General features: G+C 68.9%; 51 protein-coding genes (1 of these 51 running past the window's edge). 25 read left to right on the forward strand and 26 right to left on the reverse strand.

The genetic code is table 11. The features are described from left to right. Positions 1-115 precede the first annotated feature (115 nt). Positions 116-1,093 (reverse strand): Bug family tripartite tricarboxylate transporter substrate binding protein, encoded by a 978-nt coding sequence (locus tag AC1RAD_RS13130; RefSeq protein ID WP_492735250.1) that lies wholly within the window; start codon positions 1,091-1,093, stop codon positions 116-118. A gap of 130 nt (positions 1,094-1,223) precedes the next feature. Further along, positions 1,224-2,468: a pyridoxal-phosphate-dependent aminotransferase family protein gene (locus AC1RAD_RS13135; RefSeq protein WP_354346872.1), complete on the reverse strand. Its 1,245-nt coding sequence runs from the start codon at positions 2,466-2,468 to the stop codon at positions 1,224-1,226. Positions 2,469-2,589: 121 nt separating this feature from the next. On the opposite strand from AC1RAD_RS13135, the gene AC1RAD_RS13140 reads away from it, so the two are divergent. Together AC1RAD_RS13140 and AC1RAD_RS13145 are read left to right on the forward strand one after the other, a co-directional pair. Beyond that, on the forward strand, positions 2,590-3,303 hold the full coding sequence (locus AC1RAD_RS13140) for a GntR family transcriptional regulator (RefSeq protein WP_307638171.1): 714 nt from the start codon (positions 2,590-2,592) through the stop codon (positions 3,301-3,303). Positions 3,304-3,312: 9 nt separating this feature from the next. Continuing rightward, positions 3,313-6,369, forward strand: coding sequence for an FAD-binding and (Fe-S)-binding domain-containing protein (locus AC1RAD_RS13145; protein WP_492735253.1), 3,057 nt, complete (start codon positions 3,313-3,315; stop codon positions 6,367-6,369). 27 nt (positions 6,370-6,396) lie between these two features. Here AC1RAD_RS13145 and AC1RAD_RS13150 read toward each other — a convergent pair whose 3' ends face one another. The 7 genes from AC1RAD_RS13150 to AC1RAD_RS13180 are packed head-to-tail and all read right to left on the reverse strand — an operon-like array spanning position 6,397 to position 13,765. Further along, entirely contained in the window at positions 6,397-10,191 is a 3,795-nt protein-coding gene (locus tag AC1RAD_RS13150) for a pilus assembly protein (RefSeq protein WP_492735255.1), read from the reverse strand. Between the two features lie 49 nt (positions 10,192-10,240). Continuing rightward, positions 10,241-10,744 carry a type IV pilin protein gene (locus AC1RAD_RS13155; RefSeq protein ID WP_492735257.1) on the reverse strand — a complete coding sequence of 168 codons (504 nt, stop codon included), beginning with the start codon at positions 10,742-10,744 and terminating at the stop codon, positions 10,241-10,243. Positions 10,745-10,748: 4 nt separating this feature from the next. Then, positions 10,749-11,357 (reverse strand): pilus assembly PilX family protein, encoded by a 609-nt coding sequence (locus AC1RAD_RS13160; protein WP_492735258.1) that lies wholly within the window; start codon positions 11,355-11,357, stop codon positions 10,749-10,751. After that, a complete protein-coding gene (locus AC1RAD_RS13165; RefSeq protein WP_492735260.1) occupies positions 11,354-12,358 on the reverse strand; it encodes a PilW family protein in 1,005 nt (334 codons plus the stop codon). Before AC1RAD_RS13165 ends, AC1RAD_RS13160 begins: the two co-directional genes overlap by 4 nt. After that, complete coding sequence (gene pilV, locus AC1RAD_RS13170; protein ID WP_492735262.1) at positions 12,355-12,954, reverse strand: type IV pilus modification protein PilV; 600 nt, start codon at positions 12,952-12,954, stop codon at positions 12,355-12,357. Before pilV ends, AC1RAD_RS13165 begins: the two co-directional genes overlap by 4 nt. Then, positions 12,951-13,553 (reverse strand): GspH/FimT family pseudopilin, encoded by a 603-nt coding sequence (locus AC1RAD_RS13175; protein ID WP_492735264.1) that lies wholly within the window; start codon positions 13,551-13,553, stop codon positions 12,951-12,953. Before AC1RAD_RS13175 ends, pilV begins: the two co-directional genes overlap by 4 nt. A gap of 56 nt (positions 13,554-13,609) precedes the next feature. Then, positions 13,610-13,765, reverse strand: coding sequence for a hypothetical protein (locus AC1RAD_RS13180; RefSeq protein ID WP_492735266.1), 156 nt, complete (start codon positions 13,763-13,765; stop codon positions 13,610-13,612). A 40-nt stretch (positions 13,766-13,805) separates the two neighbouring features. Between AC1RAD_RS13180 and AC1RAD_RS13185 the strand changes: the two genes are divergently transcribed. Then, the gene (locus AC1RAD_RS13185) at positions 13,806-14,363 is read left to right on the forward strand and encodes a methylated-DNA--[protein]-cysteine S-methyltransferase (RefSeq protein ID WP_492735268.1); all 558 of its coding nucleotides are present in this window, start codon (positions 13,806-13,808) and stop codon (positions 14,361-14,363) included. A gap of 10 nt (positions 14,364-14,373) precedes the next feature. On the opposite strand, the gene AC1RAD_RS13190 is transcribed toward AC1RAD_RS13185, so the two are convergent. Both AC1RAD_RS13190 and AC1RAD_RS13195 read right to left on the reverse strand, forming a co-directional pair. Then, positions 14,374-15,594 (reverse strand): MFS transporter, encoded by a 1,221-nt coding sequence (locus AC1RAD_RS13190; RefSeq protein ID WP_492735270.1) that lies wholly within the window; start codon positions 15,592-15,594, stop codon positions 14,374-14,376. Positions 15,595-15,672: 78 nt separating this feature from the next. Then, positions 15,673-16,554, reverse strand: a complete 882-nt coding sequence (locus AC1RAD_RS13195) for a LysR substrate-binding domain-containing protein (protein ID WP_095947606.1) — start codon at positions 16,552-16,554, stop codon at positions 15,673-15,675. Positions 16,555-16,632: 78 nt separating this feature from the next. On the opposite strand from AC1RAD_RS13195, the gene AC1RAD_RS13200 reads away from it, so the two are divergent. The 14 genes from AC1RAD_RS13200 (at position 16,633) to AC1RAD_RS13265 (ending at position 33,998) form a co-directional block, all read left to right on the forward strand. Then, a complete protein-coding gene (locus tag AC1RAD_RS13200; protein WP_492735271.1) occupies positions 16,633-17,817 on the forward strand; it encodes an MFS transporter in 1,185 nt (394 codons plus the stop codon). Further along, a complete protein-coding gene (locus tag AC1RAD_RS13205) occupies positions 17,814-18,425 on the forward strand; it encodes a pyridoxamine 5'-phosphate oxidase family protein (protein ID WP_492735273.1) in 612 nt (203 codons plus the stop codon). The genes AC1RAD_RS13200 and AC1RAD_RS13205 overlap by 4 nt, the downstream gene beginning before the upstream one ends. Before the next feature lie 99 nt (positions 18,426-18,524). Then, entirely contained in the window at positions 18,525-19,742 is a 1,218-nt protein-coding gene (locus tag AC1RAD_RS13210) for a multidrug effflux MFS transporter (protein WP_167395025.1), read from the forward strand. A 1-nt stretch (position 19,743) separates the two neighbouring features. Next, positions 19,744-21,174 (forward strand): MFS transporter, encoded by a 1,431-nt coding sequence (locus AC1RAD_RS13215; RefSeq protein WP_492735275.1) that lies wholly within the window; start codon positions 19,744-19,746, stop codon positions 21,172-21,174. Positions 21,175-21,194: 20 nt separating this feature from the next. Next, entirely contained in the window at positions 21,195-21,851 is a 657-nt protein-coding gene (locus AC1RAD_RS13220; RefSeq protein ID WP_487846962.1) for a paraquat-inducible protein A, read from the forward strand. Between the two features lie 2 nt (positions 21,852-21,853). Beyond that, a complete protein-coding gene (locus AC1RAD_RS13225; protein ID WP_492736192.1) occupies positions 21,854-22,591 on the forward strand; it encodes a paraquat-inducible protein A in 738 nt (245 codons plus the stop codon). Beyond that, entirely contained in the window at positions 22,588-24,249 is a 1,662-nt protein-coding gene (locus tag AC1RAD_RS13230; RefSeq protein ID WP_492735277.1) for a PqiB family protein, read from the forward strand. The genes AC1RAD_RS13225 and AC1RAD_RS13230 overlap by 4 nt, the downstream gene beginning before the upstream one ends. After that, entirely contained in the window at positions 24,246-24,875 is a 630-nt protein-coding gene (locus AC1RAD_RS13235; protein ID WP_492735279.1) for a PqiC family protein, read from the forward strand. The genes AC1RAD_RS13230 and AC1RAD_RS13235 overlap by 4 nt, the downstream gene beginning before the upstream one ends. 62 nt (positions 24,876-24,937) lie before the next feature. Then, positions 24,938-26,548 (forward strand): MFS transporter, encoded by a 1,611-nt coding sequence (locus AC1RAD_RS13240; RefSeq protein WP_492735281.1) that lies wholly within the window; start codon positions 24,938-24,940, stop codon positions 26,546-26,548. Positions 26,549-26,567: 19 nt separating this feature from the next. Next, entirely contained in the window at positions 26,568-28,052 is a 1,485-nt protein-coding gene (locus AC1RAD_RS13245; protein ID WP_492735283.1) for a flavin-containing monooxygenase, read from the forward strand. 184 nt (positions 28,053-28,236) lie between these two features. Beyond that, positions 28,237-29,673 carry a PAN domain-containing protein gene (locus AC1RAD_RS13250; protein WP_492735285.1) on the forward strand — a complete coding sequence of 479 codons (1,437 nt, stop codon included), beginning with the start codon at positions 28,237-28,239 and terminating at the stop codon, positions 29,671-29,673. A 211-nt stretch (positions 29,674-29,884) separates the two neighbouring features. Further along, the gene (locus AC1RAD_RS13255; RefSeq protein WP_062480225.1) at positions 29,885-30,394 is read left to right on the forward strand and encodes an RNA polymerase sigma factor; all 510 of its coding nucleotides are present in this window, start codon (positions 29,885-29,887) and stop codon (positions 30,392-30,394) included. A 69-nt stretch (positions 30,395-30,463) separates the two neighbouring features. Beyond that, positions 30,464-31,480 carry a FecR family protein gene (locus AC1RAD_RS13260; RefSeq protein ID WP_492735287.1) on the forward strand — a complete coding sequence of 339 codons (1,017 nt, stop codon included), beginning with the start codon at positions 30,464-30,466 and terminating at the stop codon, positions 31,478-31,480. A 103-nt stretch (positions 31,481-31,583) separates the two neighbouring features. Then, complete coding sequence (locus AC1RAD_RS13265; RefSeq protein WP_492735289.1) at positions 31,584-33,998, forward strand: TonB-dependent siderophore receptor; 2,415 nt, start codon at positions 31,584-31,586, stop codon at positions 33,996-33,998. Between the two features lie 6 nt (positions 33,999-34,004). Here the strand turns inward: AC1RAD_RS13265 and AC1RAD_RS13270 are convergent, their stop codons facing one another. Further along, positions 34,005-35,201 (reverse strand): serine hydrolase domain-containing protein, encoded by a 1,197-nt coding sequence (locus tag AC1RAD_RS13270; RefSeq protein ID WP_492736194.1) that lies wholly within the window; start codon positions 35,199-35,201, stop codon positions 34,005-34,007. 285 nt (positions 35,202-35,486) lie between these two features. On the opposite strand from AC1RAD_RS13270, the gene AC1RAD_RS13275 reads away from it, so the two are divergent. Continuing rightward, on the forward strand, positions 35,487-35,963 hold the full coding sequence (locus AC1RAD_RS13275; RefSeq protein WP_095947618.1) for a VOC family protein: 477 nt from the start codon (positions 35,487-35,489) through the stop codon (positions 35,961-35,963). Between the two features lie 18 nt (positions 35,964-35,981). Here AC1RAD_RS13275 and AC1RAD_RS13280 read toward each other — a convergent pair whose 3' ends face one another. The 8 genes from AC1RAD_RS13280 to AC1RAD_RS13315 all read right to left on the reverse strand — a co-directional run bounded on the left by AC1RAD_RS13280 (position 35,982) and on the right by AC1RAD_RS13315 (position 41,692). Next, entirely contained in the window at positions 35,982-37,418 is a 1,437-nt protein-coding gene (locus tag AC1RAD_RS13280; RefSeq protein ID WP_492735291.1) for an MATE family efflux transporter, read from the reverse strand. After that, complete coding sequence (locus tag AC1RAD_RS13285; RefSeq protein ID WP_070060635.1) at positions 37,415-37,987, reverse strand: DUF2239 family protein; 573 nt, start codon at positions 37,985-37,987, stop codon at positions 37,415-37,417. Before AC1RAD_RS13285 ends, AC1RAD_RS13280 begins: the two co-directional genes overlap by 4 nt. 68 nt (positions 37,988-38,055) lie before the next feature. Further along, on the reverse strand, positions 38,056-38,496 hold the full coding sequence (locus AC1RAD_RS13290) for a MarR family winged helix-turn-helix transcriptional regulator (RefSeq protein WP_139705843.1): 441 nt from the start codon (positions 38,494-38,496) through the stop codon (positions 38,056-38,058). Further along, on the reverse strand, positions 38,493-38,855 hold the full coding sequence (locus AC1RAD_RS13295; protein WP_492735293.1) for a GIY-YIG nuclease family protein: 363 nt from the start codon (positions 38,853-38,855) through the stop codon (positions 38,493-38,495). The genes AC1RAD_RS13290 and AC1RAD_RS13295 overlap by 4 nt, the downstream gene beginning before the upstream one ends. Before the next feature lie 56 nt (positions 38,856-38,911). Further along, positions 38,912-39,421: a hypothetical protein gene (locus AC1RAD_RS13300; protein ID WP_070060632.1), complete on the reverse strand. Its 510-nt coding sequence runs from the start codon at positions 39,419-39,421 to the stop codon at positions 38,912-38,914. Positions 39,422-39,512: 91 nt separating this feature from the next. Continuing rightward, the gene (locus AC1RAD_RS13305) at positions 39,513-39,851 is read right to left on the reverse strand and encodes a hypothetical protein (RefSeq protein ID WP_062480212.1); all 339 of its coding nucleotides are present in this window, start codon (positions 39,849-39,851) and stop codon (positions 39,513-39,515) included. Between the two features lie 23 nt (positions 39,852-39,874). Continuing rightward, the gene (locus AC1RAD_RS13310; protein ID WP_492735295.1) at positions 39,875-40,921 is read right to left on the reverse strand and encodes a hypothetical protein; all 1,047 of its coding nucleotides are present in this window, start codon (positions 40,919-40,921) and stop codon (positions 39,875-39,877) included. 78 nt (positions 40,922-40,999) lie between these two features. Further along, positions 41,000-41,692, reverse strand: coding sequence for a hypothetical protein (locus AC1RAD_RS13315; RefSeq protein WP_062472930.1), 693 nt, complete (start codon positions 41,690-41,692; stop codon positions 41,000-41,002). 379 nt (positions 41,693-42,071) lie between these two features. Here AC1RAD_RS13315 and AC1RAD_RS13320 point away from each other — a divergent pair, with 379 nt between their 5' ends. The 7 genes from AC1RAD_RS13320 to AC1RAD_RS13350 all read left to right on the forward strand — a co-directional run bounded on the left by AC1RAD_RS13320 (position 42,072) and on the right by AC1RAD_RS13350 (position 49,232). Further along, the gene (locus AC1RAD_RS13320; RefSeq protein WP_062472928.1) at positions 42,072-42,866 is read left to right on the forward strand and encodes a LuxR C-terminal-related transcriptional regulator; all 795 of its coding nucleotides are present in this window, start codon (positions 42,072-42,074) and stop codon (positions 42,864-42,866) included. Positions 42,867-42,957: 91 nt separating this feature from the next. Continuing rightward, on the forward strand, positions 42,958-43,872 hold the full coding sequence (locus tag AC1RAD_RS13325) for a sensor histidine kinase (RefSeq protein ID WP_253252388.1): 915 nt from the start codon (positions 42,958-42,960) through the stop codon (positions 43,870-43,872). Between the two features lie 79 nt (positions 43,873-43,951). Further along, positions 43,952-46,327, forward strand: a complete 2,376-nt coding sequence (locus AC1RAD_RS13330; protein ID WP_070060629.1) for a Tex family protein — start codon at positions 43,952-43,954, stop codon at positions 46,325-46,327. A gap of 65 nt (positions 46,328-46,392) precedes the next feature. Then, positions 46,393-46,650 (forward strand): type II toxin-antitoxin system Phd/YefM family antitoxin, encoded by a 258-nt coding sequence (locus tag AC1RAD_RS13335; protein WP_056580961.1) that lies wholly within the window; start codon positions 46,393-46,395, stop codon positions 46,648-46,650. 13 nt (positions 46,651-46,663) lie between these two features. Then, the gene (locus AC1RAD_RS13340) at positions 46,664-47,077 is read left to right on the forward strand and encodes a type II toxin-antitoxin system VapC family toxin (RefSeq protein WP_492735298.1); all 414 of its coding nucleotides are present in this window, start codon (positions 46,664-46,666) and stop codon (positions 47,075-47,077) included. Then, positions 47,074-48,150 (forward strand): patatin-like phospholipase domain-containing protein, encoded by a 1,077-nt coding sequence (locus tag AC1RAD_RS13345; protein ID WP_159271828.1) that lies wholly within the window; start codon positions 47,074-47,076, stop codon positions 48,148-48,150. Before AC1RAD_RS13340 ends, AC1RAD_RS13345 begins: the two co-directional genes overlap by 4 nt. Before the next feature lie 95 nt (positions 48,151-48,245). Next, entirely contained in the window at positions 48,246-49,232 is a 987-nt protein-coding gene (locus AC1RAD_RS13350) for a tripartite tricarboxylate transporter substrate binding protein (RefSeq protein WP_492736196.1), read from the forward strand. Positions 49,233-49,247: 15 nt separating this feature from the next. Here AC1RAD_RS13350 and AC1RAD_RS13355 read toward each other — a convergent pair whose 3' ends face one another. The 6 genes in view from AC1RAD_RS13355 to AC1RAD_RS13380 are tightly spaced (at most 21 nt apart) and all read right to left on the reverse strand, a layout consistent with a single transcriptional unit that may run on beyond the window. Continuing rightward, on the reverse strand, positions 49,248-49,634 hold the full coding sequence (locus AC1RAD_RS13355) for a DUF4150 domain-containing protein (RefSeq protein ID WP_056580973.1): 387 nt from the start codon (positions 49,632-49,634) through the stop codon (positions 49,248-49,250). Positions 49,635-49,655: 21 nt separating this feature from the next. Next, a complete protein-coding gene (locus tag AC1RAD_RS13360; RefSeq protein ID WP_492735300.1) occupies positions 49,656-50,342 on the reverse strand; it encodes a DUF3540 domain-containing protein in 687 nt (228 codons plus the stop codon). Continuing rightward, positions 50,339-51,463 carry a pentapeptide repeat-containing protein gene (locus tag AC1RAD_RS13365; RefSeq protein WP_492735302.1) on the reverse strand — a complete coding sequence of 375 codons (1,125 nt, stop codon included), beginning with the start codon at positions 51,461-51,463 and terminating at the stop codon, positions 50,339-50,341. The genes AC1RAD_RS13360 and AC1RAD_RS13365 overlap by 4 nt, the downstream gene beginning before the upstream one ends. Then, on the reverse strand, positions 51,460-54,117 hold the full coding sequence (locus AC1RAD_RS13370) for a DUF2169 family type VI secretion system accessory protein (protein WP_492735304.1): 2,658 nt from the start codon (positions 54,115-54,117) through the stop codon (positions 51,460-51,462). The genes AC1RAD_RS13365 and AC1RAD_RS13370 overlap by 4 nt, the downstream gene beginning before the upstream one ends. A 6-nt stretch (positions 54,118-54,123) precedes the next feature. After that, positions 54,124-54,561 carry a hypothetical protein gene (locus tag AC1RAD_RS13375; RefSeq protein WP_307693638.1) on the reverse strand — a complete coding sequence of 146 codons (438 nt, stop codon included), beginning with the start codon at positions 54,559-54,561 and terminating at the stop codon, positions 54,124-54,126. Positions 54,562-54,576: 15 nt separating this feature from the next. Continuing rightward, positions 54,577-56,117, reverse strand: the 3' portion of a protein-coding gene (locus AC1RAD_RS13380) for a type VI secretion system Vgr family protein (protein ID WP_492735306.1). The gene runs 802 nt beyond the window's last position; the window shows 1,541 of its 2,343 coding nt (coding positions 803-2,343); its start codon lies off the right edge, out of view; the stop codon is at positions 54,577-54,579.

The raw sequence follows: 56,117 nt of genomic DNA on the forward strand, positions 1-56,117 counted from the left end.
CTCACGTCGATGGGGTGCCTTGCGCAGCGAAATCAAGGAGGAGGGGCGAAGCCCCGGGGGACATTCGCGGAGCAAGGTGCCCCGTCGGCGGGAGCGTCGCCCTGAACAACAGTCCTCAAGTCTCGACCTGCACCTTGCCGTCCTTCACCACCTTCGCCCACTTGGCGATCTCCGTGCTGATGAACTGCTTGAACTTGTCCTGCGAACCACCGCCGTCTTCCGCGCCGTAGGTGTCGAGCCGCTCCTGCACATCGGGCATCGCGAGCACGGTGTTGACGTCGCGGTTCACTTTCTGCGCGATGGCCGGGGGCAGCTTGCCGGGGCCGGCCAGGCCGTACCAGGTGGTCGCTTCGAAACCCGCAAAGCCCTGTTCCTGCATCGTCGGCACGTTCGGGTGGCCCTTGGCGCGCTTGGTGCGCGTCTGCGCGACGGCCAGCACGCGGCCGTTCTTCACGTGCGGGGTGGCGGCGGTCATGGTCTCGAAGCTGTACTGGATCTGCCCGCCCATCAGGTCGGCCAGCAGCGGGCCGCTGCCCTTGTACGGCACGTGCAGCGCATCGACGCCGCCCTGCAGCTTGAACATCTCCAGCGCCAGGTGCTGGGCTGAACCCGCGCCGGCGGAGCCGAAGCTCACGGTGCCGGGCGCAGCCTTGCAGGCGGCGACGATGTCTTTCACGCTGAGGGCCTTCTGGCCCGGGTTGGCGATGAGCAGGTTGGGCGTGACGCCCACGAGCACGATCGGCACGAAGTCGCGCTCCACGCTGTAGCGCAGCTTGGGCTGCAAGCTGGGCGCGAGTGCGTGGCTGTTGATGTGGGCCATGAGCAGGGTGCTGCCGTCGCTGGGCTGCTGCGCCACGTAGTCGGCCGCGAGCACGCCGGCGACGCCGGCCTTGTTCTCGACGATGACCTGCTGGCCCCACATCGTCGTGAGTTTCTGCGCGACCACGCGCGCGAGCGCGTCGGTGCCGCCGCCCGGTGGAAAGCCCACCACGATACGTACGGGGCTGGTGGGCCACTCCTGCGCGAACAGCCGGGGCACGCCCAGCGTGGCGGCCGCGCCGGCGGCGGCCTGGATCAGGGAACGTCTTTGCATCTTCTTTGTCTCCGTCGGTTGGGGAATCCGATGCGTGCCGGGAGCCGCTTGCGCGGGCCCGGCAGGGTGGTGGGCCGCCGCATCGTTCGAGCGATGCGCTGCGGCCCGTGTGGGTTGGCGTGCGCCGGGTTCAGGCTGCTTTTTGCAGGCCGACCGGTGCAGCCTGGTGACTCGCGAAATAGTCCATCGCCGCCTGCACGCCGCTGCCCGCCAGCTTGATGCCGCTGAGCTTCATGCCCATCTCGACACCCGCGACCATGGCCACGAGCGTGAGGTCGTTGCTGTCGCCCAGGTGGCCCATGCGGAACATGCGGCCCTTGAGCTTGCCCAGGCCCGTGCCCAGCGAGAGGTCGAAGCGCTGGTGGATCAGGCGGCGCACGGCGTCGGCATCGACGCCCTCGGGCGTGATCACGCCGGTGAGCACGGGCGAGTACACGGACGGGTCGGCGCACTGGATCGGCAGGCCCCAGGTGTTGACCGCGGCGCGCACGCCGGCGGCCCAGCGCTGGTGGCGCGCGAACACGTTGTCCAGGCCTTCGCCCAGGATCATGTCCAGCGACTCCGAGAGGCCGTACAGCAGGTTGGTGTTGGGCGTGTAGGGCCAGTAGCCGTCCTTGTTCATCTCGACGATCTCGTCCCAGGCCCAGAAGGCCTTGGGCAGCTTGGCGTGCTTGGCGGTTTCGAGAGCGCGTGGCGAGAGCGCATTGAAGCTGATGCCTGGCGGCAGCATCAGCCCCTTCTGCGAGCCGCTCACGCACACGTCGACACCCCATTCGTCATGGCGGTAGTCGGCGCTGGCCAGGCCCGAGATGCTGTCGACCATGAGCAGCGCAGGGTGGCCCGCCGCGTCGATGGCCTTGCGCACCGAGGCGATGTCGGAGGTGACGCCGGTGGAGGTCTCGTTGTGCACCACGCACACGGCCTTGATCTTCTTCTCGGTGTCCTTGCGCAGGCGCGCCTCGATGAGTTCGGCCTGCACGCCGCGGCGCCAGCTGGGGGCGTTCGGCAGGTGGGCGTCGGTGCCGGCGTAGGCCAGGAACTCGGTCGACAGGCCCAGGCGCGTGGCCATCTTCTGCCACAGCGACGCGAAGTGGCCGGTCTCGTACATGAGCACGTGGTCGCCGGGGCTGAGCGTGTTGGCGAGTGCGGCTTCCCATGCACCGGTGCCCGACGCGGGGTAGATGGCGACCGGGTGCTTCGTCTTGAAGATCTCCTTGATGCCGCCGAGCACCTTCAGGCCCAGCGTGCCGAACTCGGGTCCGCGGTGGTCGATGGTGGGCAGGCTCATGGCCCGCAGGATGCGGTCGGGGACCGGGCTGGGGCCGGGAATCTGGAGGAAGTGACGGCCGGTGGGGTGGATGTCGAGTTGCAGCATGGGCTCTCCTTGTGCGCTCAGTTTTGCATTCAAAATGCATTTATTTATGATGGTTTACACCTATCAACCTCGGTTGTAGAGGCTATTTTTTGCATTCAAAATGCAGACAAGGGAACCTCACATGACCGCTGAAATCATCGAAATCTCCAGGCTGGCCTTGCATGACCAGGTGGCGTCGCGCCTGCGCACCATGCTGGTGGAGGGGCGCATCGCGCCCGGTGCCAAGCTCAACGAACGCGAGCTGTGCCTGCAGCTGAACGTGTCGCGCACGCCGCTGCGCGAGGCCATCAAGTTGCTGGCGGCCGAGGGGCTGGTCGACCTGCTGCCCAACCGCGGCGCGGTGGCGGTGAAGCTCACCGAGGCCGACGTGCTCAACACCTTCGAGGTGCTGGCGATGCTCGAGGGCATGTCGGGCGAGCTGGCGGCCAAGCGCATCACCGACGAGGAACTGGCCGAGGTGCGTGCGCTGCACTACGAAATGATGGCCTGCTTCGCGCGGCGCGACCTGTCGGGCTACTACCGCCTGAACGCGCGCATCCACACCGCCATCAACGACGCGGCGGCGAACCCGGTGCTGTCGAACACCTACCGCTCGATCAACGCCCGCGTGCAGTCGCTGCGCTTTCGCACCAACCAGGACGAGACCAAGTGGAAGCACGCGGTCGAGGAGCACGAGCAGATGGTGCAGGCGCTGGCCGCGCGCGACGCGCAGGCCATGCGCAAGGTGCTCACGGCGCACGTGCTGCGCAAGCGCGACACCGTGCTGGAGCTGCTGCGTGCCGGGCAGATCTATCCGCAAGCCAAGAGCAAGAGCACAACCAACAAAGCGAGCTGACACCCCACCATGCGCATCGATCCCGCCAGCCACATGCAGCCAGCCGGAACCGTTCTTCCGCCCAACGACACCTGCGAACTGCTGGCGCGCCGGCTGCGCACCGACACGCAGGGCGAGGTGCTGTTCGACGACGGTTCGCGCGGGCGCTACGCCACCGACGCGTCGATCTACCAGATCACGCCGGTCGGCGCCTTCGTGCCCACGAACGAGCGCGACATCGCCACCGCCATCGACATCGCGCGCGACCTGAAGGTGCCGGTGCTGGCGCGCGGCGGCGGCACCAGCCAGTGCGGCCAGACCACGGGCGCGGCGCTGGTGATCGACAACAGCAAGCACTTTCGCAAGGTGCTCGAGGTGAATGTGGAAGAGGGCACCGCCACGGTGGAACCGGGCCTGGTGCTCGATCACCTGAACGCGCAGCTCAAGCCGCACGGGCTCTGGTACCCGGTCGACGTGTCGACCAGCGCGCAGGCCACGCTGGGCGGCATGGCGGGCAACAACTCCTGCGGCTCACGCTCCATCGCCTACGGCAACATGGTGCACAACGTGCTCGGGGCGAGCGCGTGGCTATCGAGTGGCGAGCTGGTCGAGTTCGGGCCGCTGGGCCAGCTGGGCGCGCGCGCGGCGGGCATCGCGCAGTTCGTGCATGGGCTGGCGCAAGAGCACCGCGAGGCCATGGCGCAGCACTGGCCCAAGGTGATGCGCCGCGTGGCGGGCTACAACCTCGACATCTTCGACAACCAGAGCGAGAAGCCGTATACGGCCGACGGCAGCGTGAACCTCGCGCATCTGCTGATCGGCGCCGAAGGCACGCTGGCCTACACGCGCAGCCTGAAGCTCAAGCTGGCGCCGCTGCCGCGCGCCAAGGTGCTGGGCATCGTGAACTTCCCGACCTTCCATGCGGCCATGGACGCGGCGCAGCACATCGTGAAGCTCGGGCCGACGGCGGTGGAGCTGGTCGACCGCACGATGATCGAGCTGAGCCTGGCCAACCCCGCGTTCAAGCCGACCGTGGAAACGGCGCTGATCGGCAAGCCCGCCACCATCCTGCTGGTCGAGTTCTCGGGCGCCGACAAGGCTGCGCTGCTGCCGCAGCTGAAGCAGCTGGTCGAGCTGATGGGCGACCTCGGCCTGCCCGGCAGCGTGGTCGAGATGCCCGACGACGGCCGGCAGAAGAACCTGTGGGAGGTGCGCAAGGCCGGCCTCAACATCATGATGAGCCTCAAGGGCGACGGCAAACCCGTGAGCTTCATCGAGGACTGCGCCGTGCCGCTGGTGCACCTGGCCGAATACACCGACGCGCTGACCGAGGTGTTCGCCAAATACGGCAGCCGCGGCACCTGGTACGCGCATGCCTCGGTCGGCACGCTGCATGTGCGGCCCATTCTCGACATGCGCGCCGACGGCGCGGCCAAGATGCGCGCCATCGCCGAAGAGGCCAGCGCGCTGGTGCGTAAGTACAAGGGCGCCTTCAGCGGCGAGCACGGCGACGGGCTGTGCCGCGGCGAATGGATCGAATGGCAGTTCGGACCGGCGATCAACGAGGCCTTTCGCGCGATCAAGCAGCAGCTCGATCCGATCGGCCTGTTCAACCCCGGCAAGATCATCGACCCGCCGCGCATGGACGACGGTGCGCTGTTCCGCTTCGCGCCGCCGACGGCGCCGAAGCCGTACCGCCGCATCGAATTGAAGCCCGTGCTCGACTGGTCGAGCTGGAACGTCAACGCCGACCCCGTGACCGAGCTGACCACCGCGCCCGGCACGGGCGGCGACAGAACCGGCGGCCTGGCCAAGGCCGTGGAGATGTGCAACAACAACGGCCACTGCCGCAAGTTCGACGCCGGCACCATGTGCCCCAGCTACCGCGTGACGCGCGACGAGCAGCACCTGACGCGCGGGCGCGCCAACACGCTGCGCCTGGCGCTGTCGGGCCAGCTCGGCGCCGACGCCTTCACCAGCGAGGCCATGCACGAGACCATGGACCTGTGCGTGGGCTGCAAGGGCTGCAAGCGCGACTGCCCGACCGGCGTGGACATGGCGAAGATGAAGATCGAGTTTCTCGACCACTACAAGAAGCGCCATGGCCACACGCTGAAAGACAAGCTGGTCGCCTACATGCCCGACTACGCGCACCGCGCCAGCCGCATGCCGTGGCTGCTGAACCTGCGCAACCGCGTGCCGGGCGCGGCATGGCTGGGCGAGAAGATGCTGGGCTTTTCGGCGAAGCGCTCATTGCCCGAATGGCGCACCGACACCTTCTGGCGTGCAAAAGACGCGGTGGCCGCCGGCCTGTTTTCCGATCAGGCCTCGGTGCTGGCCGCCGCAGCGCGCGGCGAGAAGGTCGCCGTGCTGTTCGTCGACACCTTCAACGGCACCTTCGAAAGCGAGAACGTCTTTGCGGCGGCGCGCGTGCTGCACGCTGCGGGCTATGCGCTGCACACAGTGGAGAAGGGCGGCGGGCACCACTGCTGCGGCCGGACCTTCCTGGCCAGCGGCATGGTGGACGAAGCCAAGGTGCGCGCCGGGGCGCTGATCGACGCGCTGTTGCCGCTGGCGCAGGCCGGTGTTCCCATCGTCGGGCTCGAGCCCTCGTGCCTGCTCACGCTGCGCGACGAAACGCTGGTGATGGGCTTCGGCGACAAGGCGCAGACCGTCGCGAAGCAGGCGCTGCTGTTCGAAGAGTTCATCGCCCGCGAACGCAAGGCCGGCCGCTTCGAACTCGCGCTGAAGCCGGCCACCGCGCCGATCCTGCTGCACGGCCACTGCCACCAGAAAGCCTTCGGCGCGGTGAGCCCGATCATGGAGGTGCTGAAGCTGATTCCGGGCGCCGAGCCCGAGCTGATCGAAAGCTCATGCTGCGGCATGGCCGGCAGCTTCGGCTACGAGGCGAGCCACTTCGAGGTGTCGATGCAGATGGCCGAGGCGAGCCTGCTGCCCGCGATTCGCGCCAGGCCCGATGCGGTCGTGGTGGCGGACGGCACGAGCTGCAGGCACCAGATCGGCGACGGCGCGCAGCGCGAGGCGGTGCATGTGGCGGTGCTGTTGGCGCGGCACATGATGCTCTGAGGCGGCTGCGGCTTTCTCTTTCGGAACTCAGAAGGGCGGAGAGACCACTTGGCGCCAGCTGCGGCGCCAGGTGCGCGACACCCCGCAGCCGTCGCCGATCTTCTGCGTGTCGCCCACGCCGGTCAGGAAGCCCGTTTCATTGGTGCAATTGACTTCGGGCTTGCCGTCGGGGCGACCTTCGTTGGGCTGGCCGACCATGTTGCGCGAGGTCACGTTGCCGCGCGTGAAACCGCCGGCAGGGTTCGAGACGATCGAATAGAAATCGAAGCTGCCGTTGCCATCGACGTCGAACGAATACTTGTTCTTGCCCGTCAACGCGTCCAGCACGTAGGTGTTGTTCGGCAGGCTGCCGGTGGCCGTGCAGGACTCGATGCCCAGGTTCTTGTCCTCCGGCAGGAAGGACGTGACGATCACGCTGCTGCCCAGGTTGGCCAGGTCGCCCACCACGCGCTCGCCGTTCTCCATCGCCCCGGGGTAGGGGATCGCGCCGAGGTTCAGCAGCCATCCCTTCTTGGTTTTCCAGTCCACGGCGTTGCTGCTGACCTGGTAGAAGTTCTTGTCGCGCTCGTCGAGCAAGCCGACCTTTGCCGAGGCCTTGTCGATGGCTTGCTCCACGAGGTCAGCGAGTTCGACCTTGCGTGCGTCGGCCTTGGCGTCGCCGCCGATGGGCGTCGGGTCCCAGATGCCGTAGATGGCCTGCTTCCTGGCGGGCGTCGCGAGGTCTTCCTCGTCGAGCAGGATGCCTGTGCCCACGACCACGATGGCGCCGCACTGCGCGGACGCGCTGTACGTGCAGGTGCTTCCGTCGCCGGGGTGGACCTGCCATGCCGGTGCGGCGTAGATCGGTTGCGTCTTGCCGCCCTGCGTGGTGAACAGCAGCTGGCCCTTGGCGGAAGTCCCGAGCTTTGCGCTGCGCAGGTCGAAACGCCACAGGTTGCCGTTCGCGTCGCCGGCGTAGGCGGCGACGATGCGGCGGGTGGTGTCCCGCACGGCGACCACGCCGCCCAGGCCGCGGTTGCCGCCAGTGGCGGTGTTGCCATATTCCGTGGGGAGCCCGATGAATTTCTTGAGCTTGCCGGTGAGCGCCTCCACCATGTACAGCCCGACCTGTTTGCCGGCTTCGGGGTAGTGACCGCTGCCTGTGAGCATGACCCAGGTGCCGTCGTCCAGCTGGCCCGCGGCGGGGTTGTTGGTCACGTGGGCCAGGTCGGCGTAGTCCTTGTGCTTGTTGTTCACCTCCCAGAGAAAGTGGTTCTGGGTCGGCGTGCGGCCGGTGGCACCCAAAGGCGATTCCAGGCCGTACATGAACGGGCCCGCGCGCCCCCCGGTGCCCAGCACCACCTGGCGCCATGTGTTCTTTCCGCCTGCCGGCGCCACGCCGTTCTTGTCGTACACGTCCTGCTCGACCAGCGGGCCGTCGAGCGTGTAGCGGAAGCGGAAGTTCGGATTGGCCAGGTCGACCTGCGACGCCATGGCGCCCTTGGGCATGAAGGCGGCCAGCTCGATGCCCCCTGCGTCGTTCCTGGCGGCGTTCAGCACGTGGACCTTGCCGTTGTTGGTGGCGGCAAAGATAGTGGGAGGGGCTGAGCTCTTGAGCGCCTTGTAGTCGGCATAGGGGGGGCCCCTGCCGTCCACCGCGCTCAAGGGACCATAGCCCATGTCGAAACGCCCGCCCACGAACACCGGCGGCGAGTTGACCGAGGCGCCGATGGGCTGCTTGCGCAACCGGTAGACCGTGCCGTCGGCGTCCTTCTGCGGGTCGCTGCCCAGCAGATAGCGGACAAAGCTCTCGTCTGCGGCCTGTTGCTTGTCCGCATTGAGCAGGGCTTGGAAATCGGCCGGCAGTTTGTCCAGTCGCGTGTCGTTGGTCAGCACCGTGCGCAGAGCCGATGCGGGGGCGTTGGGGTCGTAGTTCGACAAGGCGAAGATCGACCGCTTGTTCGCGGAGGGCATCCTGACATTGGCGGACCAGGCCGGGATCGGCTTGCCTGCTTTGTCGACCGCGTTGTAGTCGCCGTCGGCATTCAGTTCGAAGGCCTTGATGTCGCCGCTGTTGTCCGCGGTCTGGTATTCGGTCGTGTACTTGTACTGGCCTTGCAGCGTCTGGAACTCGTTGCTGTTGCCCGACACGGCCACGCCGGCGTCGTTGCCGGACCCGACCATGCTGCTCAGTGCGTTGTCGAGCGCCCGGCGCACGTCGTCGCCCGAGTACACGCTGTAGGCACGGCCGCCACCGGTGAAGCCGGCGTGGATGAAATCGTCCACGCGCTGTGCATCGGTCGTATCGTTGCCGTCGTTCAGGTCGCCGGTGGGCCAGTTGGGTTTCTTCGCCGCGTTGCCGGCGAGCCAATCGTTGTTGTAGCTCTCGATCTGCGCCCAGGTCAGCCCGCCGGTCCTGCCTGCGTCGCCCGAAGGCGTCAGGCCCCAGCCGATGGTGAAGGTGGTCATGTTCTGCCAGAACGTGGGGTTGTGCTGGCCGCCCATCGGGGGAACGTCGTTGGGGAGCATCTTGGAGAAATCCGTATGCCAGAAGTAGCGGGCCGTGAGGTCGGCGAACCCGTTGCTGCTGGTGCCGCCGTCGCCGTAGGGGATGTACGTGTTTCTGGCGTTCAGCTTCTTCAGCGCATCCGTGCTGTCGTAGCCGGGCGCACCCTTCGGGTCGTAGCTGAATGCAGTGGCACTTGCCGACGGCTTGCCGTCGAAATTGATGCTTGCGCTGCTGGCGGTCTTTTGCGTGTCGATGCCTTGCGCGGTTTTCGCGTTCCAGGCGCCATCGGACAGCACGATGCTGTAGGCGCGCCGGCAGCTCAGTTCGCCGCTCTTCGGGTCGTTGGGATCGTTCTTCCAGGGGGTGTTCAGGGGGGCAGACGTGATGGGCTTCGTCGTGCTGCCGGCGTAGTAGTCGGCGGCGAGCACCAGGGCGTTGTGGCTTGGTGTTCCTCCCTTGGGGTTAATGCCGTAGATCCAGTCGTAGAAGCTGGTCTTCCACTTCTTTCCGTTCGCGGCCGCTTCGTCCCTGAAGTAGTTGACGCCACTCACGATGCCCAGCGCATCGTCTCCGTTGTTGTTGTACTGGACGTAGCCCACCCTGAACTTGTTGTCGTAGCTTTGCATCGCCAGGCCCAGGGCCGTGCTGACCGCCAGCGTGCGGGAGCGGTACCACTCATACCAGTTCGCGATGTTCTGGCGTTCCTGCTCCGTGGTGCACTGGGCGGCATTCGGCCCGCAGTCGGTACGCTTGTGGCCGAGGGGCAACTTGACGGTGTCGGAAGTGGACGGATTGCTGATGGTGGTCTCGGACCGGTTTGCGGCGCTGGAACAGTCACCGTTCTTGCATTGGACGTAGGTGAACTTTCTCGACCCGGCCGTTGTACCGGCGTTGTGATCCGGTCTTCGGTTGTCTGACAACTGGTTGTCCACGAAGAACGTCGAATTGCTCTGCGGCGTGCCGTTCGAATTCACTCGGGCGGTGTAGGTGATGGCCGGGTTGTAGTACTGCGTGTTGACGTCGCTGGACCGCATGGCATACCAGCCGTACCTTCCGTCGCAATTCCGGCCACTTTTTGGGCAGTTGTCTTCGACCGCGTACCCGTCCTGAGCCTCCTCCGCCATCGACCCCGAGTTGTCCAGAACGAACATCAGATTGGGCTTGGCACCCGGCACGGCGTTGTACAGCGGGGTCTGGCTCGGCGTCGTGGCGGCCAGCGCGTCGCCAAGGGGAAGAACCGCCGCGCCCCACGCGGCAGCGAGGCTGACGAAGGTTCGCCGCATGCGTGCAGCCTTGGCGGGTGCCGGAACAAGAAACGGGCGCGTGGCGGTCATGCGGTTTTCCCTGCGGTTGAAAGTGGGGCGCTGATAAGGCGTGCGAGATTCATCGCCAGCACTCCTTCGTCAGCAGTCCCGCGACTTCGTCGTCCATGTCCTTCACACCCAGGCCGCTCAAGGTCAGCGTGCCGCAGCGGTCGCCGGTCATGCTGCCGGTGCGGGTGGCCTTGAGGATGTAGCTGGGTGGGGTGTCGCGCGCGAAGACGGCGATGGTGTAGTTGGCGGCGCCGGACTTCGGCGACTGCTGCAAGGCCCTGGGCAACAGGCTCTCTGCGCCTTTCTTCTGCTCGGTCTCCTCGCCGGCATCGCCCGCGGCAGCGGTGTAGCGGTCGTTCGCCGAGTAGTAGCGCTGCATGAACTGCGCGGCCTCCATCAGGATGCCCTGGGCTTCGGCGCGCTTGGAGCGGCGCACGTGCTCCTGGTAGTTCGGCAGCGCGATGGCGGCCAGGATGGCGACGATCGCGACGACGACCATGACTTCGATCAGCGTGAAGCCGCGGCGGGAGTGCAAGGAACCGGGGGACAGGTGTGTCATGGCGATGAAGGTCATGAAGTCATTTGTCGCGCGTCAGCACGGACTGCAGCCACGCTTCGGCGCCCTGGGTGGCGACGCCGGTCGACGTCTCGAACCTGGCGTTGTTGGCAAAGCCCCGGGCGGTGATCAGGTAGCCGGTCAGCTTGGGCGTCGAGGTGGTGGCGATCTTCTGGATGAGGCAGCGTGGTTCGATCTCCAGGGACGTGGCGTCGACCGTGGTGCCGGTGGGCTTCTTGTTGACGTAGGCCTTCGGAACGACGATCGCGCTGTTGCCCGCCCAGCTGGCCTTCTTGCGCCATTCCGCGGTTTCGTCGAACTCCGAGCCGATGGGGGTCGTGATGATCCGGGCGCGCATGCCGACAGAGGCGTACTCGGTGTAGTCCTTGTCGTCACCGTCGAAGATGGCCACCTGTTCGCAAAAACGCAGCGCGGTCTCGGCAGCCTCGCGCGCGACCTCGGTTGAACGTATGCCGTTCACGCTGCGCTCGCTCTGCGTGGCATTGCGGATCGCGAAGGTGCCGACCAGCGACAGGATCACGACCAGGATCAGCGTGACGATCAGCACGACGCCGCGTTCGTACGCACGGCCGGCGATGCGGCGCGGAAGAGGGGATGGCTTCGTGTTCATGGGGTGATCAGGCGGTTGCGCAGCAGCACCGTGGTGGTGAAGGTCCTGCGCAGGTAACCGTCGGTGCCGGTGCGGTCGGTGTTGTCGCATCGCTTGTAGGCAAGGCCACCGTCGGGCACGTCGCGCACCGGCCGGTCGCTGCGCATCTGCAGGCACACGCGCACGCTCAGCACGCGGCTCCAGCGGTCTTCGGCAAGATCGGCAAGAACGCCGCTGCTGGGCAGGGCATCGACACCCGCGGCATCCAGGTACTTGACGATCTGGTGCCGCAGCGGGTCGTAGGTGGCCGCCAGCTCGATGCTGGGACGGCTGGCCACGCCATAAAGAATGCGCATGCTCTCGACGTTGGCCAGCAATGGCTGCGAGGGGCCGATGGCGTTAACGGCGTCGCGCTTTTCCATCCCGCGGCACGACAGCATCGGCGCCGTGCTCGCGTCGGTCACCAGATAGCGGTTGTCGGCCAGGGCGTAGTCGCCGGGTGGGGGCGCGCCGGGGGCCGGCGTGGGAGGCGGGCTCACCTGCGACGGCGTGAGGGCGTTGATGCCGTTGCCCAGGCAGTTCGTCGCCAGCTTGGCGTCGGTGCCCGTGGGCATGGTGTTGTCGGTGGTGGCTTCGTAGCGGATGGCGATGGCGTCGCTGCCCTTGCCCGTGCACGACAGCTTGTCGAAGGCGGCTGCGGCGTCGGTGAATCCGCCAGTGCATCCGCGCACGGCGGGGCCGGCGTAGTTGCCCATCACCGTGGCGCCGTTGCTCGGGATGAGCTGCTGTGAATAGCCGGCCTGCTTGAGCTGCTGCTGGATCAGGTTGAGCGCGAGGATGCCGTCCTCGTTCAACTGCGTCTCGGCCTGCGACAACTGGCTGCTGCGGCTGGAGGTCGAGAACGTGGACAGGGCGGCGGCCAGGATCACCAGCCCGATCGTCAGCGAGATCATCAGTTCGATCAGCGTGAAGCCGCGGACCGGGTTGCGCCTGCGCGGGGGAACAGTGAAGACGGCGCTCACAGCGTGATCCGGAAGTACATGCAGTTCACCTCTGCCGGGGCCGCGATGTTGGCGCCGGCGATGGGGCAGGCCTGGTGCAGCGCGAAGCCCGTGTTCTCCGCGATGGCGCGCCAGATCAGCCAGATGTTCAACACGCGCGTGGCTGGCAGGCCGTTCACGCCGGAGGCCGCGTCGACCAGTTCCGTCGTGACGTAGGCCGTGCCGCCGGGCAGTCGGTTCCCGACATTCGTGAGCCACTGCGCGAGGTCGTAGGCGGCAATGGCCGCGCCGCAGGTGTTGACCGGCCTGTCGGGAACGGAGGTGTCGACCTCGCAGGCGGCGGGCGCCGGCGTGGGGTCCGTCGAGGCCGCCTCGCGCGTGCTGGCGTTGTAGGCCTTGGCGTGGGTGTAGCCGGCAAAGCCGGCGAGGTTGGCGCGGGCACGTTCCGCGTAGTCGTTCACCAGGCTCAGGCCGGTGGCGCGCATGCGCGAGAACTGGTTGTACTTGAGGGCCGCCGACGTGAGCCCCGCCATGCCGAACAGGCCGACGGCCAGGATGACGATGGCGACCAGCACCTCGATGAGGGTGGCGCCGCGCTGTTGTGTGGAGCGCTTCATTCGTCGTTGCCCGAACAGTCTTCGCCATCCGCGGCGTAGCGGATGCGCCCGGGCTTGCTGATGCACAGCGTCTTGCGTGCCCACGGGGTGGTGCTGGCTGTTTCGAAACCGGGGGCCTCGACCGTGATGCTGTTGCTCCCCGAGCTCACCAGACCATTGGGCAGGAAGACAAAGCGGCCGGCTTTGCCCAGGGCGATCTTCGCGATGCCAGGCAGTGCGTCGTGTCGCAACAGCACTTCGTCTGTCGACTCGGAATAGGCGAAGTCGCCGTCGCGGTCGTTCTTGGCGAAGACGATCCAGCCGGCCGCGAAATCGTTGCCGCCCGAGCCGGTTTCGCAGTCGACCGCGGTGCCTGCGCGCAGCTGGCAGACGACGACGGGTCTTGCGCGGGCAATGGCTTCGGTGCGTGCGGTGCGCAGCGAGCCGGTCACGGCGTTGATGGCGTTGGACAGCCGCCACTGCACGATGAAGCGCGTCATCGAAGGCGCCGCGATGCCGATCAGGATCGCGAGGATCGCCAGCGTGACCATCAGCTCGATGGCGGTCAGTCCGCGTTGGTCGCGCAGCCGCGCCGGCCGCGAAGAATCGCGTGGCCTCATGTGCATGTGTCTCCCTGTTGTTTTGGAATTTCAGCCGACAACTTCTGGGCGCGAGACTAGGGGGCGATGCACATGTCCGACAACGGCTTGCCGACGTTCGGTGCGTTCGAAAGGATGAGCGGAAACGCCTCGAAGCGCCGAGTGAAAGTCTGGTATTTCGGGGTGTTTGGCTGGTACTTTTGCTCTTCTGCGGAAGAGGTCTTCGCGCCCATGTCCGCGCGTCGTTTTTCAACCTTGAATCACAATGCTCCGATGACTGCCGCATCTCCTTCCGATTCCGGCTTTGCCTTGTTCCCGACCGTCATCGGCGTGTGCGCGCTGGCCTGGGGGACGCAGGGGCTGGTCGGTGTGCAACTGCCCGAAGAACGGGGCGAGGCCGCGACGCGTGCGCGCATGCACCGGCGCTTTCCTGATCTGGAGGAAGCCCCGCCGTCGCCGCGCGCGCAGCACGCCATCGCGGGTGTGCAGGCGCTGCTCGAAGGCGCGACCGACGACCTGTGCGACATCGAGCTCGACATGCGCGGCGTGTCCGAGTTCCACCAGCGCGTCTATGCGATCGCGCGGCGCATTCCGCCGGGGCAGACGCGCACCTACGGCGAGGTGGCCGAAGAACTGGGCGACAAGGGCCTGTCGCGCGCGGTCGGCCAGGCCATGGGCCACAACCCCTTCGCGCCGGTCGTGCCCTGCCACCGCGTGCTGGCTGCGGGCAACAAGCCGGGCGGCTTCTCGGCGGGCGGCGGTGCGTTGACCAAGCTGCGCATGCTCGACATCGAAGGCGCCACGCCGAGCGGAACGCGCTCGCTGTTCTGAGCCGGCGTGCTCAGGCTGCCGGCACGGGCAGCCGCTGCAGTCCTGCGATGCGCGAGCCGAAGATGATCGCGGCCTGCAGCACGAAGCCCGCGAGCGCCAGCAGCAGGCAGGCCGGCTCGCCCCACATCGCGCCGACCAGGCCGCCGAGCGCTGCACCGACCGGGCGCGCACCTGCGTTCACCGTCAGGAACACCGCCGACACGCGGCCCAGCATCGCCGAGGCCGTCACGCTCTGGCGCAGCGTTGTCGAGGTGATGACCCAGACCATCGGCCCTGCGCCGAACAGGAAGAACGAGAACGCGGCCAGCGAGGCGCTCGGCACGATGAGCGTGGCCGCCATCGTCGCGGCAGCGGCGACCGCCACGGCCGGCCCGACCTGGATCGCGCGCCCGAAAGGCAGCCGCGCCGTCACACGCGAAGTCAGCAGCGCACCGACCACCATGCCCGCACCGTACATCGCGAGCGTGAAGCCCACGGCCTGCGCGCTGAGGCCCAGCACGCGCACGGCGTAGGGCACATAGCCCGCCTGCAGCACGAACCACGAGATGTTGAAGACCGCACCGGTCATCAGCATCGGCCGCAGGAACGCGTGCTGCCAGACGAAGCGCGCGCCATCGTGCACGTCGCGCAGCGGATGGCGCGACGGGGCCGCGGGGCGGGGCGCTTCGTGCAGCCGCAGCAACAGGCCCACGGCCGCCACCGACAGCACCGACGCCAGCACGAAGGCCGACGACGCGCCGGCCCACGCGACCAGCGCGCCCGCGAGCGCGGGGCCCGCCGTGAAGGCGGCACTGCGCGCCAGCTCCAGCCGCCCGTTGGCGCGCGCCAGCGCGTCGCGCGGCACGAGGGCCGGCACCAGCGCGGGCGCCGCGACGCTGAAGCCCACGGTGCCGACCGCGCCGAGGAACCCGAGCACGGCCAGCCCGCCGATGCCCAGCGTCGACGACAGCACCATGCCGAGCAAGGCCAGCAGCGACACCGCGCGCAGGCCCTCGGCCCACACCATCAGGCGACGGCGCGACATGCGGTCCGCGAGCAGGCCCATCGGCAGCGAGACCAGCAGGAAGGGCAGCGTCTGCACAGCCGCCAGAAAGCCGATTTCGCCCGGCCCGGCGCCGAGCGCGAGCACAGCCACCAGCGGCACGGCCGCGAGGCTCAGCTGTTCGGCGGACTGCGCCGCGAGGTTGGCCCAGGCGAGATGGGAGAAAGAACGGGGAAGAGGCGAGGGCATGGGGCGGCACACGAAAAGAAAGACCGCATCCTCGGGGCCGCGCCCCTATGCCGCTGGCCGTTTACGGACGTGGAAGCCTCAGCCCGCGTTCATCTGCTCGAACCACTCGGCCACGCACACCGCCTCGGGCACCGCATCGGGGGCGAGGCCGTAGTAGTAGCGCTCCAGCGTCATCCGCAACCCAGGCAGCGGCGATTGCAGCCGCCCTGACGCCAGGTCGTGCGCCACCAGCGACGTCGGCGCCAGCGCGATGCCCAGCCCGTCGACCGCGGCCTGCAGCACGAAGTGCAGGTGATCGAACTGCAGCCGACCGGCCGGCCGCGCGCGCGGTGCGCCGACCTGCTTCTTCCAGTCGTCCCAGTCGTCCTTGCGCGTGCGCGCCGACAGCAGCACATGCGAGGCGAGGGCGCGCAGGTCGGGCAGCGGCTGCGCCTTGAACAGCGCGGGCGCGCCGACCACCAGCACTTCGTCTTCGAGGAAAGGCCGCACCTGGATCGACGACGGCCAGCCCTCGAGGCCGCGGCGCACGGCGATGTCGAAGCTGTCCGTGGCCTGTTCGGGCATGACGGTGCTGGTGACGACCTGCGGCTCGATATCGGGATGGCGTTCCACGAACGACGGCAGCCGGGGAATCAGCCAGCGCACCGCGAACGAGGGCCGCACGTTGATGCGCACCGCGCGCGCCGGGCCCTGCAGCTGCAGCGCACGGGCCGCCGCGTGAATCTGCGCGAGCGCGGGTTCGGTCTCCGCGAAGAACTGCTGGCCCTCGGGCGTCAGCGTGACCTGCCGGATGCGGCGCTCGAACAGCGCCACGCCCAGGCAGGCCTCGAGGCTCTTGATCTGCCGGCTCACCGCGCTGTGCGTCACGTGCAGCTCGACCGCGGCACGCGTGAAGCTCAGGTGGCGGGCCGCCGCGACGAAGGCGCGCACGGCATGGAGGGGCGGTTCGCGAAGCGGCATGCGTGCGATTTTCTCACGCATGCCGCGCGGGAATGTCGTTTGTCGGCGGGCGTCGCGAGCGGGCACGATACGGGCTCGATGTCCGCTGCACCACCGCTTTCTCCCGCCGTTCCCGTCCGTTCCACCGACCTGGATTCCCGCCACGCCGCGATGGCGCTCGGCCTCTCGTTGCCGGCCGACGTGGTGCTCTACCTGCTGCTGCCCATGTACGCGTCGCAGTTCGGCGTCTCGCTGGCCGAGGTCGGTCTGTTGCTGGCGGCCAACCGGCTGGTGCGCATCGCGGGCTACGGCTGGGTGGCGCGTTTCTATGCGCGCCACGGCGACCGGGCGAGCTGCACGCTGGCCGTGGTGGCCGCTGCGTGTTGCGGGCTGGGCTACGCCACGCTCTCGGGTTTCTGGGCGCTGCTGCCGCTGCGGCTGACCTGGGGCCTGTGCTTCGCGGCGCTCAATTTGTCGACACAGGCCCTGGCCACGGCCGACCCGCTGGGTGCCGCGCGGCGCAGTGGGCGTTCGCGCGCCTTCATCGCGACCGGGCCAGTGCTCGCGCTGCCGCTCGGCGCGCTGCTGGCGTACACGGTCGGGCCGCGCGCGATCTTCGGCGTGCTGGCGGTGGTGTCGTTGCTCGCGCTGTTCGTCACCCGGCGGCTGCCGTCGAAGCCGCACCACAGCGCAACATCTGGAGTCGCGACACGGCGCTTCTCGCGGCCGAACGCGCTCGACGGCTGGTCCTTCATGGAAGGGCTGGCGCTCGACGGCCTGTTCATCGTGGGCCTGTCGTACCTCGGCAAGGACCTGCTGCCCGGTGGCGCGGTGATCGTGGCCGGCGTGCTGTTGGCATTGCGCTACCTCGCGGAAATCTTCCTCGGACCGGTGGGCGGGCGCATGGCGGAGCACTTCGGCGCCGAGCGCCTGCTCGTGAGCCTGTCGCTGGTGACGTCGCTCGCGCTCGTGGGTTTCGGCCTGGGCTGGCTGTGGAGCTGCGCGGCGCTGATCGTGGTGCTGCGCGCGCTGCAGCTGCCGCTCCTGCCGCCCATCGTGGCGCGTCGCACGCCCGGGCCGGAGCGCGTGCGGGCGCTCGCGGCCCGCGCGGTCTGGCGCGACATCGGCGCGGGCGCCGGGCCCTTGCTGGCCGGCGTGCTGCTGCCCATTGCGTCGCCGCCGTGGATCTACGGCAGTGCCGCGCTGTTGCTGGCGGTGGCGGCGCTGGCCTGTGTCCGGCGCGCATCGCCCCCCACCCCGATCCAGGAGAACATCACCCCATGACCACCATCGACACCGTTGCGCAACTCGAAGCCCTGTTCGGCCTGCCGGGCGAGGCTTCGCTCAAGAAGGAAGTGCCGTACCTGCACCCGAGCTACCAGGCGCTGATCGCCGCATCGCCGTTCGCGGTGCTCGCGACCACCGGCCCCGGCGGGCTCGACGCCTCGCCGCGCGGCGACGCCCCGGGCTTCGTCGCGGTGCAGGACGACAAGACCTTGCTGCTGCCCGAGCGGCGCGGCAACAACCGCATCGACAGCCTGCGCAACATCGTGGTCGACCCGCGCGTGGCCTTGCTGTTCCTGATTCCGGGCGTGGGCGAGACGCTGCGCGTGAACGGGCGCGCACGCATCCGCGTGGCGCCCGAGCTGCTCGCGCGCTTCGCGGTGGAAGGGCGTGCGCCGCAGTGTGTGATCGAGATCAGTGTCGAGACCGTGTTCTTCCAGTGCGCCCGCGCCATCCAGCGTTCCAAGCTCTGGGCGCCGGTGCCGCCGGACGCGCCGCGCACCGTGCCGACGCCAGGTGCCATCCTTTCGGCGCTGACCGATGCGGCCTTCGACGGCGTCACCTACGACCGCGAACTGCCCGCGCGCCAGCAGGCCACGCTGTACTGAGCGGGCGCGGCGTACCGCCCGGTAGAACGAATGCACTAGCGGCGAAAGCCGCCGACCCCACGCCTGCACCGATTGCGAGCCTTCGCCACAATCGACCCAATGCGTTCTTCTCCGTTCTTCAAAATGGCCCTGCTGCTGGGCCTGCTCTCCGCCATCGGGCCTTTCGCGATCGACATGTACCTCCCGGCCTTGCCCGCCATCGGGCAGAGCCTGCATGCGGACATCGGCGCGGTGCAGATGAGCCTCACCGCCTTCTTCCTGTCGCTCGGCGCGGGCCAGTTGCTCTACGGCCCGATCTCCGACATGGTCGGGCGCAAGCCGCCGCTGTATGCCGGGCTGGTGCTGTTCGCGCTGGCCAGCGTGGGCTGCGCGCTGGCGACCGACATCCAGACCCTGATCGCGCTGCGCTTCGTGCAGGGCCTGGGCGCGGCCGCCGGCATGGCGATTCCGCGCGCCGTGGTGCGCGACCTGCACACGGGCACCGACGCCGCGCGGCTGATGTCGCTGCTGATGCTGGTGTTCAGCGTGTCGCCCATCCTGGCGCCGCTCGCGGGCAGCCTGGTCATCGCCTTCACCGGCTGGCGCGGCGTGTTCTGGGCCGTCACCATCGCCGCGGTGGCGGGCCTGGCCATGATGGTCAAGCTGCTCGACGAAACACGCCCGGCCTCGGAGCGCGTCGAAAGCAGCCTGGGCAGCGCGCTGTCGGCCTACTGGCTGCTGCTGCGCGACTGGCACTACCTCGGGCTGGTGTTCATCGGCAGCTTCGCCATGGCGGGCTTCTTCACCTACCTGGCCAATTCGTCGTTCGTGATGATCGACCACTACGGCCTGTCGCCCGCGATGTACAGCGTGGCCTTCGGCGTGAACGCGGCGGCCTTCATCGCGGCCTCGCAGTTCACGGGCTCGCTGGGCGAGCGCTACGGGCTGGTCAACCTCGTCAAGTTCGGCGTGGCCTGCTGCGGCGTGGCGATGGTCGCCATGTTCGTGTACTTCGCGATGGGCGGCGACAACCTGTGGGTGCTGATCGTCCTGTACTTCATCGCCTCGGGCTTCATGGGCCTCGTGATCCCGACCACCGGCGTGCTCGCGCTCGAGATGCACGGCGCCATCGCCGGCACGGCCTCGGCGCTGCTGGGCACGCTGCAGATGCTGACCGGCGCGCTCGCGATGGCGGTGGTGGGCCTGTTCTCCAACGGCCGGCCGCTGCCGATGGTGGCGGGCATGGCGGCCGGTGCGCTCATCGCGCTGGTGCTGACCTGGCTCACGCTGGGCGGTGTGCGCTCGGAGCCGACCGGGGGCAGGGCGCAAGAAGCCTGACATGACGGCCGCCACAGCAAGCGACGCCAAGCCGCTTCCCCTCGACGGCCTGGCCGCGCCCGCGCGCGGTTGGGCGATGCTGGTCATCATCCTCGGGCTGACGGTCTCGGTGCTCGACGGCACCATCGTCAACCTGGCGCTGCCCGGCATCGCGCGCGAGCTGCAGGCCACGCCGGCGCAAGCCATCTGGGTGGTCAACGCCTACCAGATCGCCACGCTGGTGATGCTGCTGCCGCTGGCCTCGCTGGGCGACCTCGTGGGCTACCGGCGCGTGTACCTGGTGGGCATGGCGGTGTTCACCGTGTCGTCGCTGGCCGCGACCTTCGCCAATTCGCTCGCCACGCTGATCGCGTCGCGCGCGCTGCAGGGGCTGGGCGCGGCGGGGATCATGAGCGTCAACGCGGCGCTGGTGCGGCTCACGTTCCCCTCGGCGCAGCTGGGCCGGGGCATGGCCATCAATTCGCTGGTGGTCGCCACCTCGTCGGTGGCCGGGCCCTCGGTGGCGGCGGCGATTTTGTCGGTGGCGTCGTGGCCGTGGCTCTTTGCCATCAACGTGCCGCTGGGCATCGTCACCTTCGCACTCGGCATGCGCGCGCTGCCGTTCAACCGCTCGGCGCCGGCCGCCGGCGCGCGCTTCTCGCTGGTCGACGTGACGCTCAATGTGCTGATGTTCTCGCTGGTCTTCCTCGGCGTGGACCACCTGGGCGTGCGCGAGGGCGGGGTGCAGGCCACGGGCACGCCGTGGTCGGCCTGGGCCACGCTGGGGGCCGGGCTGGCAGTGGGCTTCGTCTACCTGCGGCGCCAGCGCACGCAGGCGGTGCCGCTCTTTCCCATCGACCTGCTGCGCATCCCGGTGTTCGCGCTGTCGATGGGAACCTCGGTGGCGGCGTTCTGCGCGCAGATGCTGGCGTACATCGCGCTGCCGTTTTTGCTGCTCGACGTGTACGGCCGCAGCCACATCGAGGCCGGCCTGCTGATCACGGCCTGGCCGCTGGCCATCGTGGTGATGGCGCCCATCGCCGGGCGGCTCATCGGACGCTACCCCGACGGGCTGCTGGGCGGCATCGGCCTGGGCCTGCTGGCGACGGGCCTGGCGCTGCTGGCGGCGCTGCCGGCGCATCCGGGCAATGCCGACATCGCCTGGCGCATGGCGCTGTGCGGCCTGGGCTTCGGCCTGTTCCAGTCGCCCAACAACCACACCATCGTGAGCTCGCCACCCGCGCACCGAAGTGGTGCGGCCAGCGGCATGCTGGGCACGGCGCGACTCACCGGGCAGACGCTCGGGGCCGTGGTGCTGGCGGCAGTGTTCAGTGTCTGGAGCCCGCATGGCGGGCACGGCCCCGTGGTGGCGCTGGTGCTGGCGGCGGGTTGCGCGGCGGTGGCGGCGGTTTTCAGCAGTCTGCGGCTGAAGACGACAAGTCCGCATGCCTGAATAAGGTAGGGTACGGCCTCATGAAGGAAGTACCTGACACCGTGGTCTGTCCGGGCTGCGACGCGGTCTACGCCCGCACACCGCTGGCGCCGCGCGACGTGGCCGAGTGCCCGCGCTGCGGCACCGAGCTCGACCGGCACCCGGGCGCGCAGCAGCGGCGCATCCTGCCGCTGACGGTCGCGAGCCTGATCATGTTCGCCATCGCCAACCTGTTTCCCATCGTCGAGATCGAGCTGCAGGGCCTGCGCAGCCAGACCACGCTGGCCGGCGCGGTGGTGGTGCTGAGCGCCGAGGGCATGTCGCCGGTGGCGCTGCTGGTGCTGGCCACGACCATCCTGTTTCCGCTGCTGCAGCTGTGCATCCTGGCCTACCTGCTGGTGCCGCTGGCCCGCGCGCACCGGCCCTGGGGCTTCGCGGTGCTGGTGCGCATGATGCAGTCGCTGCGGCCCTGGGGAATGATCGAGGTCTTCCTGCTCGGCGTGCTGGTGGCGATCGTCAAGCTGTCGAGCATGGCAACGGTGGTGCCGGGGCCCGCGCTGTGGGCCTTCGTGGCGCTCACCGTGACGCTCACGGCCGTGCTGTCGTTCAACCCGGGCGCGTTCTGGGAGATGACCTTCCGTCAGGCCGATGAGGAAGATGCCAACGCAGAGGCAGACCCGCCGGAGGTGCGCGCATGAACATGCGCGGGCTGCCCGCCCGTCTGGCCTCGGCACGCCCCTGGGAGGCGCAGGCCGACGACGAGCACGACCACGAGAACCCGGTGCCGACGGCCGCCGCGCTCGGCCTGCACGTCTGCACGCACTGCACCGCCGTCTGGCGCGATGCCGAAGATGGCGACGCCTGCGCCCGCTGCGGCACGCACCTGCACACGCGCAAGCCGCAGAGCCTGAACCGCACCTGGGCCTTCCTGATCGCGGCCTGCATCATGTACATCCCGGCCAACCTGCTGCCGGTGATGATCACGCGCACGTTGTTCGGCGCGCAGTACGACACCATCCTCAGCGGCGTCATCTACTTCTGGGTGTCGGGCGCCTGGGGGCTGGCGGCCATCGTGTTCATCGCGAGCTTCCTGGTGCCGCTGTTCAAGCTGGCGGTACTGCTCTTGCTTGTGGTGCTGGCGCAGCGGCGCAGCAACTGGCGCCGGCGCGAGCGGGCCAAGCTGTATCACATCATCGAGATCATCGGGCGCTGGTCGATGCTCGACGTGTTCGTGGTGTCGCTGCTGACCGGGCTGGTGCAGATCCAGGGCTTCGCGGTCATCACCGCGGGCGTGGGCATCGCGGCCTTCGGCGCGGTGGTGGTGCTGACCATGCTGGCCTCGCTGAGCTTCGACCCGCGCCTGACGTGGGACGGCCCGGTGCCGCAAGCAGACATGGACGAACGACAGATTGAAAGCAGGGAAGAAAAAATCGCATGAGTGAAGAAGACACGCAACCGCAAGACCGTCCGGCAGCGTCGGCCCCGCCCGCGCTGCCGAAGCCGAAAGTGGCGCGCCGCCGCGAATGGCTGCCCTCGCTGATCTGGCTGATTCCCATCGTCGCCGCGCTGGTCGGCGTGACGCTGGTGGCCCGCATCCTCATGGAGCGCGGCCCCGAGATCGTGCTGACCTTCAAGACGGCCGAGGGCCTCGAAGCCGGCAAGACCGCCGTGAAATACAAGGACGTGCAGATCGGCCTGGTGCAGAGCCTGCGGCTGGCGCGCGACCGCTCGCACGTGCGCGTGCTGGTGCAGCTCAACAAGGATGCCGAGGGCTTCACCTCGGCCGACTCGCGCTTCTGGGTGGTGCGGCCGCGGCTGGACACCTCGGGCATCTCGGGCCTGGGCACGCTGCTGTCGGGCGCCTACATCGGCGCCGATGCGGGCGTCGAGAAGGAAACCGCGGGCGAGTTCACCGGCCTCGAAGCCCCGCCCATCGTCACGCGCGGCGACTCGGGCCAGCAGTTTTTGCTGCGCGCGCGCGACGTGGGCTCGCTCGATGTCGGTTCGCCCGTGTACTTCCGGCGCATCAAGGTCGGGCAGGTCGCGGCCTACGAGCTCGACGGCGACGGCCGCGGCGTCACGCTGCGGGTGTTCGTGAACGCGCCGTACGACAAGTTCGTCGGCATGAACACGCGCTTCTGGCAGGCCAGCGGCATCGACGCGCAGCTCAGCGCCAGCGGCTTCACGCTGCGCACGCAGTCGCTGGCCACCATCCTGCTCGGCGGCATCGCCTTCCAGGCGCCCGACGACGCCATGGGCCCGCTGGCCAAGGAGAACACGGCCTTCGCGCTGGCGCAGGACGAAAGCGCCGCCATGAAGGAGCCCGACGGCCCCTCGCAGACGCTGCTGATGTACTTCAACCAGTCGCTGCGCGGCCTCACGCCGGGCGCACCGGTCGACTTCCGCGGCGTGGTGCTGGGCGAGGTGAAATCCATCGGCGTCGAGTTCGACCGCGCCGAGCGCGAGTTCCGCATGCCGGTGCTGGTGCAGATCTACCCCGACCGCCTGCGCCGCCGCGAGAGCGGTGCCGGTGCGCAGGCCACGGAGTCGCGCGCGACGCAGCAGGAACGGCTGCGCTTCCTGGCCGAGAAGGGCCTGCGCGCCCAACTGCGCAACGGCAACCTGCTGACCGGCCAGGTCTACGTGGCGCTCGACTTCTTCCCGAAGGCGCCGCCCGCGAAGATCGACCTGTCGAAGAGCCCGATCGAGCTGCCCACCATCGCCAACGGCCTGGACGAGATCCAGTCGCAGGTGCAGGAAATCGCCACCAAGCTCAACAAGGTGCCTTACGAGCAGATCGCCACCGACCTGCGCACCACGCTGGCCACGCTCAACAAGACGCTCACCAGCACCGAGCAGACCGTCAGCCGCATCAACAGCGACGTGACGCCCGAGCTGGCCGCCGCCATGAAGGACGTGCGCAAGACCGTCAACTCGGCCGAACGCACGCTGGCCGACGACTCGCCGCTGCAGCAGGACATGCGCCAGACCCTGCGCGAGCTGACGCGCGCCGCCGGCTCGGTGCGCGTGCTGACCGACTACCTTGAACGCCATCCCGAATCGCTGCTGCGCGGCAAACCGGACGACAAGAAATGAAGACGACGACGACCTTCGCGCTCGCGGGCGCCGCCGCGTTGCTGCTGCTGGCAGGCTGCGCGAGCAAGCCCGACAGCTACTACACGCTGGCCAGCCCGCCCGCGCTCACCGACGCCGCGCCGCGCCAGAGCGATGCCGCCACGCCGCTGTACATCGAGCTCGCGCCCGTGGCCGTGCCCGAGCGGCTGGCGCGCCCGCAGATGGTGGTGCGCCGCCCGACCGGCGGCGTGCAGGTCGACGTGCTCGAGCAGCACCGCTGGGCCTCGTCCTTCGAGAACGAGCTGCGCGACGCGCTGGGCAGCGGCATCGCCAGCCGGCTCGGCGCGCTCGACGTCACGCAGGGCGGCCGCCAGACCTCGCAGCCCGTGTGGCGCGTGGCGGTGCAGGTGCGCCAGTTCGAGATGGTGGACGGCGGGCGCGTGGACGCCGGCTTCACCTGGACCCTGCGCCGTTCCGACGAGGCGCGCACGCTGGTGTGCCGGCTCGACGCGGGCGAAGCCACCGGCGGCGGCATGGACGCGCTGGCGCAGGGCGCGCAGCGCGTGACGGCCGCGGCGGCGGCGGCCATGGCGCGCAGCGTGAACGCGGCGCGGGCGAACCCGGGCGCGACGGCGTGCGCGACCTGAGGCTTTCACCTTTCCCCGACGGGGGAAGGCACCACGCCGCCATCCGCTAGAACGGAGGCCCAATGGCACAGATCGGCAAGGCGCCCTGCGACGACACGCTGATCCTGCATGGGTCTCCATCTCCCACGGAAGAGGGCGCCTGCCCCGAAGCGTCCAAGCCCTGGGTGCTGGCCGCGGCCATCGTCGGTTCGAGCATGGCCTTCATCGACGGCACCGTGGTCAACGTCGCGTTGCCTGCCATCCAGGCCGATCTGCATGCCACGGCCTTCCAGGCGCAATGGGTGGTCGAGTCGTACGCCTTGCTGCTCGCGGCGCTGCTGCTGGTGGGCGGCGCGCTCGGCGACCGCTACGGACGGCGGCGCATCTTTGCCATCGGCGTCGTCGTGTTCGCTTTGTCGTCGGTGGGCTGTGCGCTCGCAGCCGACGTGCAACAGCTCATCGCCGCACGCGCGATTCAAGGCATCGGCGGGGCGCTGCTGGTGCCGGGCAGCCTGGCGCTCATCAGCGCGTCGTTTCCCGAGAAGGAACGCGGGAAGGCCATCGGCACCTGGTCGGGCTTCAGCGGCATCACGGCGGCGGTGGGGCCGGTGCTGGGTGGTTTCCTGGTCGATCACTTCTCGTGGATCTGGGCTTTTCTCATCAACGTGCCGATGGCGCTGCTGGTGCTGTGGATCGTGCGCCGCCACGTGCCCGAGAGCAAAGGCGCCGCGGCGCGTGGCGGGCTCGACCTGTGGGGCGCGCTGCTGGCAACCGCCGGGCTGGGCGGCATCGTCTACGCCTTCATCGAGGCGCCGACGCAGAGCTGGCGTTCGCCGGCCGTGCTCGCGGCACTGGCCATCGGTGTCGTGGGCAGCGTCGGCTTCGTCATCGCCGAACGCCGGGCGCGCACGCCGATGCTGCCGCTGTCGCTGCTGCGCATCGGCAACTTCAGCGGCGCCAACCTGTTGACGCTGCTGCTGTATGCGGCGCTGGGCGGCGGGCTGTATTTCTTTCCGCTCAACCTGATCCAGGTGCAGGGCTACTCGGCCACGGTGGCGGGCGCGGCGCTGCTGCCGTTCATCTTCCTGATGTTCGCGCTCTCGGGCTGGGCCGGGCAGCTGGTCGACCGCTTCGGGCCGCGCGTGCCGCTGGTCATCGGGCCGGCCATCGCGGCCGTGGGCTTTGCGCTGTTCGCGCTGCCTGGCGTGGGTGCGAGCTACTGGAGCGGCTTTCTGCCGGCCGTGGTGGTGCTGGGTTTTGGCATGACGGTGACGGTCGCGCCGCTCACCACCACGGTCATGAACGCCGTGGGGCCCGACCTCGCGGGCGTGGCCTCGGGCGTGAACAACGCGGTGTCGCGCGCGGCGGCGGTGCTGGCGATCGCGGTGTTCGGCGCCATCATGGCCTGGGCCTTCGACGCGGCGCTGGCCGAGCGGCTGCAGGCGATGGGCGCGTCGGACGAGGTGCGGGCTTTTCTTGCGGCCGAGCGTGACCGGCTGGCCGCGGCCGGCGCGCCGCCGGGGGCCGACGCGGCCACCGTTGCCGCCGTGAAGCGCGCCGTGGCCGAATCCTTCGTCGCAGGCTTTCGCTGGGTGATGCTGCTGAGCGCCGGCCTGGCCGTGCTGAGTGCCGTGAGCGCCTGGCTGATGATCCGGCGCACGCCCGCAGAAAAGCCAGACAACGACAAGCCATGAGGCAGGAGACAAACCACCGATGGAAGCAGCACAACCGGCCGTCGCGCCGCCGCACGTCGATGTCCTGATCGTCGGTGCCGGCCTGTCCGGCATCGGCGCCGCCTGCCACCTGCAGGCGCAGTGCCCGGGCCGCAGCTACGCGATCCTCGAAGGGCGCGAACGCAGCGGCGGCACCTGGGACCTGTTCCGCTACCCGGGCGTGCGTTCCGACTCCGACATGTACACGCTGGGCTACGTGTTCCGCCCGTGGACGCAGGCCAAGGCGATCGCCGACGGTCCGTCGATCCTGCAGTACGTGCGCGACACTGCGCGCCAGCACGGCGTCGAGGACAAGATCCACTACCAGCACCGCGTGGTGCGCGCCGCCTGGTCGAGCGCCGACGCCTGCTGGACGGTCGATGTGGAGCAGGGCCCCGACAAGCAGCTCGTTCAGTGGCGCTGCAACTTCCTGTTCCTGTGCAGCGGCTATTACCGCTACGAGGCGGGCTACACGCCCGACTTCGCCGGCATGGCCGACTTCCAGGGCCGCATCGTCCATCCGCAGCACTGGCCCGCCGACCTGGACCACAGCGGCCAGCGCGTGGTCGTGATCGGCAGCGGCGCCACTGCAATGACACTGGTGCCCGCCATGGCCCAGACCGCCGCGCACGTCACGCTGCTGCAGCGCTCGCCGACCTACGTGGTGGCGCGCCCGGCCGAAGACCCCATTGCCAATCGCCTGCGGCGCCTGCTGCCGGCGATGGCCGCGTACCGCCTCACGCGCTGGAAGAACGTGACGCTCGGCATGCTGTTCTTCCGTCTCGCGCGGCGCAAGCCGGCACGCGTCAGGCGCATGCTGTTGGGCGGCGTGCGCCACGCGCTCGGGCCCGGCTACGACATCGCCACGCACTTCACGCCGCGCTACAACCCGTGGGACCAGCGCCTGTGCCTCGTGCCCGACGGCGATCTGTTCGCGGCGCTGAACGCGGGGCGCGCCTCGATGGTCACGGACCACGTCGACACCTTCACGCCCGAGGGCCTGCGGCTGAAGTCGGGCCGCGAACTCGAGGCCGACATCATCGTCACCGCCACCGGCCTCGAGTTGCAGGTGCTCGGCGGCATCGAACTGAGCGTGGACGGCCGCCGCGTCGACCCCGCAGCGACCTTCAACTACAAGGGCATGATGTACAGCGACGTGCCCAACCTGGCCTCGTCCTTCGGCTACACGAACGCCTCGTGGACGCTCAAGTGCGACCTGACCTGCGCCTACGTCTGCCGGCTGCTGAACCACATGCACAAGCACGGCTGGCGGCAATGCACGCCGCACAACGCGGGCCCCGACCTGTCGCCCGAACCGTGGATCGATTTCAGCTCGGGCTACGTGCAGCGCTCGCTCGACAAGTTTCCCAAGCAGGGCGCGCACACGCCGTGGAAGCTGCACCAGAACTACCTGCGCGACATCCTCCTGCTGCGCCTCGGGCGCGTGGACGACGGGGTGATGGCGTTCTCGAACCGCGCGGTTTGATCGCGGCCTGATCGCGTTGCGTGACGCGGCGATGTATAGCTCTGCTCAATACAACATCGAAGATTTTTGAATTGGATCGATGGCAGGCGGCGGTGATTTACTCCGCCCGGCGTTGCACTCGCACTGAAAAAACGGCGAGGCGGTGCCCGGGAATCACCCCACGACCCTGTGATGAGGAGACCTCATGAAGTCATCGATCCGTGCATCCCTGGCGGGCCTGCTGCTTGCCGCACTCGCCGGGCATGCAGGCGCCGCCGCGCTGGACGCTTTCGCGGCCACGCCGAACGCAGCCATCTCCGGCAACAACATCGAGAACCTGACGCAGTCCACGCCCGAGATGTGCGCGTCGGCCTGCCTGGGCGCGCCACGCGGCGCCTGGTGCGTCTCGTTCGACTACAACAAGGCCGGCCAGAGCTGCGACCTGAGCGACAAGCGCGCCGCCGACGTGGGCGGGCTGAAGACCGACTACCCCGGCAACCCCTATGACCACTACAGCCTCAAGCCCGATCCGCTGAAGCCTTTCGCGCACACGCCCAATGCGGCCATCAGCGGCTACAACACCGAGGCCCTGCAGACCGTGACGCCCGCCGACTGCGCCAACGCCTGCACCGACGCGAGCCGCTCGTCGTGGTGCAAGTCCTTCGACTACCACAAGACCAACCAGCGCTGCGACCTCAGCGACAAGCGCGCCAGCGACATCGGCGGCCTGAAGACCGACTACGTCGGCAACCCCTACGACCACTACTCGCTGATCGCGGGCGAGGGCGTTCCCAACCCCGTGCCCGGCAACAAGCACATCCTGCTGATCGGCATCGACGGCCTGCGCGGCGACGCCATCCAGTGCGCCGGCTGCGTGCAGACGCCGGCGATGTCGGCGCTGATCGCCGGCGGCGCCTTCCACGGCAACGTGCTGGCGGGCGGCACCAAGCAGGCGACCGTGAGCGGGCCGGGCTGGTCGTCGGTGTTCACCGGCTTCTGGGCCGACAAGCATGGCGTGACCTCGAACACCACCACCTTGCCGCTGAAGAAGACGCACGTGTTCGACCAGATCAAGGCGGCCTGGCCGACGGCCACGACGGCGGTGGTGGGCGACTGGTTCAACATCACCCACAACCTGCGCCCCGCGCTGGCCGACTTCGTGGTCGCCAACGCGGCCAAGAATTCGCAGCAGGCCACCGATGCGGTGAAGGGCTGGCTGAGCTGGAAGCACCCGCCGACGGCGATCTTCTACTACCTGCACAACGTCGACGTCCACGCGCCGAGCTACGACCCGCTCAATGCCTACTACCAGGGCAAGATCGCCGGCGAAGACCAGCAGATCCAGCAGGTGCTCACGGCGCTCACGTCGCGGCCGAACTACGCGAATGAAGAATGGCTGATCGTCGTCACCTCGGACCACGGCGGCACCGGCAGCAGCCACGGCGGACAGACGGCGGCCGAACGCAGCACGCTGCTGATCCTGAACAACAACCACCAGAACCCGCTCAAGCCCAGCTACTGCGTGGGCAACCTCGGGGGTACCGCATTGACGCAGGTGGACGGCACGACGCCGCACATCCTGGACTTCCTGGGCCTGCCGAACACCACCGAAGGGCAGAAGCACCCGGCGTGCGGGAACTGAGGACAGGCGAGTCCGGACGAGGCCGAAGGGGAGGGTAGCCCGCGCGCATGCCGTGCGCGGCAGGCGAAATGCCTACCCTTCGGCGATCGGCGGGTTGAACCCGCACATAATCTCGCGTTTTCTTTTGTTCTGAATCTCTCAGGTAGCCACGCCGTGTCGAAGCCAACCTGCCCCTGGACTTCGACCAACCCTTTCCGGCTGTGGTGCGCCCGTGTTCGAACGCTATTACCGCGAGCTGCTGAGCTTTCTGTCCCGCAAGGTACCCGACCGCGCCACCGCGGCCGACCTGGCGCAGGAGAGCTACGTGCGGGTGTACGAGGCGCAGCGCACCGGCAGCGTGGTGCGCGACCCGCGCGCGCTGCTGTACCGCACGGCCCGCAACCTCGTCACCGACCACCACCGCCGCACCAGCGTGCGCGCGGGCGGCGACACGGCGGCGCCCGATGACGCACCGCCCGACGCCGACGACTGCATCGGCCCGCCCACCTTCGAGCCCGACGCCATCCTGTCGTCCAGCCAGGGCATGGCGGCCATGGTCGAGACCATCGACCGGCTGCCTCCGCGCTGCCGCGAAGCCTTCGTGCTCTACAAGTTCGACGGGCTCTCGTACGCCGAGGTGGCTGCGCGCATGGGCATTTCGGTGCGGACGGTCGAGATGCAGTTGCGTATTGCGATGGAGGCATGCTGGGCGTGCCTGGAGCGGACCCGTGGTTCAGAGTGAGATGAGACGCCCCATTACAGGGTTTGACCACGCTCGTGCGTCTACCCCCATAAGAATGATCCCCACGTCATGACCCTCACGTCGCCTCCGTCCGAAGAAGCCCTGCGCCTGCGACAGGACGTGCTGGACTGGTTCGTCCGCCGCCAGCGCACGCACTGGAGCGCGTCCGACGAGCGCGCGTTCCAGGCTTGGCTGGGTGCCGATGCGCGCCATGGCGAGGCGTTTCGCGAATGGGAGTCGCGCTGGCGCGCCTTCGACGCGATCGCGCCCGAGACGGTCGCGGGCTGGCGCAGCGGCTTCGAAGGCCGCGCGCCCGCCGCACCCACGCGCCGCGGCTTCCTGAAGCCGGCTTTTGTGCTGGCTGCTTCCGGCATGGTGGTCGGCGCCGGCTATCTCGGCTGGCGCCATGTGCAGGCCCAGCCCGTGTTCGAACAGGCCTTCGCCACCCGACGCGGCCAGCAGCTCGAGGCGCCGCTGCCCGACGGCTCCCGGCTGCGGCTGGACACCGCCACCCGCCTCGAAGTGCGCCTGTTCCGCGACCGCCGCGAGGTGACGCTGATCGACGGGCAGGCGGTCTTCGCCGTGCAGTCCGATGCGAAACGCCCGTTCGACGTGCTGGCCGGGCCGCTGCGCGTGCGGGTGGTCGGCACGCGCTTTGCCGTGCGCCACACCCCCGGCATGCCGGGCGCCGACGGCACGCGGGTGTCGGTGGAAGAGGGCAAGGTGCGCGTGCTGCGCCGGGCGCCGGATGCGACGAGCGAAGTCTTCCTGACCGCTGGGCGCCAGGTGGAGAGCGATGCGCAGGGCCGGTTCTCCGCCGTCTCGGCCGTGCCGCGCGACGGCATCGCGCCCTGGCGCGAGCACCGCCTGAGCTTCGTCGACACGCCGCTGGCCCGCGCGCTGGCCGAGCTGGAGCGTTACGGCAGCACCGGCCTGGTGGTGAACGACCCGGCCGTGGCGGCCCTGCGACTGAGCGGCACCTTCGACCCGCGGGACGCGCGCACGCTGCGGCGCGCCCTGGCCAGCGCCTTGCCGGTGCGGCTGAAGGAAGCCGGCACGGTCGCGGAAATCCTGCCGGCCCCCTGAAACAAAAGAATCAAGAATTTCTCGCCGGCACTACGGGGATTCCGCCGGCTCGTGCGTCAGCCCAGATAGGAACCATTTGCATTCACTACCTGGAAGACGTTCGATGACGAAGCGCTTGAGAACAAAGATGACACCCGCGCCGCTGGCCCTGGCCGTTGCACTGGCCCTGGCGAACGCGCCCCTGATGGCCCGGGCGCAGGGCGCGCCCCAGCCGATCCACATCGCGGCCCAGCCGCTGGCCGAGGCGCTGAACGACTGGGCGCGGCAGACCCGCATCCAGCTGGTCGTGCAGCAGAGCCTGGTCGCGGGCAAGACCGCGCCCGCCATCTCGGGCAGCCTGACGGCCCGGCAGGCACTCGACCGGCTGCTGGCCGGCAGCGGCCTGGCGGCCACGATGGAAGGCAATGCGGCGGTCATCAAGACGGCGCCCGCCACGGGCGGCACGTCCACGCTGCCGGCCGTGACCGTCGTGGCCGACGGCGAGGAAAGCGCCACGGGCCGGGTGCAGGGCTATGTCGCCAAACGCAGCGCCACAGCCACCAAGACCGACACGCCGATCATCGAGACGCCGCAGTCGATCTCGGTCATCACGGCCGACCGCATCGAGGCCATCGGCGCCACCAACCTGAAGGACGCGCTGGGCTACACACCGGGCGTGTCGACCACCACCTACGGCGCCGATTCGCGCTACGACTGGATCTCGCTGCGTGGCTTCGACGCCTATTCGCCGGGCTTCTACCTGGACGGCCTGCCACTGCGCAACAACAGCACCTGGGGCGTGTGGCGCACCGAGAACTACGGCGCCGAGCGCATCGAGCTGCTGCGCGGCCCGTCGTCGGTGCTGTACGGCATGAGCGGCCCCGGCGGGGTGGTGAACGTGGTCAGCAAGCGCCCGACGGCGGAGCCCGTGCGCGAGCTGCAGCTGCAGGTGGGCGACCATGCCCGCAAGCAGGTGGCGGGCGATTTCTCGGGCGCACTCGACGCCGACGGCAAGCTGCTGTACCGCATCACCGGCCTCGTGCGCGACGCGCAACTGCCGGCGGGCAAGGAGGCCGACGACCGCATGTACATCGCGCCTGCGCTCACCTGGAAGCCGTCGAGCGACACCACGCTCACGCTGTTGTCGCAGTTCTCGCGCACGCGCGGCGGCGTCTATACGCGCGCACGGCCGCAGGTCGGCTCGCTCGATCCGACCGCGATCGGCACCACCATTCCCTCGAAACTCTTCGTCGGCGAGCCCGGCTTCGACCGCTTCGACCAGGACCAGCAGATGGTCGGCTACCAGTTCGAGCACCGCATCAACGACACCTTCACGGTGCGGCAGAACGCGCGCTACGCGCACCAGAAGCTCGACTACACGGGCACGCAGCTGAAGGGCTTCATGGCGCTGAACCCCGACGTGCCGAACGACCCGCTGAACTTCCAGCAGATGTCGCGCAGCGTGTTCGGTAGCCGCGAGAACATCGGCGCGCTGGCACTCGACAACCAGCTGCAGGCCGACTTCCGCCTGGGCGAGACGCAGCACAAGGTGCTGGTCGGGCTGGACTACCAGCGCACCCGCATCGACCAGGTCACCTTCAGCGGCGGCAGCGCCTCGCCGCTGAACATCTACGCGCCGGTGTACGGCGGGCCGATCGAGCGGCCCGCGCCGTACTTCGATGGCATCACGCGGCTCGCGCAGACCGGCGTCTACCTGCAGGACCAGATCAAGTGGGGCGAGCGCTGGACGCTGACGCTGGGCGGGCGCTACGACACCGCCGACAGCACGGTGGACAGCCGCCTCGACGGCTCGCGCCAGCGCATGCGCGACCACAAGTTCACCAGCCGGGCCGGCCTGGTCTACCTGCACCCGAGCGGCTGGGCACCGTACCTGAGCTACTCGGAGTCGTTCGCGCCCACGGCCACCATCGACCCGGTGTCGGGCGACCCGTTCAAGCCCGAAAGCGGCAAGCAATACGAGGCCGGCGTGCGCTACCAGCCCACGGGCAGCAAGGCGATGTACAGCGCCGCCATCTTCGACCTGCGGCGCAAGAACTACATCAGCTACGACGGCGAGTTCATGCCCAAGCAGACGGGCGAGATCTCGGTGCGCGGCCTGGAGCTCGAGGCCACGGCCGAGATCGCCTCGCGCCTGAACCTCACGGCGTCGTACAGCTACACGCCGCGGGCCATCGTCACGGCAAGCGCCAACACGAGCGAGATCGGCAAGCAGGCCACGGCCGTGCCGCGCCACCGGCTGTCAGTGTGGGCGGACTACCGCTTCGCCGGCGGCGTGAAGGTGGGCCTGGGCGCGCGCTACACGGGCTCGAACTACGGCGACGGCGAGGCCGCGTGGCCGAGCAAGGTGCCGGCCTCGACGGTGTTCGATGCCATGCTCGGCTACGACATCGACCGCTGGAGCCTGGCGCTGAACCTGCGCAACCTGACCAACAAGACGTACTTCGCGAACTGCGGTTACCGCAACTGCTACTACGGCTACCCGCGCACGACGACGGCCACGGCGACCTACCGTTGGTAGCTGCTTTCAGCGCGGTGCGCGCAGCAAATGCCGCCCCAGCGCCTCGAAGGCCGGCAGCGTGACCGGGTCGTTCGCGGCGTTGCCCGCGATCGGGTGCGAGGCGTAGCGCACGATCACCATCCCGGCCTTCGGGTCGATGTAGATGCGCTGGCCGTGCACGCCGCGCGCCATGTAGGCACCGTGGTCGTTGTGCGTCACCCACCACATGTTGCGGTAGCTCCAGCCCTGCAGCAGCGGGTAGCCGCCCTTGACGAAGGCGGCCTTGTCGCCGCCGCGGCGGATGTCTTCGACGGCAGCCTTGGGCACGACCTGCCGGCCTTTCACGCGGCCGTCGTTGCGCAGCATCTCGCCGAAGCGCGCGAGGTCGCGCAGGCCCGTGTTCAGGCCGCCGCCCGCGAAGGGCGTGCCGATCGAATCGACGGTGAAGTAGGCGTCCTGCTCGGCGCCCAGGTGGCGCCAGATGCGCTCCGACAGCAGCTGCGCCACGGTGCGGCCGGTGGCGCGCGCGATCACCCAGCCCAGCACGTCGGAGTTGACGGTCTTGTAGCCGAAGCCTTCACCATGCTTGCCTTCGGGCTGCACGGTCTGCAGGAACTCGTAATAGCTGCGCGGGCCGGTGTAGTCCTTGGGCTTGGGCAGCGGGTTGCCGGCCTGCGCATGGGCCCAGACCTCGGCCTTCGGGTCGGCGTAGTCCTCGCTGAACTTCAGGCCCGTGGTCATGTCGAGCACCTGGCGCACGGTGGCGTTGCCAAAGGCCGATGTCGCCAGTTCGGGCACGTAGTGGGCCACCGGCTTGTTGGCGTCGAGCGTGCCTTCGGCCACCAGCATCGCGCCCAGCGTGCCGACCACCGACTTGGTGACCGACATGGCGCCGTGCTGGCCGTCGTCTTTCAGCACGCCGAAGTAGCGCTCGTAGACCACGCGTCCGCGGTGCAGCACGAGGATGCCGTCGGTGTAGGTGGCGGCCAGCGATGCGTCCCAGGTCATGGGCGTCTTCGCGCCGAGCGGCGTGAAGCGCAGCGTGTCGATGTCCTTGCGCAAGGCCTGGGGCAGGGCAGACGGCGCACCGAGCCCGCGCGACACGTTCACGGTCGGCATCAGCTGGCGGAAATTCGACACGCTCCAGCGCATCGCCGGAAACTGGAAATAGCTACCGTCGTCGAAACGCAGCGTGCGGTCGGATGGCGGCGGCGAACCGGTCATCCAGCCGAGCCTGGCGGGGTCACTGGCGGCGGCGTCGGGGTAGGTGGCATCGGCCGCGCCGGCCGACACCGCCAGGGCGGCGAGCGCGGCGGTGAGCAAAGCCTGGGCGCCAAGGCGGTTTCTGGAAGGGGCGAACATGGCAGTTCCGAAGCGAAGGACCGGCCCATTGTGGCCCGCGGCCCCGCCTGCGAACTTCTCACTGACAGCCGCGGCGCAGGTTGACAGGGCGCCGCTTCGGCTTTGATACTGAACCCTTCAGTTCATCATTCAACCCAAGGAGATTCCATGCAGAAGATCATTCCCTGCCTCTGGTTCGACGGCAACGGAGAGGATGCGGTCAACTTCTACACCGCCATCTTTCCCAAGTCGCGCCTCACCGACACGCTGCTCTGGGGCGATGTGAATCCCGCCAAGAAGGGCAAGCTGCTCACGGCGACCTTCGAGCTCGACGGGCAGTCGTTCATGGTGCTCAACGGCGGGCCCGAGTACAAGATCACGCCGGCCATCTCGCTCATCGTGACCTGCGAGACGCAGGAGGAGGTCGACTACTACTGGGACAAGCTGCTCGAGGGCGGCGGCCAGCCCGTGCAGTGCGGCTGGCTCACCGACCGCTTCGGCGTGTCGTGGCAGGTCACGCCGATGCCGCTCATCCGCATGTTCCAGGACAAGGACGCGGCCAAGGCGGCCCGCGCGATGGCGGCCATGATGAAGATGATCAAGCTCGACATCGCCACGGTGAAGAAGGCCTTCGACGGGGAGTGAACCCCGCCGAGGCAGCGATCAGACCAGCCGGCCGATCGGCTTCTTGCGCCACACCAGCCGGTAGTACGCGGTCTGCAGAAGCAGCATCGCGCCGAAGGTCACCGGGTAGGCGACCCAGATCCCATCCAGGCCCATGCCGAAGTGGCGGCTCATGAGCCAGGCCACCGGCACTTCGACGCCCAGGATACAGACGATCGAGATCAGCGTCGGCACCAGCACCGAACCGCTGGCGCGCATGATCCCCGAGATCGCCGAGGCCATGCCGAACAGCACCAGGCTCCACAGCATGATGTGCAGCAGGTTCTGCGCGATCTCGATCACCGGCGCGCTGGTGATGAAGAAGCCCATCAGCGGACGCGAGAACAGGTAGCCCAGCAGCACCAGCCCGCCCGTCAGCACGAGGTTCATGCCCAGCGCGGTCTGCACGATGGCCCCGAGCCGGTTGGCGCGGCCCGCGCCGATCGCCTGCGCGCCGAGGATCGACGTGGTGATGGCGATCGAGATGGCCGGGAACTGCACGTAGGCCACCACCTGGTTCACCGCGCCGTAGGCGGCCGTGGCGTTGGAGCCGTAGCTGTTGACCATCGACAGCAGCACCACTTCGGCCAGCGCCACCACGATCATCTGCACGCCGGTGGGCACGCCGATCTTCAGCACCGCTTTCAGCAGCTGCGGCTGGATGCGCAGGCAGCGCACGAACTCCGCGTCGGGCGCGAGCGGGCTCTTTTTCTGGCGCAGCCGGAAGCCCAGCCACGTGGTCGCGACCGCGAACGACAGCACCGAGGCCCACGCGCCCGCCGCCACGCCCAGCTGCGGCAGCCCGCCCCAGCCGCGGATGAGCGCGGGCGTGACGACCAGGCCGATCGCCGTGGAAATCAGCAACGTCAGCAGCGGCGTGATGGTGTCGCCCACGCCGCGCAGCATGGCGGTGGCCAGCAGGAACAGGAACACGCCGGGCATCGCGATCAGCATGATGCGGGCGTAGCGCGTGGAGTCGGCCAGCACGTCGGGCGGCGTGCCCAGCATGGCCAGCATCGGCGTCGTGAAGAGGCCACCGAACACCGCGATCGCCAGCCCCAGCAGCAGGCCGACCGTGAGCGTGGTGCCCGCCACCGCCTTGGCCTTGGCCGCATCGCGCGCGCCCCAGGCCTGGCCGATGAGCACCGAGGCGCCCGCACCCAGGCCGATGATGAAGGCGATGAAGAAGAACATCACCGGGAAGAAGCTCGACACCGCCGCCAGCGCGCTCACGCCGAGCATCTGCCCGACGTAGATGTTGTTGATGGTGCCGGAGAGCGACTGCAGGATGTTGCTGAGCAACATCGGCGCCAGGAAGAACAGGAACACCTTCCACAGCGGACGCGGCGCGCCCACCGGCGCCACGGGCACGCCGCGCAGTCCGCTCGGGTTGCCGGGGCTGGTGGAGGTGGTGCTGCTGTCGGGCGCCGCGCTCATGCAGCACCCCAGCCACCGGCCGACAGCTTGTGCAGGTGCACGCGCAGGTCGGTGGGCCAGGGTTCCACGAGGTCGCTGAAGCGCTGATGCTCGCCCGCGAACAACGCGCGCGTGGCTTCCTCGAAGCCGGGCAGGTTGCCCGCGATGGCGGTCATGAAGCGGTAGGTGGCTTCACGCGCGGCGCGCACCGTGTCGCGGTCGGCGTGCACGTGGCGTGCGTCGTCCACCAGCTTGCGCAGCGCCACCGAGGCGCCGCCCGGCTGGCGGCCGAGCCAGTCCCAGTGGCGCGGCAGCAGCGTGACTTCGCGCGCCACCACGCCCAGGCGCGGACGGCCGACGCCGCGCGGCGCGTCTTCGTGTTTCTCGGCTTCGAGCGCGGAGGTCTCGATGGCCTTCGGGTCGCGCAGGTCGACATCGAGCTGCTCGCCGGTCTGGTCGTCGAACACGAGGCAGGTGGCGGCGTCGCCGCGCTCGCGCAGTTGCGTGAGCACCTGGGCCTTGGTGCCGGCGGCGACGCGCTGGAAGCCGGCAAACGCAGTGAATGTGGTCGGTAGTTCGTCGGGTGACATGCAAATTCTTTTTGGGTTGTCGATCCGGGCGGAACGAAACGAGGTTCGTAATCTACCCGCAGGACGGTTCAGGCGTGCGGCGTGTCGTGATCGCACAGCACCCGCAGCGCGGCATGGAGGTCTGGCAGGCGTTGCGGGTCCAGCGATTTCACGGCATCGACGCAGATCGCTTCGACGGTGGTGATGGCGGCTTGCATCAACTTCTTTCCGCCGCTGCGAATATTCGCATGGCGCTGGGGGTCGTCATCGGGTCCCGTCGTGCGCTCGGCCAGGCCGGTCTTTTCGAGCAGCACCATCTTGCGGATGAGCGCCGACATTGGCAACCCCAGCGTGTGCGCAAGCTCGGCCATCGGCATGGCGCCGTTGCCGGCACGCAGCAACAGGTGGAGCAGGGTGAAGTCGTCGTAGTCCAGCCCGTGGAAGGCGCCCAGGTCCTCGTTGAGTTTCAAGCTCAGGCTGGCGTGGGCGCGGCCGAGGTCGAGGCAAAAGCCCAGTGCGTCGGTGCTCATGGCGTGTTGTAGCCCTTGTCAGTGGTGCACTGGAGTTCCTCGCGCCAGAGTTCCAGCAGCTTTTCCAGCTCCGCCGCGCGGTCGAAGGCGGGGTCGTCGCGCTCCTTCACCCGGTCGATCACCTCGAAGCCGAAGTGCGTCGCGCCCTGCGCCACCCAGTCGCGCTGCAATGCCTTGTTGCGGTGCGAGCGCAGGTTCAGCTCGAAGCGGGCGCGGTTCATGGCGCCTTCGACGTCGAGGCTGCCGGCCACGTAGACGCGGCCGTCCATCAGGTTGCGGATCACGAAGACGCCGGCGGGGCGCACGCTGTCCTTGTATTGCTTGACCAGGGTACGCCTGGTGTGGGGAGATGGATTCATCTCCAAATATTACCCGGGCAAAATATAAAACACAATACACCCGGGTAAAAGTGGATTCACTCAGCGCGCAGCCGGTGCCAGCCGCGCAGCACCCGCCGGTGCACCGCCCGCACGATGCGCCAGGGGCGGCTTTCGCGCACCCGTGTCAGCACGCTGTCTTTCCATGCTTTCCAGCGCGGGTACCAGCGGGCGAACCAGGCCAGCCGCATCAGCGAGCCCTCGACCAGCTGGAAGATCCGCGCGACCACCGCCGTGCCGGCGAGCTTGGCCAACAGCAGCACGGCCATGCCGCTGAACGCGTGGCCGCGGCCGAACAGGAACAGCGCCAGCAGCTTCACCGGAAAGAGCAGCAGCATCGGCACGAAGAACGCCAGCAGCGCGCCCCAGGGCGGCAGCGCGCGCAGCAGGTTCTCGAGCCGCGCCCAGAAGGGCAGGCGCGCAAGCCGCGCGACCAATGCCGCGAGCGGGGCCCAGCCCCATTCCTCGAACAGCAGCACCGGCACGAGGATCGTGGTGGCAACGGCGCGAAACAGGGCGCGCAAGGCGCGCACGAGGGGGTTGTGCATGCGCGAAGGGTATACGCACACGGCCGCGCGCCGCCGGGACCTTGCGGACCCGGCGGCGCATCGTTCGAAAAGGCGGCGTCTGCGCGCCTGTCTATTTGCGGCCGACGCTGCTGTCTTCCGCGGGCCGGAAGAACAGGTACTCGCCCCGGCCCAGTTCGGGCGTCACTTCGTAGCCGCTGCACCGCGTGACGTTGCACTGGATGATCACGACGCGCGGCCAGATGGTGGCCGAGGTCGGGAACCCCGGCATGTACTGCGGCACGTGCCAGACGCCGTAGTCGCCCACCGGCTCGGCGTTTTCCGTGCCGCTGGCGTTCTGCAGGCCGCTGCCCATGGGCATCCGCTCGATGCGGATGATCGGCGTGGCGGCCACCGACGCCGTCGCCACGCAACAGGCGGCCAGCCAGAGAGGAACGGTCCTGGTGTTCATGGTGATGGACTCCAGAACCGGCCTCATTGCGCGTCGGCCGGTGCCGAAGCCACCTCGTCGGCCGGGTCAGCCGGCAGGCGGCGCGTGATGCGCGCTTCCAGGATGTCCGGCTGCGGGGCCACGGCGCTCGCAATGACCGGTGCCGGCTCCGCCGCAGGTGCCGCGGCTTCCTCGGCGGGCGCTGCGGCCACGGGGGCCGGTGCCACTTCCGGCGCAGACACCGGGACGGCGGTCGCGGCCGGCGCGGGTTGCGGCGCCGGCTGTTCCTGCGCCGGGGCTGCCATGGGCATCGCCTCGACCAGCGTGGCCGGTGGGGCGGGCTGCTGCACCGCCACGACCGGCGCGGGTGCCGGGGCCGGAGCCGGGGCCAACGCGACAGGCGCCGCAGGTGCCACGGGCGCCACCGGCTGGGGCACGGCCACCGCCACGGGGGCCGGCGCAGGTGCTGGAGCCGCGGCCACGGGCGCCACCGGCGCCGCCGGACGTGCCGCCACGGGTGCGCCGGCCGACGAGGCCTGCGGTCCGAATGCGCTCACGCGTTCTTCGGCGGTCATCGACTGCGGGCACTTCGAGCCGGTCATCTCCAGGGCCGCCTGGGCCGCCGGGTCCATGCAGTCCATGGCCAGCGACGCTGCCTTCATGCCCTTGTTCCAGAGCTCGCGGCTCATCTTCAGGCGCTTGCAGTGTTCGTCCGTCCAGGTGGTGCCGAAGCTCAGCCCGACCCCGGCGCCGTTGGCGCTGGCGCTGGTGCTGCCCATGCAGGTGTCATTGCTGGTCGTCAGGTTCGGGCCGCTCACGGAGGGCACGTTCTTGACGGTGTAGCTGCCACGGTAGTCGACGGTGCTGGTCGTCGCGCCCGTGTTGTTGATGTTCTGTGTGCTGTTGCTGTCCACCGTGGCCCGGGAGGTGACTTCCGAGGGGGCGGAGCTGTTGAAATTCACCGCCTGGGTGTTGCCCTGGGCGTTGGTGGTGGCTGAACTCTGCGACTGGTTGTTGGCGCCACCCGCCGTGGTCTGCGCCAAGGCGCCGGCGGACAGGCCCAGCAAGGTCAGGGCAATCAATGTTTTCATTTTTTCGACTCCTTTGGGAAGCAGGGGAGGGGCGTGCCCCTCCCCGTTTCTGGTCCAACAACCGATGGTCCGGATCGCTCAGGGAGCGTTGGCCGTTGCGCCGGAGATCGCGCCACCGGCGGTGCCGCCACCGTTGCTGAAGCCCGCTGCGTTGCCCACGGCGAAGTTGATGACGCCCGTGGAACCGCCGGTCGAGCCCGACGTGGCCGAGGTCGTCGTGCCGTTGACGATGCCGTTGACCGCGCCCGAATTGGCGCTGAAGCCGGCCGTCGTGCCCGAGGTGCGCGTCACCACGGCCAGGCCGCCGCCAGGACCTGCAGCGGTGGCTGCGGTGTTGTTGGTGGTGGAGCCGGCTGCGCCGCCTGCAGAGCCGCTCACGGGGTTGGCGCCGCCGCCGGCGTAGTTCGCATTGGCGCTCGAGGTCGCATTGGCCTGTGCATTCGCACCGCCTGCAGCCACGCCGTTGCCGGTCGTTGCTGCCACGCTGGTCACGCGTCCTTGCGTGGTGGCCGAGCCGCTGGCGGTGGCGCCGCCGACGCGCAGGAAGGCGTTGCCTGCTGCGCCACCCGCCGCGTTGGCCGTGGCCGACGAGGTGGAGCTGGCTGCGTTGTAGCTCAGTGCGCTGCCCGTTCCGGAGCTGGCGGCGACCGAGCCAGCCGAGCTGGAGGAACCGGTCGTGGTGTTGGTGACGGCGAGCGCCACGCTGCTGCCGGTTGCGGTCCCGATGCCAGCCACGAGAACCACTGCCATGGCGATAAGAGTCTTCTTCATGATGCTTCCTCGATAGTGTTGAAACGAACCCGATCGCCGGGGAATCCGGCCATCAGCGACGGTCAGCGAGCACGGATTGAATGGATTCCGTTGCGACCGGGATGCAGTTTCAGCGGGGGGAAGGGATCGAAAAATGCCTCAGGCTGGGTAGTGCAAGGCTATGGCGAAAGCAATGTCCGAGGGCGTTTTGGGCGTTGGCAGAGAGCCGGTTCTAGGCCCTGTTCCCCTCGTGGGAACTATCACTTTGGTTCACAATCTGGCAATATTGCAACCGAAAGAAACCAAGGTAATCAAAAAAGCCGATAGCCGGAAAAAGAGTAGAAATCGATTAACTTTTGTTCACGAAGTCGCGACTTTTATCTGTGACAAGGGGGCTTAAATGGAAAACGATCTCGACATTTCATTGACCGATGTCGGTGGTGGCGCTAGGAAATTCTCCAATCCCGGCCAGTTCGGTGGGCTGCTGGCTCCCTCGGCGGATACCCTGCCGTGGCCGGACTACCTGACAGGCCAGGAAACCAAGCCCGTTCGTGTCCTGCTCGTCGACGACGACCCCTTTGTCCGCCGTGTCATCGCCCAGGAACTGCTGGGCGATCTGCGCATCCAGCTCGAAGGCCAGGCCGGCTCCCTGCGCGAGGGAAGGCGCCTCTTGATGCAGCATGAATTCGATGTGCTCATGGTCGACATCCGCCTCGGAGACGGCAGCGGATTCGAGCTCATCGAAGAGGCCAAGAAGCACCGCAGCGCGGCCGAGATCATCGTCATTTCCGCGCTGGAAGACGAGCCCCAGGTGCTGCATGCCTTCGAGCTCGGCGCCTCGGGTTACCTGGTGAAGAACGCCTGGTTCCAGAGCTATGCCCAGGCCGTGTTGCAGGTGGTGAATGGCGGGGCCGCCATCACCCCCCGGCTGGCGCGGCGGCTGCTCGTTCACCTGGACCACCAGCGCGCCAATCCGAGCCCGGTGCGCCCGCCGGACAGCAAGGCGACCCTGTCGGCACGGGAGCGCGAAGTGTTGCGACTTGTAGCCACGGGATATGTGACGGAAGAGATCGCCCTGCAGCTCACCATCAGTGCCCAGACGGTTAACGCGCACGTCAAGAACATCTACCGCAAGCTGCACGCCCACACCCGCGCGCAGGCCGTGAGTTTCGCCTCGCACCGGGGGCTGCTCTAGGGCGCGCTTCGGGCGCGCCGCGTTCGCAGCGGAGCCACCCATGCGCGCGCCCGCGCCCCCGCTCCCGCCGTATTTCCTGGAGGACCAGTTCGTGTGGCTTTCGATCGCCGCCTGGTGTGTGCTCCTGATCTGGCTGTGGCCGCGTGCCTCGCGCCAGCGGATGCTGCTGTGGGTGGGGCTCGCATTCGCGCTGCACCTGACGCCGGTGGTCGGGCAGGTGATTCGCGCGACCTCGGCGATCACCACGCTGGGTACCGAGGTGCCGGCCGCCTTCTGGGCCCTGCAGGGGGTGAACGTCGCCGTGCTCTGCATGATCGTGGCCACCTGGTATTTCACGCGGCGCCGCCTCGTGCGCTACCGCCAGGCGCAGGCCGTGCTCGCCGAGCGCCGCCGCATCGCCAGCGACCTGCATGACGGCGTCGGCTCGCGGCTGGTGGCCCTCATGGCCAGCTACGACCCGCGCTCCGCCGACGCCCGCGAACTGTCGATGGCCCTGCAGGCCTGCCTGCTGGAGCTGCAGATGACGGTCGACTCCCTCGACGACCAGGCCGACACCAGCATCGGCGAGCGCCTGGGCCACCTGCGTTACCGACTGCAACCGGCATTCGACCGGCTCGGTATCACGCTCGTGTGGAACGTGCAGGACGTGGTGCTGGCGCCGCCGCTGTCGCCCGAGGCCGCGATGCAGCTGTGCCGCATCGCGCAGGAGGCCTTGTCGAACGTGCTGCGCCATTCGCAGGCGACCCGCGTGGAAGTGCGCTTCGGCCCGCGCGAACGCTCGCACGGGCTGGTGCTCGAAGTGCTCGACGACGGCCGCGGCCTGGATGCGGCGGCCGGCGAGGCCGGCGGCAAGGGCCTGCGCAGCATGCGCGAGCGCGCCGACGCGCTGCATGGCGAGCTGGCCATCATGGATGCAGCGCCGCACGGGCTGCGCATCCGGCTCGTGATGCCCGGCGAAGTGCTGCCGCAGTCCGCGGTCGCGGCGCCGGCCGAGAGCACGTTGTAACCATCCCGCGCCGGTGCCCGGCGGGGGGCCTCGTCGCCTATGGCAAACTTCCGCGCTTTGCCAGGGACGCGCTCAAGACATGCAGAAAATCATTCGCCAGCTCGCCGTTGAAATCAAGGTCGGCGAGCACCAGGTGAAGGCCGCCGTCGAACTGCTCGACGAAGGCGCCACGGTTCCGTTCATTGCCCGCTATCGCAAGGAAGTCACGGGCGGCCTCGACGACATCCAGCTGCGCGAACTGGAAGCCCGGCTGTCTTACCTGCGCGAACTCGAAGACCGCCGCGTGGCGGTGCTCAAGGCCATCGACGAGCAGGGCAAGCTGACCCCCGAGCTGCGCGCCGCGATCGAATTCGCGCCCACCAAGCAGGAACTCGAAGACCTGTACCTGCCGTTCAAGCAGAAGCGCCGCACCAAGGGCCAGATCGCCCGCGAATTCGGCATCGAGCCGCTGGCCGACAAGCTCTTGGCCGACCCCACGCTCGATCCGGCCGTCGAAGCCAAGGCCTTCCTGCAACCCGCCACCACGCTGGACGACGGCAAGCCGGGCCCCGATTTCTCCACCGTGCCCCTCGTGCTCGACGGCGTGCGCGACATCCTGTCCGAGCGCTGGGCCGAAGACGCCGTGCTGGTACAGCGCCTGCGCGAATGGCTCTGGAACGAAGGCCTGCTCAAGTCCACCCTGATGGCCGGCAAGGACGAGAACAACGCCGACATCGCCAAGTTCCGCGACTACTTCGACTACGACGAACCCATCGGCCGCGTGCCCTCGCACCGCGCCCTGGCCGTGTTCCGCGGCCGCGCGCTCGAAGTGCTCGACGCCAAGCTCGTGCTGCCGGTGGAGCCCGAACCGGGCAAGCCCAGCATCGCCGAAGGCAAGATCGCGCTGCACCTGGGCTGGAGCCACGCGGCCCGCCCGGCCGACGACCTGCTGCGCAAGTGCGTGGCCTGGACCTGGCGCGTGAAGCTGGCGCTGTCGACCGAGCGCGATCTGTTCACCCGCCTGCGCGAAGACGCCGAAAAGGTCGCCATCAAGGTGTTCGCCGACAACCTGCGCGACCTGCTGCTGGCCGCCCCCGCCGGCCGGCGTGTCGTGATGGGCCTGGACCCCGGCATCCGCACCGGCGTGAAGGTGGCCGTGGTCGATTCGACCGGCAAGCTGGTCGAGACCGCCACCGTGTTCCCGCACGAGCCGCGCAAGGACTGGGAAGGCTCGCTGCACACCCTGGGCAAGCTGTGCGCCAAGCACGGCGTGAACCTGATCGCCATCGGCAACGGCACCGCCAGCCGCGAGACCGACAAGCTGGCCGGCGACCTCATCAAGCTGCTGGCCAAGATGGCCGCGCAGGCCGGCGCGCCCGAAATGACGGTCGACAAGGTCGTCGTCAGCGAAGCCGGTGCCTCCGTGTACTCCGCCAGCGAATTCGCCTCGCAGGAAATGCCCGACGTGGACGTGAGCCTGCGCGGCGCCGCCTCCATTGCGCGCCGCCTGCAGGACCCGCTGGCCGAACTCGTGAAGATCGACCCCAAGAGCATCGGCGTGGGCCAGTACCAGCATGACGTGAACCAGAGCGAACTCGCGCGCACCCTGCAGGCCGTGGTCGAAGACTGCGTGAACTCGGTGGGCGTCGACCTGAACACCGCCAGCGTGCCGCTGCTCAGCCGCGTGTCCGGCCTGTCGGCCAGCGTGGCCAAGGCCGTGGTGCGCTGGCGCGAGGCCAACGGTGCGTTCTCCACCCGCAAGCAGCTGCTCGACGTGACCGGCTTCGGCCCCAAGGCCTTCGAGCAGAGCGCCGGCTTCCTGCGCATCCGCGACGGCGCCGACCCGCTGGACATCACCGGCGTGCACCCTGAAACGTACCCGCTGGTCGAGCAGATCATCGTCAAGACCGGCAAGCCCATCGCCGAGCTGATGGGCCGCGCCGACATGCTCAAGACCCTCAAGCCCGAGCTGTTCGCCAACGAGAAGTTCGGCGTCATCACGGTCAAGGACATCCTGGGCGAACTCGAGAAGCCCGGCCGCGACCCGCGCCCCGACTTCAAGGTGGCGCGCTTCAACGACGGCGTGGACGACATCTCCGACCTCACCGAGGGCATGATCCTCGAGGGCACCGTGAGCAACGTCGCCCAGTTCGGCGCCTTTGTCGACCTCGGTGTGCACCAGGACGGCCTGGTCCACGTGAGCCAGCTGAGCCACAAGTTCGTCAACGACGCCCGCGAAGTCGTCAAGACTGGCGACATCGTCAAGGTCAAGGTGATGGAAGTCGACGTGGCCCGCAAGCGCATCGGCCTGTCGATGAAGCTCGACGCCGCGCCCGCACGCCGCGACGGCCCGCGCGACAACCGCTTCGAAGGGGCAGGGCGCGGCCAGCAGCAACAAGGCCGGCGCGACAACTCGCCGCAGCCGGCGGGGCAGATGGCGAGTGCGTTTGCCAAGTTGCAGGGGTTGCGCAAGTAACCGCCAGCAGATCGAAGGCTGCCCCGTTAAACTAGTCATCTAACTAGTCTGATGGGGTGGCGCCGATGAAAACCTGGCCGGTACAAGACGCGAAAGCGCGTTTCAGCGAATTCCTGGAGGCCTGTCTGAACGACGGGCCGCAAATGGTCACCCGGCGCGGTGCCGAGGCGGCCGTGCTGGTGCCGGCCGCGGAATGGCGGCGGCTGCATGCCATCGCCAAGCCCTCGCTCAAGGAGCTGCTGTGCACCGACGAGGCGCGCACCGAGTTCCTCGTGCCCGAGCGCGGCGCCGCGCGCAGGCGACGCGTCACCCCGGCCCGTTGAAGGCGCGCGCGGCATGTACCTTCTGGACACGAACGTCATTTCCGAACTGCGCCGGCTTCGTCCTCATGGCGCCGTCCTGGCGTGGCTGGCGCCCATTCCCGACAGCGAGCTTCACCTGTCGGCCGTGACGCTGGGAGAGATCCAGGCCGGCATCGAACTCACGCGCGAACAGGACGCGGCGAAAGCGGACGAGATCGAGCAGTGGGTCGAGCTGGTCGCTGCGTCGTACAACGTCTTGCCGATGGATGCGAAAACCTTCAGGCTGTGGGCCCGGCTGATGCACCGCAGTTCCGTCACGCTGTACGAAGACGCCATGATCGCCGCCACGGCGAAACAGCACGGGCTGACCGTCGTCACGCGCAACGTCAGCGACTTTGCCGGCTTCGGTGTCGAGGTCTTCAATCCCTTCGAAACGGGTACCGCATGAAAGCCCTGCGCATCTACGCCGGCCCCGCGGCCCGCCAGCACATCGAGCAGCACGGCCTGCGCCCGCAGGACGTGCGCACCGTCCCCGGCGCGGCGGGCGGGCCCAAGGGGCTGATCCTCGGGCCGCTCGATCGCTTCATCTTCGGGCGCTGGCTCACGCAGTCGAGCCAGCCGGTGGACCTGGTGGGTGCGTCGATCGGCGCGTGGCGGCTGGCCACGGCCTGCCTGTCGGACCCGGAGGCGGCCTTCGGGCGCTTCGAGCACGACTACGTGCGCCAGCAGTTCGAAGTGCCGCCGGGCCAGAAGCGGCTCAGCCCGCACCAGCTCAGCGAACGTTTCGCGGAGAGCCTCGACACCTTCTATGGCGGACGCATCGGCGAGGTGCTGGGCCATGCGCGCTACCGGCTGCATGTGGTGACCTCACGCGGGCGCCACATCCTGGGGCGCGAGGGCAGGGCGCGCACGCCGGTCGGCTACCTGGGCGCCTTCGCGAGCAACAGCCTGCACCGCAAGAGCCTGGGCGCCTGGCTGGAACGCTGCGTGTTCTCCACGCCCGGCGCGGCCTTGCCCTTCGGCACGACCGACTTCCGCACGCGCCAGCACGCGCTGAGTGAGGCCAACTTCAACCGGGTGCTGCAGGCCTCGTGCTCCATTCCGTTCCTGCTGGCGGCGGTGCACGACATTCCGGGCGCGCCGCGCGGCGCCTACTGGGACGGCGGCATCACCGACTACCACCTGCACCTGGACTACCAACCTGCAGACGAAGGCATCGTGCTGTACCCGCACTTCCAGCAGGCCGTGGTGCCGGGCTGGCTGGACAAGGGACTGCGCTGGCGCCACAAGTCGACGCGCTTTCTCGACCGCATGGTGGTGCTCGCGCCCAACCCCGAGTGGGTGAAGACGCTGCCGCACGGCAAGCTGCCCGACCGCAAGGACTTCATCCGCTTCGCGAACGACGCGCAGGCCCGCATCGCGGCCTGGGGTCAAGCCACGCGCGAGGCGACGCGCCTGTCGGACGAGTTCGAAGCCTGGCTCGGCGACGACGGGCGCTCGCGCGACATCCTGCCGCTCTGAGCCCACCTTGTCCCGTCGGGGACAAACCCTGAGCGCCGGCGCAGGAGCGCGCTTCGAGAATGGTCCGATCCATGCCATCCGAAGGGTTCCCGACCATGCCGCACGCCACGCTCTCCCGCCGCCGTTTTTCCCTTGCCACCGCGGCCGCCGCCGCCAGCCTGGCCGCACCGTCTTTCGCGCAGAGCGCCTGGCCGAGCAAGCCGATCCGCATCGTCGTGCCCTACACGCCCGGCGGCTTTACCGACCAGATGGCGCGGCTGGTGCAGGCGGGCCTGCAGACGCGCCTGGGCCAGCCGGTGGTGATCGACAACAAGCCCGGCGCCAACAGCCTGATCGGCGTCGATGCCGTGGCCAAGGCCACGCCCGACGGCAGCACCTTCGGCGTCGTCATCGCGGCCTACACGGCCAACACCACGCTGTACCCCAAGCTGCCCTACGACCCGCGCAAGGACCTCGTGGGCGTGTCGCTGATGGGCGTGTCGCCGCTGCTGGCGGCGGTCAACAACGACGCACCGTTCAAGACCGCGCGCGAGCTCATCGACTACGCACGCAAGCATCCCGGCAAGGTTAGTTTCGGCTCGTCGGGCAACGGCTCGGCCGCGCACCTCACGAGCGAACTGTGGAAGTCGCTCACGCAGACCTACATGATCCACATCCCGTACCGCGGTGCGGTGCCCGCGCTGACCGACCTGATGGGTGGGCAGATCCAGCTGTTCTTCGATGCGCCCACGGGCCTCATCAACCAGGGCAAGGCCGGCAAGGTGCGGCTGATCGGCGTGGCCGGCGACAAGCGCCTGCCGGCCGTGCCCGACGTGCCCACCTTCATCGAGCAAGGCTTCGCGGGCTTCACCGGCAGCACCTGGGCCGGCATGCTGGCGCCGGCGGGCACGCCGCGCGAGATCGTCAAGCGCATGTCGGAAGAGGTGGCGCGCATCATCAAGAGCGACGAGACGCGCGCCAAGCTCGATGCCATGGGCACCTTCCCGGCGGGCAGCACGCCCGAGGAGTTCGACGCCTTCATCGCCTCCGAGACCACCAAGTGGGGCAAGGTGATCCGCACGGCGGGCGTCAAGCTCGACTGAGCGCCCCACGCTGTTTCAGGGCGCCAGCACCAGCACCTTGAACTGGCTGGGCACGATGCGCATGCCCACGATGTTGCAGCGGTTCTGCACCGCCAGGCTGGTCATGCGCGTGCAGGGCGTGCCCTTGAGCAGCACCGTGAAGGCGCCGGTGATGTGGCGCGACGGCCCCATCACCGTCTGCGACACCACGCCCATCAGCACGCCGGCGTTGTCGCCGTTGGTGATCGGCGTGGTGGTCGCCATGTTGTGCACGGGCGTGCCGCCGTACAGGATGTTCCAGGCGTTGGGCAGGGCCGTGGGCCCGAGCGCGATGTTGGGGTAGGGCACGGGCAGCGCGGGCGGTGTCTTGCAGACATCGGGAAACGCGAGGTCCATTCCCATCATCTGTGCGTTGGCGAACATGGTTCAGGCTCCTTGTCGGTATCAACCCATGTGGATCTGTTCGGCGTCGACCTTCACCAGCGCCTGGCTGGTGACGAAGGTGTTCTTGGCGTGCAGCCGCAGGCTTTGCGAGGCCTGCATGTCGATCTGGCCCGCACGCACCTGCTCGACCTCTTCGGTGAGGCGAAAGCTCGAGCGCGTGAGCAGGCTCAGGCGGTCGAGCACGGTCTCGAGCGTGCGGCCCACGAAGCGGGCGACCAGCGTGGTCACGCGCACCTCGGCGCCGCGGTAGGCCATGTCGGTGATGTCGACGGTCGCTTTGTCGGCCTGAAGCGCGAAAGACGACGCCTGCAGCGCGATGCCGCCGCGGCGCGAGCGGATCGTGAGGTCGCCGTCGGCCACGAGCTGCGACTGGCTCGGGTCGGCCTGCGTGACGACGGCGATCAGGAACAGCTGCTCGCGCTGCGGCCCGGCCACGAGCACGACATCGCCCACGGCGGGCTGCAACAGGCAGCTCGCGGCGCGCGGGCAATGCCAGGGCGCGCCGCTCGGCTGCGGCTCGACGACGAAGCGGCCGTCGGGCAGCGATTGCGCGACGATGCCGAGCGCGCTGCCGGTCCAGACGGGTGCGGCTTGCGCAGGCAGCGGCTTGCGCAGCAGTGCGTGCATCTCGGTCTCGGGCGTCTCCGATGGCGGCGAAACAGGTTCGCGAAGGACTCGGTGATTCATGGCGGGGTGTCCTGTGGATCGGGCGGCAGCGGCCGGCCGAAGGTGTCGCGGCCGGCGCGTTGCGGGCGGCTCGCACGGGCGGCGGAAAAGCGCTCGGCCTCGAACAGCGCCGGGTCGCTGTCGAGCACGCCGAGGCGGTCGCTCCAGCGCACGCCGGTCTCGATCACGCGGTGCATCTGGGTGCGGTGGAAGGTCGCGCCGCGCAGGTCGGCATCGGCGAGGTCGGCGTAGGAGAAATCCGCGTACACGAGGTGGCTGCGGGCGAACGCGGTGCGGCGGCAGCTCGCGCGGTGGAACACGCACTGTTCGAGCCGCGCGTCCGACAGGTCGGCGTCGTCGAGCCGGGCACTCACCCACAGGCTCTGGTCGAAGTGCCCGCCGCGCGCATCCACCCGGCGCAGGTCGGCTTCGGGAAACAGGCACTGCGGCGCCTGCACGCCCGACAGCACCGCGCCTCCGAGCTTCGCGCCTTTGAAGTTGCACTGGCTCAGGCGCGCGCCGGCGAAGTTGCAACCCGTGAGGTCGGCGTCGATGAACTGGCACAGATGAAACGACTGCGCCGAGAAGTCCTGCCCCGCGAGGTCGGCCTCGCCGAAGATCACGTTGTGGAAGCTCGCACCTTTGAAGCGCGTGCCGCACAGCGCCGCGCGGTAGAAGACGGTGGTGTTCAGCGCCGTGTCGTCGAAGCGCGTGCCGTCGAGGCGGCATTCGCCGAACACCGCCTTCGTGAGGTCCGCGCGCTCGAAGCCCGCGCCGTCGAGCGTGCTCTGGTGAAAGGTGGCCTGGCCCGCCTGCGCCCCGGTCATGTCGACGCCGCTCAGGTCGGCCTCGGAGAAGACCGCGTGGCCCATCACCGCAGATTGCAGGCGCGCGCGGGGCAGGGCGCAGCGGTGGAAGGCGGCGTGTTGCAGGTCGGCGGTGTCGAGCACCGCGTCGTCGAAGCGGCAGCTGTCGAACACCGATTCGCCCAGCCGCGCGCCGCGCAGGTTCGCGCGGCGGAAATCGCAGGCGCCGAAGCTGCCGCCGCGCAGGTCCATGCCGTCGAAGTCCATGCCCTGGAAGTCCTGGTCCTGGAGGTGGTCGCCGCCGCGGATCTTCGCTGCCAGCTCGGCCGGCGTCATCGGGCCGGTTCCGCGGCGCGGCGCGGAAGGGTCTTGGCCTGTTCGAGGTGCGCGCCGTGCGTGTCGGTCACGCTGTCGATCAGCGTCTGCGAGACGTCGGCGCGGAACAGGTTGGCCTCGCGCAGGTCGGTGCGCACCAGGCGGGCTTTCTGCAGGCTGGCATGCATGAGATTGGCGCCGCGCAGCGAGGCCTGCGTGAAGTCGGCGCGGATGAAGAGGCTTTCGGGCGCATCGCAACCGCTGAGGTCCGCCCCCGTGAGGCTGCAGGCCGACAGGTCGCAGGTGTCGAGCGTGGCACGCACGAAACGCGCGCCGTCCAGTGGCATCTCACGCAGGCCGCATTGCACCAGCGTCGCGTCTTCGAAGTCCATGGTGCGCAGGCTGCTGGTGCCGACGAAGCAGGTGGTGTGCAGGGTGGCGCCGCGAAAGACGATGCCGGTGTCGCCCGGCGTGTGGGCCCAGGCGCAGGCTTCGAGCCTGGCCGCGCTGAAGTCGAGCCGCTCCGCGATGCACGAGATCAGGCCGACCTTGTGGAGCACGGCGTTGCGAAAGCTGCAGTCCTGCAGGCGGGTCTGTTCGAGGAAGGTCACGTAGGAAAGGCGCGCGGCATCGAAGCGGCAGTGTTCGACCTGCAGGCCGAGCACGGTCAGGTGCTCCAGCGAGGCTTGCGAGAAGTCGCAATGGTCGAAGTGCGTCTGCTCGAGCGTGGTGTGGTGCAGCTGCGCGCCGGTGAGCACGGTGTGGACGCAGTGCGCCAGGCTGAGGTTCGCGCGGTGCAGCACGCAGCCCGCGAGCGAGGCCCGCGTGAGGCGCGCACGCACGAGCACGGCCTCGGTGGCATCCGCGCCATCGAGCCGGGCGCCTTCGAGGTTCGCGTGTTCGAGCAAGGTGCGGTGCAGGCGCGCGCCGCGCAGGTCCATGCCTGACAGGTCGGCGCCCGTGAGGTCCATCTCCGAGAGGTCGCGCGTGGTGGCCATCGCGTCCTGCACGCGCTGGCGCGCCTCGGCGGCGCGTTCGCCTTCGAGCACGTCGGCCGGTGACTGGTGCTGTGCGCCCATGCGGTACATGTCGATCAGCCCACGCTGGCCTTTCTCGACCACCTCCGCGAAGGCCTGCTGCTGCGCGGGCGGCAGTGCGGACGTGCCCGTCGCGGCGGCGATGCCGAACATGCCCTGCAGCACGGTCTGCGCATCGAAGGCGGGTGGGCCTTTGGTCGTGGTGCGGTCGATGTTCGAGACCAACTCCGCGGAATCGAAACCGACCTGGCGCGACTCGGCCGCATTACGCTGACCCGCGCGTTCGAGTTCGCGTCGGCCGTCTTCGAGCGCCTGGCGCTGGTCCTGCGTGAAGCGCCGCGTGCGCTCGACGAACTCGGGCAGCTCGGCGAGCGTCGGTGCCTTGCGAAAAGGCTCGGGCAGCGGCCGTTCGCGCAGCAGGCGCGGATCGTGGCCGGCCTCGCGCGCCTGCTGCATCAGGTCCGCGCGCAGTCGGTCACCACGCTCGCGCATGTTGCGCACCCGTGCGGATTCCTCGCCGTCGTCCAGCGTGTCGAGCCACGGGCCGATGGCCTGCGCGGGCAGCAGCTCGTCGTCGCGGGCGGCATGCAGTGCGCCGGTCTCGGGATCGCAGCGGCGCTGGAGGAGGGCGAAGTAGTGCGCCAGCGGGCGCGGTGCATCGCCCGCGGCTTCGATGGCCGGCATCACATGGGTCACGTCGTCGGCGTCGTCTTCCACGATGTCGATCTCGCCGTGGTGGATCAGCGCCACCTGTCCGCGGTGCGGAAAGAACCAGGCCGTGGTGAGGCGCATGGGCACCTCGTCGAACTGCTCGGGCTCGCGACCGCGACCGCTTCGACGCGCAATGAAGGCGCGCGCACGCCAGTCGGGCAGGCGCCCGCGCTGCACCGGCTGCGTGGGGTGCATGTGCCAGATCTCGTAGGGCGTGCCGCCGGGGATGTGGTCGCGCGCGGGCCAGCGCTGCTGCGGCGGCGCGGCGTTGAAGAAGCGCCAGTCCATGTCCTCCGAAAAGCCGGGGAACAGGTGCTCGCGCCAGTGGCCGTCGTACTGACGGCCGATCAGGCGCATGCGGCTGGGCCGGGTCAGCTCGATCGGGCCGAAGCCGGCCGGCTCGGTCTCGCGCTCGGGCCGGTCGATACGCTGCTGCGGGTCTTCGATGTTCGGCAGGCGCTGCACCTGCAGGCCGTTGACGGTCTCGAGCGCGTGGCCGATGCCCTGCGGGTTCTCGGCAAAACCGGGGCCGCCGTAGGCGCGCGTGGCGTCGAACCGCATCGATTCGAAGGGCTGCGGCGCGGTGGCGCGGCCGTCGAGCCAGAAACGGTCGCCGAACACCAGCAGCTGGCGCGAAAGCTCGCCCACGCGCATCGCGACGGCGCAGGCGCTCTTGTCGTCCTGATGGTGCGTGTAAGCGTGGCCGGTGGCCAGGAACTCGGCGTGGGGTTTGGGAATGCCCAGGTCGATGGCACCCGTGGGGCCGAGCTCTTCGGCAGCGATCTTCCAGAACTCCGGCTCGGGCAGCAGCACGGGCGCGGCGTCCATCGACACCATGCCCATCAGCGTGACGCCCAGGCGTTGCTGGCGGCCCCGCAGGAAGGGGCGTGTGATGACGCTCAGCCGCAGCGGCTTGACGGTTTTCAATGGGAATCAGCTCCGTGCGGGTGCCACTTCGAGCGGCGTGCGCTGCCGGTCGACCGCCACCACGTCGGGGTGCGCCGGGTCCTGGACCAGATGCAGGGTCGCGCCCGGCACCGCGAGGCGGGGCAGCAGCAGCTCGTCGACCAGCGTGCGCAGCACCACGCTCGGCACCGGGGACGACGGCGGCATCTGCAGCGTGAATTCGAGCGCCACCATGCACTGGCCATGGCTGCCCGGGCTGGTGAGCTGGTGTTCGGAGCGCCGCACCTGCGCCACCACGCCGTGCGTGGCCACGCCGGCAAGGCCCAGGCGTTCGCCGATGCGCCGCTCCTGCGTGTACCTGCGCTGCTCGCGTGTGGCCGTGACGACCACCGCGACGCCGGCCAGCAGCGCCCCGCCCATCATCACGGCGAAGACACTCCAGAGGACTTGCTCCCAGACGGCCATCGATCGGTCGGCGGCTCAGACCTTGACGGTCATCGCCTTGGCGGCAAAGGCCAGGCCGCCGCTGGCGATCTTCATGCCGATGTTCGCGACCTTGAGCATCTTCCCCTCGATCTCGGTCGCCGAGTTCTGCGAGCGGAACACCGCCACGTCGAGCCGGATGCCCGAGAACTGCGAGTTGAGGATGTAGTTCTGCTGGCGCAGGCCCCACAGGTCGAGCGCCAGCCCGACCGCCGAGAAACGCGCCCCCACGCCGCCCGCGCGGTACCAGCGCCAGTCGTTGCTCTTGGCGTAGTTGTTGATGTAGGTCTTCGAGTTGTTCGTGTAGTCGTTCGTGATGTTCTTGTAGACCTTGGACGTCGTGTTGTAGACGTTGGTGTTGATCACGTGCTGCGTCGTGTTGTGGATGTGGTTCGTGGTGTTGAAGGTCACGTCCGGCGAGGTGTGGACCGTGGGGCCGGTCACCGTGGTGTTCGACGGACCGTTCACATGCACGGTGTTCGACGTGTTGATGGTGTCGTTGCGGCCCGCGCTCACGAAGCGGATTTCCTGTCCGTCGATGGTGCCGTGGAAGCCGCCGCTGATGGCGAGCGTCACGCCGCCGGAGATGGTGTCGTTGAGCCCGCCGCTGAGCGTGCGCGTCTTGCCGCCTGTGATGCGCTGCGTCACGCCGCCGCTCACGGTTTCGCTGAAGCCGCCCGTCACGTCGCGCGTGTCGCCGCCGGTGATGGTTTCCGTCGCGCCGGCGGTGATGTCGCGCGTCTCGCCGTCCTGGTAGGTGGCCGACTCGTGGCCCTTGATGAGGGTGGTGCGGGTGCCGTCGGTGGTGTGGGTCTCGTCGGCTTCCACTTCGACGTCGAGGTTGCGCTCGGCGTGCAGCAGGATCTGCTCGGCACCCGTGCGGTCCTCGAAGCGCAGCATGTTGGCCTGGTTGGCCGCGCCGCCAGTGCTGGAGCGCGTGAGGATGCCGCTGGCCGTGGCGTTGGCGGGCAGCTCCCACGGCGGCATCTGGTCGCTGTTGTAGACGCGGCCGGTGATGATGGGGCGGTCGGGCTGGCCGCCGATGAAATCGACGATCACTTCCTGGCCCACGCGCGGCATGTGCATGGTGCCGTAGTTGGCGCCGGCCCAGTTGCTCGACACGCGCACCCAGCACGAGCTGTTCTCGTCCGACTGGCCGTAGCGGTCCCAGCGGAACTGCAGCTTCACGCGGCCGAAGCGGTCGGTCCAGATCTCTTCGGGGCCGACCACGGTGGCGGTCTGCGGGCCGTTGGTGCGCGGGCGCGGCGTGGTGCGCGCAGGGCGGTAGGGCACGGCCGAGGGCAGCACGGTGAAGTCGAACTCGCACACCGATTCGCTGCTGCCGCCGGTCGAGTATTCGGGCTCGCGCAGGTCGTAGCGCGTTCCGGTGACGAGGTACTCGCGGTTGTCGGCCTCGCGCGGGCAGTGCGTCATCTCGAACAGGTGGCCCGGCGCCATGCCCACCACGTTGGTGTGGCCCGAGGCCAGCTCGTGCGCGCATTGCAGCTCCTGCAGGCGGATCTTCGCGTAGGCGTCGC

It is taken from the genome of Variovorax sp. GW823-FHT04B03 (assembly GCF_058796495.1).

Excerpts from the sequence above, each read along its gene's own strand:
- AC1RAD_RS13335 (WP_056580961.1), top strand. The coding sequence starts at position 46,393 with ATGAAAACCTGGCCGGTACAAGACGCGAAAGCGCGTTTCAGCGAATTC.
- AC1RAD_RS13150 (WP_492735255.1), bottom strand. The coding sequence starts at position 10,191 with ATGACCGCCACGCGCCCGTTTCTTGTTCCGGCACCCGCCAAGGCTGCA.
- AC1RAD_RS13310 (WP_492735295.1), bottom strand. The coding sequence starts at position 40,921 with ATGAAAACATTGATTGCCCTGACCTTGCTGGGCCTGTCCGCCGGCGCC.
- AC1RAD_RS13155 (WP_492735257.1), bottom strand. The coding sequence starts at position 10,744 with ATGACCTTCATCGCCATGACACACCTGTCCCCCGGTTCCTTGCACTCC.
- AC1RAD_RS13230 (WP_492735277.1), top strand. The coding sequence starts at position 22,588 with ATGAGTGAAGAAGACACGCAACCGCAAGACCGTCCGGCAGCGTCGGCC.
- AC1RAD_RS13190 (WP_492735270.1), bottom strand. The coding sequence starts at position 15,594 with ATGCCCTCGCCTCTTCCCCGTTCTTTCTCCCATCTCGCCTGGGCCAAC.
- AC1RAD_RS13285 (WP_070060635.1), bottom strand. The coding sequence starts at position 37,987 with ATGTCACCCGACGAACTACCGACCACATTCACTGCGTTTGCCGGCTTC.
- AC1RAD_RS13250 (WP_492735285.1), top strand. The coding sequence starts at position 28,237 with ATGAAGTCATCGATCCGTGCATCCCTGGCGGGCCTGCTGCTTGCCGCA.
- AC1RAD_RS13360 (WP_492735300.1), bottom strand. The coding sequence starts at position 50,342 with ATGAATCACCGAGTCCTTCGCGAACCTGTTTCGCCGCCATCGGAGACG.
- AC1RAD_RS13140 (WP_307638171.1), top strand. The coding sequence starts at position 2,590 with ATGACCGCTGAAATCATCGAAATCTCCAGGCTGGCCTTGCATGACCAG.
- AC1RAD_RS13345 (WP_159271828.1), top strand. The coding sequence starts at position 47,074 with ATGAAAGCCCTGCGCATCTACGCCGGCCCCGCGGCCCGCCAGCACATC.
- AC1RAD_RS13135 (WP_354346872.1), bottom strand. The coding sequence starts at position 2,468 with ATGCTGCAACTCGACATCCACCCCACCGGCCGTCACTTCCTCCAGATT.
- AC1RAD_RS13210 (WP_167395025.1), top strand. The coding sequence starts at position 18,525 with ATGCGTTCTTCTCCGTTCTTCAAAATGGCCCTGCTGCTGGGCCTGCTC.
- pilV (WP_492735262.1), bottom strand. The coding sequence starts at position 12,954 with ATGAAGCGCTCCACACAACAGCGCGGCGCCACCCTCATCGAGGTGCTG.
- AC1RAD_RS13235 (WP_492735279.1), top strand. The coding sequence starts at position 24,246 with ATGAAGACGACGACGACCTTCGCGCTCGCGGGCGCCGCCGCGTTGCTG.
- AC1RAD_RS13225 (WP_492736192.1), top strand. The coding sequence starts at position 21,854 with ATGCGCGGGCTGCCCGCCCGTCTGGCCTCGGCACGCCCCTGGGAGGCG.
- AC1RAD_RS13290 (WP_139705843.1), bottom strand. The coding sequence starts at position 38,496 with ATGAGCACCGACGCACTGGGCTTTTGCCTCGACCTCGGCCGCGCCCAC.
- AC1RAD_RS13280 (WP_492735291.1), bottom strand. The coding sequence starts at position 37,418 with ATGAGCGCGGCGCCCGACAGCAGCACCACCTCCACCAGCCCCGGCAAC.
- AC1RAD_RS13365 (WP_492735302.1), bottom strand. The coding sequence starts at position 51,463 with ATGACGCCGGCCGAGCTGGCAGCGAAGATCCGCGGCGGCGACCACCTC.
- AC1RAD_RS13355 (WP_056580973.1), bottom strand. The coding sequence starts at position 49,634 with ATGTTCGCCAACGCACAGATGATGGGAATGGACCTCGCGTTTCCCGAT.
- AC1RAD_RS13320 (WP_062472928.1), top strand. The coding sequence starts at position 42,072 with ATGGAAAACGATCTCGACATTTCATTGACCGATGTCGGTGGTGGCGCT.
- AC1RAD_RS13315 (WP_062472930.1), bottom strand. The coding sequence starts at position 41,692 with ATGAAGAAGACTCTTATCGCCATGGCAGTGGTTCTCGTGGCTGGCATC.
- AC1RAD_RS13220 (WP_487846962.1), top strand. The coding sequence starts at position 21,195 with ATGAAGGAAGTACCTGACACCGTGGTCTGTCCGGGCTGCGACGCGGTC.
- AC1RAD_RS13295 (WP_492735293.1), bottom strand. The coding sequence starts at position 38,855 with ATGAATCCATCTCCCCACACCAGGCGTACCCTGGTCAAGCAATACAAG.
- AC1RAD_RS13305 (WP_062480212.1), bottom strand. The coding sequence starts at position 39,851 with ATGAACACCAGGACCGTTCCTCTCTGGCTGGCCGCCTGTTGCGTGGCG.
- AC1RAD_RS13330 (WP_070060629.1), top strand. The coding sequence starts at position 43,952 with ATGCAGAAAATCATTCGCCAGCTCGCCGTTGAAATCAAGGTCGGCGAG.
- AC1RAD_RS13160 (WP_492735258.1), bottom strand. The coding sequence starts at position 11,357 with ATGAACACGAAGCCATCCCCTCTTCCGCGCCGCATCGCCGGCCGTGCG.
- AC1RAD_RS13145 (WP_492735253.1), top strand. The coding sequence starts at position 3,313 with ATGCGCATCGATCCCGCCAGCCACATGCAGCCAGCCGGAACCGTTCTT.
- AC1RAD_RS13215 (WP_492735275.1), top strand. The coding sequence starts at position 19,744 with ATGACGGCCGCCACAGCAAGCGACGCCAAGCCGCTTCCCCTCGACGGC.
- AC1RAD_RS13350 (WP_492736196.1), top strand. The coding sequence starts at position 48,246 with ATGCCGCACGCCACGCTCTCCCGCCGCCGTTTTTCCCTTGCCACCGCG.
- AC1RAD_RS13300 (WP_070060632.1), bottom strand. The coding sequence starts at position 39,421 with ATGCACAACCCCCTCGTGCGCGCCTTGCGCGCCCTGTTTCGCGCCGTT.
- AC1RAD_RS13185 (WP_492735268.1), top strand. The coding sequence starts at position 13,806 with ATGACTGCCGCATCTCCTTCCGATTCCGGCTTTGCCTTGTTCCCGACC.
- AC1RAD_RS13375 (WP_307693638.1), bottom strand. The coding sequence starts at position 54,561 with ATGGCCGTCTGGGAGCAAGTCCTCTGGAGTGTCTTCGCCGTGATGATG.
- AC1RAD_RS13240 (WP_492735281.1), top strand. The coding sequence starts at position 24,938 with ATGGCACAGATCGGCAAGGCGCCCTGCGACGACACGCTGATCCTGCAT.
- AC1RAD_RS13200 (WP_492735271.1), top strand. The coding sequence starts at position 16,633 with ATGTCCGCTGCACCACCGCTTTCTCCCGCCGTTCCCGTCCGTTCCACC.
- AC1RAD_RS13265 (WP_492735289.1), top strand. The coding sequence starts at position 31,584 with ATGACGAAGCGCTTGAGAACAAAGATGACACCCGCGCCGCTGGCCCTG.
- AC1RAD_RS13130 (WP_492735250.1), bottom strand. The coding sequence starts at position 1,093 with ATGCAAAGACGTTCCCTGATCCAGGCCGCCGCCGGCGCGGCCGCCACG.
- AC1RAD_RS13205 (WP_492735273.1), top strand. The coding sequence starts at position 17,814 with ATGACCACCATCGACACCGTTGCGCAACTCGAAGCCCTGTTCGGCCTG.
- AC1RAD_RS13340 (WP_492735298.1), top strand. The coding sequence starts at position 46,664 with ATGTACCTTCTGGACACGAACGTCATTTCCGAACTGCGCCGGCTTCGT.
- AC1RAD_RS13175 (WP_492735264.1), bottom strand. The coding sequence starts at position 13,553 with ATGAGGCCACGCGATTCTTCGCGGCCGGCGCGGCTGCGCGACCAACGC.
- AC1RAD_RS13275 (WP_095947618.1), top strand. The coding sequence starts at position 35,487 with ATGCAGAAGATCATTCCCTGCCTCTGGTTCGACGGCAACGGAGAGGAT.
- AC1RAD_RS13260 (WP_492735287.1), top strand. The coding sequence starts at position 30,464 with ATGACCCTCACGTCGCCTCCGTCCGAAGAAGCCCTGCGCCTGCGACAG.
- AC1RAD_RS13245 (WP_492735283.1), top strand. The coding sequence starts at position 26,568 with ATGGAAGCAGCACAACCGGCCGTCGCGCCGCCGCACGTCGATGTCCTG.
- AC1RAD_RS13195 (WP_095947606.1), bottom strand. The coding sequence starts at position 16,554 with ATGCCGCTTCGCGAACCGCCCCTCCATGCCGTGCGCGCCTTCGTCGCG.
- AC1RAD_RS13180 (WP_492735266.1), bottom strand. The coding sequence starts at position 13,765 with ATGGGCGCGAAGACCTCTTCCGCAGAAGAGCAAAAGTACCAGCCAAAC.
- AC1RAD_RS13270 (WP_492736194.1), bottom strand. The coding sequence starts at position 35,201 with ATGACCGGTTCGCCGCCGCCATCCGACCGCACGCTGCGTTTCGACGAC.